A 56,072-nucleotide genomic window follows, 5' to 3' on the forward strand; every position below is an offset into this window, starting at 1 on the left:
TCCAGGATTATATGAATGACCTGGAAGGGGTGGAAAATGCCCACAAATTTCTGCTGATTGAGGCGGAAGGCATTGCGAAGGAAAAAGACCTTCACGGAGGCGAAGACATTACGCCCGTGTCTGTGGAAATTAAATCACTTGCGGAAATTCTGCAGGATGATGCGCTGTTTCTTGAATATGACGACAAAAGCAGAAATAAACTCCGCTCCGCTTTCCGTCTCCCGCCGCTTTATACGGGCGAGGCGCAGGAATACAACAAAGCCACCGCCGATACGGCACGGAAAATAACGGAGGAGCAGGTGTTTCAGCCGGAGCGGAAAACGCTGATTAATAAGCTCAACACGTTATTTTTGCCTGAACTGGGTCTCCACGATGTACAGCTTACATTAAAAGGGCCTGATTTTCGCGATCCGCTTGAAATTGCGAAGGTGCTTACACCATTTATTTCCGCCGGCGCGGTCTCTCCTAATGACCTCCGTGATCTGGCCGGAAGAGTGCTCGGCAAGACGCTTGAGGAGTGGCCTGAAGAGTACTACAGCCGGCCGGTGCTGAAAGGGAAAAAGGAGCAATCCTGAAAGGGGGTGAAAACATCTCGTGCCGAGAGAATTGAGAAATGCCGTCATCAGTTTTGTGAGCTATGTCGATAAGGCGGCGAACCAAACGGAATTCTTTTTTACAAAATCAGCCGGAGGCCTTCCGTCATTTGAAAAAAAGGTGCAGGTGTTTACAAAAAGCGAATCGGATGAGCAGAAGCTTGTTTACGGCATCGTTTACGAGCCGGATGTCCCGGATGCCCATGGCGATTATATGACGGCTGAAGAGATTGAAAAGGCCGCTCACGGTTTTTTGGCGGACGCCCGCAACATCGATACAAATCATAATTTTGAAGGCGGGACCGGCGAGGTGGTGGAGTCGTACGTCGCCCCGGATGACTTTGAAATCGGGAATGCTGTGATCCGGAAAGGATCTTGGGTGCTTGTCACCAAAGCTTCCGATGAAGTATGGGATCAGATTAAAGCCGGTATCATTACGGGCTACAGCATGGCGGGAACCGCTGACGTTTACGAAAAGCCGGCAGAAAAGCAAGCCGGCTTATTCGGCGCGGTCAAGCAATTTCTCGACCGTGACCGCAAATCAAGAAACCGCAAAGGAGAGGACTTGAACAAGATGAGAAAAGAAGACGTTAGAGAATCGATTGAGCACGCGCTGCACCCGCTTTTAAAGCGGCTTGACAGCTTGGACCAAAACACGGAAGACAAAGACGGGGCGGCTGCGCCGTCTGATGAAGAAAAGCTGAAAACGCTTGTTGAGGACATGCTCGCGCCGATTATTAAACGCATTGAAGCGCTTGAAAAAGTAAGAGGCGCATCAAAGCAGCCGGAAGAAGAGACGGGCGGCCAAGAGCCTGTTAAAAAATCCATTTGGAGCGGACTGCTTTAAGCCCAGTCAGAAGGAGGAACTGTAGAGTGAGAAATCAAGATATCATCAGAAAGGCGGAAATGTCACTTTCCGCTTTAAAAAGCGGCGGTTTAATGAACCCCGCACAAGCTTCAGCATTTATCCGCATGGTGCAGAACACGCCGACCATTTTCAGCGAATCGCGTGTGATTCAAATGGAAAATGACTCGCAGAAATTTGAAAAAATCGGTTTCGGACAGCGTATTCTGCGTGCCGCTGAGGAAGGAAAAGCCTTAACTGACGATCAGCTGACCGTCCCGGCAACAAGTACGGTGCAGCTGAATACGAAAGAAGTCATTGCGGAAATTAATATCACCTATGACACGCTTGAAAATAATATTGAAAAAGACGGCCTGCAGCAGACGATCATGCAGATTTTGGCGGAGCGGGCGGCAGTCGATATTGAGGAGCTTGTCGTAAACGGCGATACATCTTCTTCTGATCCGTACTTGGCACAGCTTGACGGAATCCGTAAGCAGACTGTATCTCACGTCATTGACGGAAACGGGGAAGAGCTGTCCAGAGCCACATTTAAAAAAGGCTTAAAAGCCATTCCGGCTAAATATTTGCGCTTGCCTCAGGAATTCAGATTTTACACATCTCAAGGCATGGAGATTGAATGGAAAGACCGTGTGGCTGACCGTCAGACCAATCTGGGGGATCTTGCGGTGCAGGGCGGTTTGTCTTCAGCATTCGGCGTTCCGGTCAAAGGAGTGTCCAATCTGCAGCCGTACTCGGTCGGAGAAGGTGACTCCCAATACGATGCGTCTGACATCATTTTGACTCACCCAAAAAATATCATTCTCGGTTTTTCACGGAATATCCGAATCGAAGTAGATAAAGATATTCGCAGCCGCAAATTTATTATCGTACTGACGGCTAAACTTGACAGCAAATTTGAAGAAGAAGATGCAAGCGCCAAAATCGTAAACGTTAAAGAATAAGACGGGGGTGGCAGTTATGTTAATTCAGCCGTCTGACGTTGTTTCATATTCAGTTTATGATCAAGTCAAAAACAGGCCGGAGCCGCTTCTAATACAGGACATTCTGGAGGCGGAGGCGGAAGCGGCCAGAATGGCGGGGCATTCGTTCACTGACCCTATTTACTCACCGCTTCCCGAAAAGATTAAGCTTGCGTTATTAAAGCTTTCTCAATATTTTGCGCTGATCAACCAGAATGAAGCAGCCGCTTCCGCCTATCAATCTGAAAAGATAGGCGACTACTCGTATACGGTGGCAGGTGAAGGCGGAATCAGAAAACCGGCGGTGCACCATCTGCTCTGTGAATATATCACGCCGGGTTATTCCCCGGTTTCTGCAATCGCAAAGGTGAGACCTTTATGAGCTACGAACGGCTGCTCACTGACAGATGCGATATTTATCATGAGACGGTGTCAGTTCCGAAGGCCGGACGCTTCGGGATTCCCGCCGAAAAGCTCCAGCCTGTCTTTTCTTATCCGGAAGTGCCCGACGCTGAAGACGTGCCGTGTCTGTTTGTTGAAAAACAGCAGCAGCTTATTCAGCTTGCGCCTGATCATAAGGTATATCAGCGGTTTCTCGTTCATTTTCCGAAAGAGGCCGCTGTGCGTGTCAATGACAAAATCATTTGGGAAGGACAGGCGTATATTCTGGAAATGCCGAAGAAAGCAAGACAGCACCATTGGGAGGTTATCGCTGTGAGAGATGACAGGCTATGAGCATAAAAAACCTTGAACAATGGAATCGGTCGCTGCAAAAGGCATCATCCGGAGAATTTGCCCGTCAGGCAGGCGAATGGCTGGAACAGTCAGGAGAGGATTTTCTCGACTTGGTACGGGAGGAGCTTATTCATTCGGGAGGGATTGATACAGAAAACCTGCTGTCTTCTTTCCGAAAAGGAGCGCAGGATCATGTATGGATCATTGAAAACGGGGGACTGACCCTTGAAATCGGCACCAATGTAGAGTATGCCTCATTCATAAATGACGGACATTGGACCGTCTCAGATGAAAATGTCAGATGGGTGCCCGGGTATTTTCAAGGCTCCCGGTTCATCTATGATCCGTCAGCTTCAACGGGAATGGCGCTCAAAAAACAGTGGATCAGCGGGAATGGGTTTTGGGACAAAGCCCTTCTTTTGTATGAAACACTCTTCGCCGAATCGCTGGACAAGCGTTTCAATCAGTGGCTTAACACGTTGGGGGGAGATATCGGATGAATCGCGAAACCGGTTCAATCGCCGCTTTTTTGTATCAGCAGTGCGGCGTGCCCGTATATGAAAATGAACTGCCTGAACAATTTCAGGTGCCGTCACTATACATTCCGCCCCCATTTGTTTTTGACGAAAATGATACAGTCTCCACTTATAAGAAAACGTACAGTCTGAATGTGAAGCTGTTCCATGCCGACTCGGTGCAGGTGCTCTATACAGCCGACCGGATCGCTGATGCGGTGAGAGAATCAAGACAGCTGATTCCGCTGCTTACGGAATCAGGGGAGGATACCGGTGATTTCGTCCGCATCAGCCGTATCGAAACAAGAGTCGGAGACAAAGGCGAGGCAGTGATCACAATCCGCTGGACGAGCCGCTACTACTATCAGAAACAAACATCTCCCGCACTGCGGGATGTGGACATTAACAGCGGGGTGAAAGAAAAGTGAAACAACATAAAAAGAAAAATGCCGCAGCGGCGGAACGAGCGGTTCTTTATGACACGGCGGATTTAACAAAGCACGCGAAGGAGCTTTTCGGCGTAAAACCTGAGATTCTCCAGGGGGCTTTATTCGGCGTGAAGCAAAAACAAATGACAAAAGCGCAAGCCAAGTCTTACATTGAAGCATTTTTAACCAAGGAGGTCATGCAATAATGAACGGCGGAACATTTACGCAAGGAAAAGAAAAAGAACGTGCCGGGATCTATTTTAACTTTAAAACAACCGCCCAGGAGCGGGTATCGATCGGTGAACGCGGGATTGTCGCCCTTCCCGTCGCATCCGGCTGGGGGGAAGCGAAAACATTCGTTTCCATTTCAAGTATTGAAGATTTGAATAAAAAAGTGGGGCTCAGTATTGAAGATCCGTCACTGATTCTGCTTCGTGAGGCGAAAAAGAAAGCAAAAACCGTTTTGATGTACCGTCTGACAGAGGGAATCAGAGCGAGCGCCGATCTTTCGCAAGGTGTTAAGGCAACCGCTTTGTACGGCGGTTCAAAAGGAAATGACATCATCATCCGCATCAGTGAAAACGTCCTTGATCAGACCGCTTTCGATGTGACCACTTACATGGATGAAGCGGAAGTTGACAAACAAACGGTGAAAAAAGCCGAAGAATTAAAAGCAAACGGCTATGTCACATTCACGGGAACGGGCGAACTGTCGGCTTCCATCCCGCTGACAGGCACTGAGGAAGAATCCGGGGAAACGTTAAACCCGCAGGCAGGCATCCGTCTTGCGGGCGGAACTGATAAAGCACCGGTCAACTCAGACTATACGGATTTTTTAGCTGCTGCTGAAACGGAGAATTTCGATGTCATCGCTCTTCCTGTCGCGGAAAACGATCAGCTGAAAGCGACATTTGCCGCATTCATTAAACGCCTTCGCGATGCGCAGGGACAGAAAGTGCAAGGGGTGACCGCCCATTACAGCGGGGATTATGAAGGCATTATCAATGTGACTGAAGGTGTCCTGCTGGAAGACGGAACCGAGATTAAAGCTGAAGATGCGACCGCCTGGGTGGCAGGCGCAAGTGCCAGCGCCGCATTTAATCAATCCTTAACATTCGTTGAATACGAAGGCGCCGTCGATGTGCTGCACCGCCTGACTCATGATGAAGTGATCGAACGTCTTTCCAAAGGTGAATTCCTTTTCTCTTATGATGCCCGTGATAAGTCAGTCAGCGTTGAAAAAGATATCAACTCATTGGTGACATTTACGGCAGAGAAAAACAAAAAGTTCGCGAAAAACAAAATCGTCCGTGTGCTTGATGCGGTGAATAACGATTTGACACGTGAACTGAAAGCCTTAATTAAATCGAAAAAAGGCACGGGCAGCGATCTTCCTGCGACAAATGACGGCCTTCAATTCGTCAAAACGATGATCATTCAATATTTGACTACGCTTCAGGATGCGGGCGGCATCGCCAACTTTGATTCAGACAAAGACATTACAATCGGGCTGAATGAAGACCGCGACGGCTTTTTAATCGATCTCGCCGTACAGCCTGTGGATGCGGCAGAAAAATTCTACTTTAACGTGGAGGTAAACTAAGATGGCATTAAAAGCGCAAAACACGATTTCAGGAAAAGAAGGCCGTTTATTTCTCGACGGAGAAGAGATGGCGCATATTAAAACGTTTGAAGCAAACGTGGAAAAAAACAAATCAGAAGTAAACATCATGGGCCGCCGCATGACGGGACATAAAACAACAGGCGCCAACGGAACGGGCACGGCAACATTCTATAAGGTCACATCCAAATTCGCCGTCCTTATGATGGATTACGTCAAAAAAGGCAGCGACCCGTATTTTACGCTGCAAGCCGTTCTTGATGACAAATCATCGGGCCGCGGAACAGAACGCGTCACTCTGTATGACGTCAACTTTGATTCTGCAAAAATCGCCGGACTGGACGTAGACTCAGAAGCACTCGAAGAAGAAGTGCCGTTTACCTTTGAAGATTTCGATGTGCCGGAAAAGCTTTCTGAAACGTTTTAATTAAGATCGGTATGAGTGAAACAGGCCTTTTTACAGGCCTGTTTTTTATAAAAAAAGAGTAAGGGAGTTTTCATCATGAGCGAAAAAAACGAACAAGTATATGATCTATCATTCTTTATGCCAGGTAAAACAGTCGAGGCTGAGGAGATTCGGGTTCCGCTTTCAAAGCGTTTTGTCGATAAAAAAGGAAACATCGTGCCTTTTATTTTTAAAGCCATTACGACTGAGCGCATTGATGAACTGGAGAAGGAAAGCACGACATATAAAAATGTGAAGGGCAGAGGCCGCGTAAAAGACTTAGACAGCCAGCGCTTCTATGCGCGGATCGCGGTTGAATCTACGATTTACCCTGATTTCCGGTCTAAGGAGCTCCGCGACGCTTACAAAACGGCAGATCCGGTCGAGGTGGCAAAACGCGTGCTTTCAGTCGGCGGTGAGTATGCAAATTGGCTGAATAAAGCGATTGAGATCAACGGTTTTGAAGATGAATTAGAAGATCTGGAGCAAGAAGCAAAAAACTGATAAAAGATGGGAATAAGGAAGCCGTGTATCTCTATTACGCGTTGCATGAGCTTCATTATTCTCCATCAGAACTGAAAGAGTTATATGAAGCACCGCGACATTTTAAGGCGCTGTTGTACGGTTTAATCGGTTACAAGCTGGACATTCTTGAAAAACAAGCGAAGAAAGGGGGAGCGACATCATGGCAAAGCTGACCGCCCGTTTTGAATTGGAAGATCGGGTTTCAAAGAAAATAAGGAAAATCCAAAATGGCTTCAGAGCGCTTGATAAATACAGGAAAATGACAAAACGCCAAAGTGAAATTGATATACGCAAAGAGAGTAAATCTGTTTTAAGAACAATTGACCGCATCCAGCGCTCTATGAAAAGAAAGCTGGGCGCACAAATGATCTCTATTTCAGCTGAAGACGGAGCCAGTGCCGTCATTCAAAAGGTGCAAGCCCAATTAGCGGGTCTGCCTGCGTCTTTAACCATTAAAATAGGAGCAAAAGACAGCGCGACAGCGGCATTTGAGAGATTGCGGGATCTGGCTGCCGGTTTTAAAGGATTTACCGTTTCACTTTATGCGTCAGACGAAGTGACCCCTGCCATGGAACGTATCAAACGCTATATGCAATCTGCGTTAAAGAACGGGTACTCTGTCACTATACGCGTCATAGATCACGTCATGAAAACAGTCGGCCGAATTTCAGCGGGCATTGATTCGCTGACGGGAAAAAACAATGTTATTCAATTATCGTTAAACGAAAAGGTGACAGCACAGCTGGCTGCAATGCAAAAGAATATACCGGACGTCGGAAAAGCTTCTGCGTCTGCTGCTCCTGCTTCGCTGAAAAACGATTTTTCAATGCTTGACTCCATTGCAGACACCTTCATGAAAAAAGTCAATGACATCGCATCCAAATTTTATCCGGAAACAATCATAGCGGAACTGGATAAATTCGCTGCAAGCTTTATGAAGAAAGCGGACGAAATCGCGAGCAAATTCAGCCCGGAGACGATTTTGGCAGAGCTGGATAAGTTCACGAGCTCATTCATGGGAAAAGTGGACGAAATCGCGAGCAAATTCAGCCCGGCAACGATTTTAACCGAACTGGATAAGTTCACAACGTCATTCATGGGAAAAGTGGACGAGATCGCGAGCAAATTCAGCCCGGAGACGATTTTAGCAGAGCTGGATAAGTTCACAACATCATTCATGGGAAAAGTAGACGAAATCGCGAGCAAATTCAGCCCTGCAACGATTTTGGCAGAGCTGGATAAGTTTACAACATCATTCATGGGAAAAGTAGACGAAATCGCGAGCAAATTCAGCCCTGCAACGATATTAGCCGAACTGGACAAGTTCACGAACTCATTCATGGGAAAAGTGGACGAGATCGCGAGCAAATTCAGCCCTGCAACGATATTAACCGAACTGGATAAGTTCACAACGTCATTCATGGGAAAAGTGGACGAGATCGCAAGCAAATTCAGCCCTGCAACGATATTAACCGAACTGGATAAGTTCACAACGTCATTCATGGGAAAAGTAGACGAGATCGCGAGCAAATTCAGCCCGGAGACGATTTTAGCAGAGTTGGACAAGTTCACGAGCTCATTCATGGGAAAAGTAGACGAAATCGCGAGCAAATTCAGCCCGGCAACGATATTAGCCGAACTGGACAAGTTCGCTGATTCGTTTATGAAAAAAGTAGACGGGGTCGTGAGCAAATTCAGTCCGGAAGCCATATTGAAAGAACTGGATAAATTCACTGATTCATTTATGAAAAAGATAGATGACGTTGTCAGCAAATTCAGCCCGGAGACCATATTGAAAGAGCTGGATCATTTTACTGATTCGTTTATGAAGAAAGTCGACGACGTTGTCGGCAAATTCAGTCCTGATAAGCTAATCGACCGCGCCGAACAATTTGTAAATGACACGATTGACAGAATTTCTGAGAAATTCGATTTTCTCAATCCGGATAAGATTTTGGAAAAAGTGGAGCAGTTTACATCCTCACTGTTCGGAGGCATTGATAAAAAGTTCGGCAAATTCAGTCCTGATGCGATCATCGAAAAAGCCGAGGCATTTGTTGATAAAATTGTCAGCAAAATTGCCAAGAAATTTGAGAAATTCAGCCCGGACAAAATCATCGAAAAAGCCGGGGAATTAATAGAAAAAATATTTTCAGGAATCGCTGAAAAATTAGGCAAACTCAATATCGGCGGATTATTAGGAGGCGGCACGAAAAAAGAAAAGAGTAAGGGCGGCCTTACTGCCGGCGGCTCCAACGGCCCGAAGCGTCCTGATCTGGCAAAGGGTTCACAGCGCACGGTAACAGCGCCAAAATCTTCAGGAAAGTCAGCCAAAAAAAACGGCGGGGCTTTTGGGGGATGCTGCTGCTGTACCGGAGTGACGAGGGGCAAAAGCAGTAAAGTCGAAGAGCGGAATAAATCTTCAAAACGAGGTTCATCCGCAAAGGGAAGCAAACAGGCATCCGTAAACACGCCAAAAACAAAAGGGGCAGGTAAAGGCATCGGCGCGCTTTTGAAAGGCTTGGGAGATTCAAAGGCGCTAAAAGGCGGTATGAAAGGGTTAAAAGGTGCCGCTAAAGGAATTCCCGGCATAGGTGAATTGTTATCACTCACTGATTTAGCCGGCATCAATAAAGATAATGCAGGAGAGAAGGTCGGCTCAGCAGGCGGCGGTCTTGCCGGAGCCGCGGCCGGAGCGGCAATAGGAAGCGTTGTTCCCGGAGTGGGCACGCTAATCGGCGGCGCGGTAGGCGGCATCGCCGGCAGTTTGGGCGGTTCCAGCTTGGGAGAGGCCTTTGATTCAGGGGCTTTGAAAGACACTTGGAATGATATTTCCAAAGCGGCGCAAAGTGCTTGGACAACAATACAAGATACTTGGGGAAGCGTTTCATCCTGGTTCATGGAAAATGTATGGACGCCGGTTTCATCAGCTGTCGTCGGAGTGGCGACAAGCATCTGGTCAAATATCGTGAATGCGTGGACGACGATTCAAGGGATTTTCAGCACGGTGTCATCCTGGTTCATGGAGAATGTATGGACGCCGGTTTCATCGGCTGTCGTCGGAGTGGCAACCAGCATCTGGTCAAATATCGTGAATGCGTGGACGACGATTCAAGGTGTCTTCAGCACAGTATCCGGCTGGTTTATGAGCACGGTGTGGGGGCCCGTAAAATCGGCTGTCGTCGGAGTGGCGACGTCCATTTGGAGTAAAATCACAGGAGCTTGGGATAAAATTAAATCCGTTTTCAGTACGGTTTCCGGCTGGTTCATGGATACTGTCTGGAATCCGGTGAAAGACATGGTGAAAAATGTCGGTAAAGGAATATCAGATGCTTTCCAGACTGCTTTAGATGCGGTAAAGGGTATATGGAAAGGGTTAAGCGGCTGGTTTGAGAAACATATAAAAGAACCTCTTGTAAAAGTGGGAACAGCCATATCAGATGCTTTTTCTGCAGCATTCGACTGGGTGAAAAAGATTTGGGATAAAACCGGCGGCAAAATGATTTCAGGCATAATGAACTTTGTCACAGGAGGCGGCGGAGATAAAAAGAAAAAAACGGACAAAAACGCCACGGGCGGCTACATTACAAAGCCGACCATTTCCTGGATCGGTGAAGCCGGTAAAGAATTTGTCATTCCCGTTGACAACAATCGCGGACGCGGAAAGATGCTGCTTTCACAAGCTGCGTCTAAGCTCGGCATGCGTGTTGTCGATGATATGGGCGCGGCTTCGGCTCAGTCTTCTGCTGTTCCGGCGGGAGCGGGCGGTGTTTCTTCTTCTGCATCTGTGTCGGCCGCAGCGTCTGTAGAGACATCCGGACTTGGCGGGACGGCTTCATCACTCGGCAAACAGTTTACTGAAGGCTTTGACAGCGGAATCAGCAAAAAAGCGGTGGATATGGACGGCTGGAAGGAAAAAAACATCGGAACGCCGTTCAATGCCCTTATTTCGTCTTCATCCGGTTACGGAAAGCAAGTCGTTGCGGGCTATGCCAAAGGTCAGAATACTTCGCCGACGGGCACCGATTCATTTTTAAAAACAAAGGTGAAAACACCTTATCAATCGGCGGTTAATCAATCGTCATCATGGGGCGCCGCAACGGTGAAAGGATATTCGGCCGGACAGAATGCGAAAGATACGGGAACGTCGCAATACGTAAGCACACATATCAATAAACCGTTTGTGCAATCAAGAGATTCCGCGAACGGCTGGGGGTCAGGCCTGATCGGACACTTCGTATCAGGGATGACTGCAAAAGGAAGCGAAGTCAAACAGGCGGCCAAAGATATGGCCAAAAAAGTCGAGGACGCATTCAGAGAAGAGCTTGATATTCACTCTCCTTCCCGTGTCATGATGAGCCTGGGGCGCTTTGCTTCAGTCGGCGTCGTCAAAGGGCTCAGCTCAGTTGACGTGAAAAAATACGCCGAAAAACAGGCAGGTTCGCTTGCAGCAGCCTTTTCCGGCATGGGTGCAGCGGGAGGAAGCGTCAAAGAGTGGCTTTTGGCCGCAATGAAAGCAACCAATACGCCGATCAGCTGGCTTCCAGGATTAATGACGATCGCACAGCATGAGTCAGGCGGCAACCCTAATTCCATTAATCTATGGGATAGCAACGCCAAAGCCGGACACCCGTCACAGGGGCTTATGCAGACGATTCCGAGCACCTTTGAAGATCACAAAGCGCCGGGCATGAATGATATCAGAAATCCAATTCACAACGCCGCTGCCGCTATCGGCTATATTAAAAGCCGATACGGCTCGATCAGCAATGTCCCCGGGATTAAAAGTATGGCTCATGGAGGCCCTTACGTCGGTTATGCCAATGGGGGTCTGATTACCAAGGAGCAGATCGCCCGTGTCGGCGAAGGGAACAAACGGGAGTGGATCATCCCTGAAGAGCGGGGCATCCGGGGCCGTTATCTGCTGCAAAAAGCCGCTCAAGCGCTCGGCATGGAAGTGTCCGATCCGTCCCAGACGGAACCGGCGGCGCTTTCAGCCGGCACGGTTTCCGCAGCCGTTAAAGGCGGCGGACAAACCGTTCAAAAAACGGGAACAAAAGAAATTAAAATCGAATTCAGCGGCGATCAGCATTTCCATAACGGACAGGACGCCGACAGCCTCGCCGCCAAAATCAAACAGGCGCTGATTGATGAACTGCAAAAAGACATTTATACCGGAGCAAAGGGGGCCGTTGCTTTTGACTAAATCTGTTTACGAATTTTGGCTGTCTCAGGGGAAGGACAAGCTCCGGCTTCCCGTTCTCCCTGAAGCGATTGATATCGCAAACAGCGTGCAGAATGATTCCGTGAAAGTCACCGGACTTGGAGAGGTGACGTTTATCGAAGAACCGGGAGCGAAAGAAATTTCGTTCTCTTCTTTTTTTCCGAAACGGTACAGCCCGATTGCCGAATATCAAAGCATCCCTTCGCCGGAAAAAGCCATTTCAGCCATTGAAGCATGGATGAAAGCGAAAAAACCCGTTCAGTTTTTGATTACAGGGACAAAAATCAATGTCACATGCAGCATTGAAAGCTTTAATTACAGCGAAGGTGACAATGAAATCGGCGACCGGAATTTTGATATCGTACTGAAAGAATATAAAACCGCTTCGCCAAGAAAAATCAAACAAAAGAAAAAAACGAAAGCGAAGCGCCCGTCCAAAGCCTCACCCAAAACATATACCGTTAAAAAAGGGGATACGCTTTGGGACATCGCCGGCAAATTTTACGGAAACCATACGGAGTGGCGGAAAATCTGGAACGCGAATAAAACCGCCATGATTAAGCGCAGCAAACGGAATATCCGGCAGCCGGGGCATTGGATCTTCCCGGGGCAGAAGCTGAAGATACCGCAATGAAACGGGTGAAAAGATGATTGAACTATTTGTCATAAAAGAAACGGAGTGGCTCGAGCTTGTCACAGAAAGCGTCACGCTGGAAGGACACAGATATCAGGCGCCCCGCTCCATCGAAGCGACGATTGTCGTAAAGCAGGGCAGCCAGACGTATTACGGTGTATCGGAGGGGGATACGGTTTTGTTCAAATGGAACGGAAAAGAACTGTTCCGCGGCGTTGTTTTTGCAAGAACGCCCGATGAGCATACCGTCGCCTTCACCGCATACGATATGCTCCAATATCTTGTGAAAAACCAGGACGTTTACGTGTTTTCCAACAAGCGCGCCGATCAAATATTGAAAAGGATCGCCAGCGATTTTCAAATTCCCGTCACATCCATTGCCAACACAGGCCATACCATTAAATCACTCGTTTTTAAAAATGATACAAGCCTTTACGATATGATGCTAAAAGCGTTAAAGCAGACAAAAAGCCAGACGGGGCGCAATTATCAGCTCTATTCAGAAAAAGGCAGGCTCGGCTTGCGTGAATGGCCGGAGCCGTCTGACATATGGGTGCTGGAAACAGGAGTTAATATCACAGGGTATCAATACAGCACCTCAATTGATGACACCGCAACCCGTGTCGTCATGCGGCTGCAAAAAGACAATAAAACGATAAAGGCTTCCGCGTCAGACAGCGCGGGCATGAAAACATTCGGCGTTTTGCAGTATACCGAAACGGTTTCTGACGACATTAACGAAGCCCAGCTGAAACAGCGCGCAAAAGTGAAGCAGGCTGAGAAAAAAGGCGTTAAGAAAGAGCTGAAAAATATACAGGCGATCGGTATTCCCGGGTTGGAAAGCGGATTGCCTGTCTATATCTCAATTCCGGAAATCGGGCTGAAGAAAACCTATTATGTAGATACGGACCGCCATGAATTCCAAGGAACAAAACATACCATGACGATTGACGTTACGGAGAAAAATTCACTTCCGGAGGGGACATCCTGATGAGATTAAGTGATGCCATTAAACATTTAGCCGTCGGAGCGGTTGACGCCGAAGCGCCGGTGGAGCTGATGCCGGCCGAAGTGACCTCCGTTTCGCCGCTCGAGCTGAAACTGAAAGATCACGACAAACTTTTGATTCCGTCTGATGCACTCATTGTGCCGAAGCGGCTGAGATCCGGAGAAGATGATCAGCTCCAGGCGGGAGATCGGGTGATGACCGCCGCCTTAACAGGAGGACAGTCTTTCTTTGTACTGGACAAAATTTAACCGGCATCCGGACGGAGATGTACGAGAATATCAGCCTATTAAAGCCGCTTCATCTGCCGAAGAGGGCTTTTTTACATGAACAAATCTAAAAGGAGCGGGTGCAATGGCCCTGACACCGGAAATCGAATTTGAAGATTTGGAGGATGCGAGTGAGGCCGTTGAGACTTCACAAACCTACCGAATTGATTTTGAAAACAACCGAATTACCAATGAACTGATAAACGGACTGGACGCAATCAGACAATTCGTCTATATCGCTCTTCACACAGAACGGTATTCATATTCGGTTTTCAGCCATGATATTGGAAACGAACTTCAGGAAGTGCTTTCAGATCAGAACACGACGGATGCTTATAAAAAAATGGAGATTCCAAGACTGATAGAAGAAGCCTTGCTGTATGATGACCGTATTTTGGCCGTTACCAATTTTGAGATTGAGAAAAAAGATGATGCCTTCATCGTCTTTTTTACCGTTGAAACTGATGAGGGCATGCTTGAGATAGAGGAGGTGCTGGGTGAGGATGTTTGAAGCTCAGACGTTTGACGACATTATGGACAGAATGCTGGCGCGCATTACGGCAGATATTGATACGAGAGAAGGCAGCGTCATTTACAATGCGCTCGCGCCTGCGGCCGCTGAGCTCGCAAAGTCTTATATTTGGCTTGATACCGTGCTGGAGCTCGTGTTTTCCGATACGGCTCAGGGAGAATTTCTGGACAGGCGGGCTGCTGAAGCGGGAATTGAACGAACACCTGCCACAAAAGCGGTCAGAGCCGGAGAATTCACAGCGGGCATCACCATTCCGCCAGGCTCCCGTTTCTTCGTTGATAACCTGTATTTTCAATATACGGGGGATGGAACGCTTGAATGTGAAACAGCCGGTGAAGCGGGCAATGCCGGCATTTCAGGGCAGAACCTGCTGCCGCTTGATACGATACCCGGGCTTGAGAAAGCAGTCGTGCGCGATATATTAATTCCCGGCCGTGAGGAAGAAGACGACAACAGCTTAAGGGCGCGCTATTTTACCCGTGTCCGCCGGGAAGCAGTCAGCGCAAATAAACAGCACTATAAACAATGGGCCGAAGAGGTTGACGGCGTCGGCAGGGCGAAAATCTTTCCGCTTTGGAACGGAGCCGGAACGGTGAAGGTTGTCATCACAAATGCGAATTTGGAACCGGCATCAGATATTCTGATCAAAAAAGTAAAGGATTATATTGATCCGGACGAAGGGCAGGGAGAAGGACAGGCGCCGATCGGAGCGGCAGTAACGGTGGAAAGCGCCGTATGGAAGGAAATCGAAATCTCCGCTTCCGTGCTGCCTGAGCTGAACAGCTCGATCGATGACGTGAAAGCGGAGATTGAAAAAGGCGTCCTGAATTTATTTAAGAAAATGGCTTTTGAAGAAAACACCGTCCGTTTATCACAAATTAACAACATCGTTTATAACTCGGCATCCGTCAGTGACTACGCCGATATCAAAATGAACGGTGCGGCGGAAAACCTCGTGCTCAGTGACGTGGAAATTCCTAAACTCAAAGAGGTGACAATCCTTGAGCAGACTCGATGAGATGACGGCGTACCTCCCGCCGTTTTTAACCCGATTAAAGGAGATGGCACAACTGCTTGAGGCGGAAGCTCCCGAGTTTGAGCGGCAGAATAACGATATTTTCGATTTGACAGATCAGCTCTTTATCACGACGGCGACGTGGGGGCTTGACCGCTGGGAAAAAATATTAAAAATACCGCGGGAATCAGGTGACACGGAGGATATGAGACGGCTCAGGCTGATTTCCAAGATGTCGAATATTCCGCCCATCACACATCAAGCGATCGAGCAGGCGCTAAACCGTTTTTTAAAACATCCGTCAGCTTACGTTCGGATGTTTCCGGGGCAGTATCGTTTTTATGCCGATATCGGGCTTGATGACCTGCAGCACATGAACGAGCTGATTGAAACGCTTGAAAAAATCAAACCTGCTCATTTGGCGTATACACTGAGAGCCGCATTAAACGAAACACTGGAAATCAAAGACCGGGTCATTCTCAACAATCGGAGATATCGAAAAGTCATTGAACTGAAGGTCGGTTATTCCGTCACACTCAACAATAACGAGGTGGTCTTACCATGATATCAGCCGCTTACAGACAGCGTGCCGCAGCCGATCTGAAAAACAGGATCACAAAAGTGCTGTTAAACGGAAAAGAAACTCCGATTGCGGACATTTCCGTAAAAGATGCCGCAGTCACCGTTCTCACACGCAGGGAAGAAGACGTCAAACACATTGAAACCGTGCAGATGCTTGACGAAACAGGAAGCGTCATCACAGAACGAAAAACAAATTTAGATCTCAGCAATAACAGAACGCTTGATTTAAGATTTACCTTTGAGGTGGTGTAACGATGGCTTACGAAGAAAAAACAGACTGGCTTCCGGACGATCCGATTAACGAAGATGACGTCAACCGCTGGGAAAAAGGCATAAATGACGCACACACGGATCTGGCGGCCCATAAAAACGACATGAACAACCCGCACAAAACGACAAAGGCGCAAATCGGCCTCGGAAACGTAGACAATGTCCAGCAGGCAGCAAAGAAAGATTTTGATCAGCACAATCAAGACCTGGACCGGCATGTGACGAAGGAAGAGCGCCAGAAGTGGAATAACGGGCAATTGTCTAAAATGACAAAAGATAATGGCTCCGCTTTTATTGATATCTCTGACGGACAGGATTTTCATCAGACCGCTGCCAGCCAGAATAAGACCTTTACTTTCTCAGCGGCTGCAACTGGAGTAAATACCCCGCCTAAACCGTCAGAGGGTATATACCTTTATTCTTCAAAGAATAACGGAGAGGCGGCCGCTTTCTCAGATGACGGGGGATTTTGGAGAAAAACGCTGAAAAACGGCATCTGGACGGAATGGATGCCATTTGAAACAGCTGCCGGAGCACAAGCAAAAGTAAATGAGCATGCCGACAAAACAGATCTTCATGTAACCAAGTCTGACAAAGACAAATGGAATGCAGGGCAGTTATTCAATCTGACTGACAATGACGGGAATGCTAAAACGGTAACGGAAACAAACTTAGACAATATAAAAACGTCCGGTATCTACTATATATCAGTTCAGCATACGGAAAATAAGCCTGCGGAATACGGACAATTAATTGTAATGCAAAGAACCCGCGGAGCATCACCGACGTTTGTCCAAATGTTTATAGACACAGTGACCGCCGGAAATCCCATATACGTCCGAAGTTTTAGCACTAAAGGCGTTTGGTCGGAATGGAGCCAAAGAGAAACAGATGCAGGCTCTCAAGCAAAAGTAGACGCTCACGCTAATAAAAAAGACATCCATGTCACACAGGCGGATAAAAATATGTGGAACGGGGCACAGCTTTCGAAAATAACAAACGATAACGGCGGCTATCTTCTTACAATTGGTGATGATGATAACTTTCTTGAAAAAATCGTTAAAAACGGCAGGGCGTTCGGCACCTTTTATTCAACCGGCAAAGCGGCAGACAGTCCGAGCAGCGCTTCGACCCGCGGCATGTTTCATTTTACCTCTCTTGACAGTGAGGGAAAGGGAACGTTTGGGTATGTCATTGCCGTTGATTATAAAAATAATATGTTCACGAACTATTTGGATTTGAACTTGGGCTGGCAGGGCTGGCGTCGCCTCATTACTGAACTTGATACTGAGAATGTACCTTGGATCAATGTTCCTTATAAAAATGGCGCTAAATCAGGAGACAGGCCGCTTCAATACCGCAAAGTGGGAAACACCCTTCACCTGAACGGACACGTTCTTACGGACAGAGAAGTGGTATTCGGGAGTGTGCCATCCTCTTGTGCGCCGGCCAAAGGCGTTGTGACGATGGTTGCAGCCAGCGGCACCACCGGTTACAGCAAATTTATTATTTATTCTAATGGAGATATGAAGCTGACGGGAATTATGGCCAATATAGAAAGTAATGTGAACGGCTATTATATTGACCTTGTTTTGGCACTCACGTAAAGGAGCGAGAATATGAAATTAATATTTCCGTATGACAATAACAACATTTATACAGGCACTCCGGTTGAGCTTTATCCGGATTCTGAGACAGGAAATTATATGCTGCCGCCTAACGCTGCGGACTTTCCGCCGGAAATAAACGGCGAAGGCATGTGGCGCCCATTTTTTGATGAAGAGAAACAAGAATGGGTGGAAACCGCTGACGAAGCATATAAAGACAGCTTAAAAAAAGATACGGCTCCCGATTCAAACCAGCTTGCAGGCCTCGGCGGACAGCTGGCGAATGAGAAATTGGCCAGAAAAGCAGCCGAACAAGCGCAGCAGTCACTCGGCAGGCAATTAGCGTCTTTAAAATTAGAATTATTAAACGTAAAAGGAGAATGAAAAAATGAAGAGACTTAACTTTTGGGTTTACGCTTTGTTTTATAAGTGGGCCACAATAGAAATGGTAAAACAAGCTATGGGCTATGATGACTGCTCTGCCGAAGATCTGGCTGAAGGTGTGGCCGCGAAGTATATCACGCCTGAGGAATTTCAAGAAATAACGGGTGAAACATACGAAAATTATAAAAATGCTGTGTCATAAGCCAAACGGCTTTTTTTATTTGTCATTTTTAATAAATGAGAAAAGGAGGACGGCCGATGAAAAAGCATTCATTTGAATTTCCCGCCGATCAACTTGGCAGACCCGGCGCCGTAAAAGCTTACCGCGGTAACAAAAACGATTATGTCACACCTGTTGCTGATTTGTCCGGAATGGCAGAGCTTCTTACCAATACGCCGCTAGAAGCGATTGAAGTTTACAGCCAATTCGGACAAGACCGTTTAGGAGCCGTCTTAATAGACAGAGCACAGGGGTGGGCTTATTCGGACCGCAGCGGAACTCTTTTTATTGAAGAGAGCGAGGATAACAATTCGTGGACAGCTTCACATTTTGTCGCAGTCAAAGGCGGAGTGCTGACCGCTTCGGGGTGGGTCTTCCTGACAAAACGATATTACCGGTTCCGTTTTGAAAACGGAAATCAAAAGCAGTCCGAATTTGTTTTATACCAATCTGTCGGTACGGGCGGTGATATGGCGTTTTCATATACAGACGTGATTTTTCATGAAAATGCAGCAGAGGCGGGCGAGGGAAGCATCTTCTCGGCGGGCGCTTGGAAAAAACTTCTCGTCGAAATCACCGGCACGGCTGAGTCGGGCCATGTCGCGTTTTGGGGGAGATCCATCTCGGGAAAAAACGTGCCGATCAGAGGAATCAGGTCTGAAGACGGAACATCAGCCGCCGGTACATCAGGCACAGACGAAGTGTGGTCATTTGATATTGCCGGTTTTAAGGAAATCATCATGGAAATCAAAAGCATTTCCGGCGGGAGCCTTTCTGTCAAAGGCACGGCATTTTCTTAAGAATGAAGCTTCCGAAGGGAGGTGAGAACAATGTAAGAGGGGGGAGCGGAAGTGCTTCTGGATGAACAAGCGGTGCAAAAAGAATTCGCAGGCATCAAAGGTGAACAAAAGGTGCTTGAACAGCGGGTAGCCGCATTAGAGCGGGTATCCGACCGGCAGGATCAGCAAATCATGACGCTGAATGAAAAACTGAACAAAATTGACGAAAACACAACATGGATTAAGCGGACCATTACAGGAGCGATCGTGACAGCAATCTGCACGGGCGTCATTGGCGGAGCCATCGCCATCATGTACAATCTGCTGCAAAAGTAAGGGGGAAACCAATATGAAATTCGCGGACAAAGGCACGGTCGTCAGGACGGTGCTTCTTTTGCTTGCTTTATTGAATCAAACTTTGCTGATGTTCGGCAAATCGCCGCTGAATATTCAGGAGGACCAGGTCAGCCAGCTTGCAGATACGCTGTATGCCGCCGGGTCGGCCGTTTTTACAATCATAACGACTGCCGCCGCCTGGTTTAAAAACAATTACGTTACAGCAAAAGGGAAAAAACAGCAGGCTTTATTAAAAATAAACAATTTATCGAAATAGGAGAGATGAGAATATGGTAAAAATCACACAGGATTTTATCCCGGCAGGAAACAATAACCGCCCAGGCTATGCAATGACACCGATTTACATTACGGTGCACAATACAGCCAATACTGCAGTCGGAGCTAACGCCAAAAGTCACGCAAGCTATGTGAAAAATCCCGATACACCGACAAGCTGGCATTTCACAGTCGATGATACGGAAATTTATCAGCATCTTCCGCTGAACGAAAGCGGCTGGCATGCCGGTGACGGAAACGGGGACGGCAACCGTAAATCCATCGGTATTGAAATTTGTGAAAACGCAGACGGCAACTTTTCACAGGCCGTGGCAAACGCCCAATGGCTCATCCGCACATTAATGACCTCGCACGGCATCCCGCTTGCAAATGTCGTTGCGCACAAGCATTGGTCAGGAAAGCTTTGTCCGAGAAGACTGTTGGATACATGGGATGAGTTTAAAGCGGGAATCGGTTCTGGGGAAAGACAGACGTATACCGTCCAAAAAGGAGATACGCTGTCAGCGATCGCGCGGAAATTCGGCGTCAGCGTGGCCGATCTGCAGAAATGGAATAACATCGCTGACCCGAACCTGATTAAAGTCGGACAAGTACTGATCGTCAGCCCGCCGGTTGAAGCACTGTATTCTCTTCCGGACGAGGTGATTCAGCTGACAGAGCCGTACACGTCCGGCGAAAAGGTATACCAGGTGCAAAACGCGCTCGCCGCGCTTTATTTCTATCCTGAAAAAGGAGCTGTCAATAACGGAATTGACGGTATCTACGGTCTGAAAACCGCAGATGCCGTGGCCCGCTTCCAATCTGTAAACGGACTGACGTCTGACGGCGTCTACAGCCCCGCTGTAAAAGCGAAAATTCTGATGCAGCTTTAACAAAAAAGGCTGAGTCCCGTTCACATTGCGGGATTCAGCCTTTTTTCTTTTTTAACCGGTTCAATAGCCTGAGATTCCTCGCCCGCATCCTCAGCGAATAAGCGGAAAGCCCGAAGCGTCCGTAATCCACAAACTTTACGCGCCTGACAATTTTCTTCACATCATCACCTGTCGCATCTCTTTGTTGGTTTTATTATATGAAAGATAAGGAAAAAAGGAATAAGGACAAGAGCCGTGTCTCCTGTCCTTAGTGTAATCAAGCTTTTTTTTGTTTATACTTGTCAATCAGCCGCTCGTTTTCTTTGAAAATTCTGGCGGTATGAGGGCTGACCTGGTAACTTGCGATACTTGTCATTGAACGTTTTTTAAACATTTTGAACGGTTTCGCTCTTTGTTCCGGCTGCCCGTTTTGAAATGCCTGCTCCATTTAACCGTCACCTTCCTCTTCTATTGGCAGCATTAAATCATAAATGCTCGTTAGCGATGTGAAAAGCAAATAATCGAATTCCGTCAACAGGTTTTCTGACGTGAGTTTGATCACGTAATGGCGGTTCTGGACTGTAAACGGAATAAGCACAAGCCTGCCTTTTTGATCATAGTAGACGTCTTTACGGTTAAGACGGGACTGAACGTCCGCCGCATCAGGCATATGCTCCGTCAAGCGGTCCTTATCCGATTGTGCGGAATAGTCGCACAAGGAAGCCGTGACATTCATTTTTTCGGCATAAGCGGCCAGCAGTCTGCTGATGCCTTCCGCATAAGCTTCTGTACTTCCATAATATACATGGATCGGTTCATTTTTCAACAGATATTGATAGGTTTTCAGTTTTTCAAGATAGGAGTGAAGCATTTCGTTATTTTCTTCTAAAATTTCCCTCGTATCCGTCTCTAATTCATTGCCGGCGAGCTTTTTGATATACGCGCTCAAAAAGATAAACGCATCAATAAGGGCAAAGCAGACGGCAACAATCAAATATTGTCTCCATTCGGCAAAGAGCGATTCGGGATCATATGTCCAATAGACCATGGAGCCCAGTACAAATAGTAAATACCACGTTTTACGGATGGCAAACATTTTTTCTTTTACCTTTGCCTCATACCGCCAGGATGCGTACACATATAAAATGAGTGCGGCCGCCATCGTCCACACCATGATCTGAAAAAACAAAAGCATGAGCATCCCTCACAATTTGAAAAATGGTCTGCTATGTTCATTCTATGTCATGACATCATTTTCCTGTCACAAAAAAACCGCTTCTGTAAAGAAGCGGATGTCATCAGAAAAAGAGATCTAGGATGAAAAAGGCGATGGCGCCGAGTGTACCTGCAATCGGCAGGGTGATGACCCATGTAATGAGCATCCGTTTAGCCGTTCCCCAGTTTACGCCTTTTACGCGGTGGGAAGCGCCCACACCGAGAATGGAAGACGAAATGACGTGCGTCGTGCTGACAGGGAGATGAATAAACGTGGCCCCGAAAATAATGGCTGCGCCGGTTAAGTCGGCAGATACGCCGTTTACCGGACGGATTTTCATAATTTTTCCGCCGACGGTTTTAATGATTTTCCAGCCGCCGATGGATGTGCCGAGACCCATTGCCAGGGCACAAGAGAGCTGCACCCAAAAAGGAATGGCATCACTTTTATGTAAATTGGCCGTCATAAGCGCCATCGTAATGATACCCATCGCTTTTTGCGCGTCGTTCGTTCCGTGTGTATAGGACTGAATGGCAGCCGTCAAAATCTGCACTCTGCGGAAGCGTTTATTTGTTTTCGCCAGATTGCTGTCTTTAAAAATCAGCTTCACGATCGAATATACGATAAAGCCGAGAACAAAGGCGATGATCGGTGATAAAATAAGTGCTTCGATAATTTTAATGAACCCTTTATAATTAAGCGTTGCAAAACCTGACGCTGCAATGGCCGCTCCGGCGATCGCTCCGATAATCGCATGTGAAGAGCTGCTCGGAATGCCGAAATACCATGTGATCAAGTTCCAGACGATTGCGGCGAGTAAAGCCGCCAGAATGACAACTGACCCGTTGTCTAATGTATAAGGATTCACAATGTCCTTTGTAATGGTTTTCGCCACACCGGTAAATGTCATCGCTCCGAGAAAGTTCATGATGGCGGCCATAACGATTGCGTGCCGCGGCTTCAGCGCTTTTGTCGAAACTGAGGTGGCGATGGCGTTTGCGGTATCGTGAAATCCGTTAATGAAGTCAAATACCAAAGCGCATATGACAATTAATATCGTTAAAAGTAATAGAGTATCCATTATAACCCCTCGTTACGCGTTTTTCATAATAATGGTTTCAAGGTTATTGGCAACGCTTTGGCAAGAGTCGGCAATTTCCTCAAGCGTTTCGTAAATCTCGCGGTACTGAATCACTTTAATCGGATCGGTTTCTGTGCCGAACAGATTTTTTAATGATTTACGGTGCAGGTTATCACAGCTGTGCTCGTATTCCTTAATTTTAATGGCGTGAGGGTGAATGTCCTTCAATCGGTTTTCTGCAAGCAGCTCAATCGTGATTAAAATTTCCTTCGCGCACTCTCTGATGTATCCGCTGAACTTATCGATATGCTCATCGGAAGAAGTGATCGAGAAAATCTCCATCATTGCTGAAAAATGTTCGATTCCGTCAAGCACGTCATCGAGGCTGTTTGTCAGCTCAAGGATGTCTTCACGTTCAATGGGAGTGATAAAAGCTTTGTTCAGCTCTTTAATCATGACATGAACATGATTATCTCCTTTTGTTTCAAACTCTTTTAACGTATCGGCAAATTCCTTTAAAGTCGTCTGGTTCGTCACTTTAAAGTTGACAAAATATTCTGCGGTTTCGTCTATGTTTTTTGCGATTTCTGTTAAAAGGAGTGAGAACTTATCTTTTTTTCTTTTTATCATTAAAAACCCTCCATTGTTTGAATGAGACAATGCACACATCAAATTATTATATAGCCTTTTGTCGAAAAAAAACAGATAAAGTCGAAAAAAACGCCTCTTGATTTTTTCGTAAAAACGTGTCTCATCCTGTTTTTCTTATGTTACCCACTTCGCCAAAAAAACGTAACATACTTCGAATTCAGACATCTTGCTTAAAAAGTATAACAAAAGATGTGAATTTGCTGTCAACTTTTGCACGTGATTTTGCCAGAAAAAAAAACGGCTCCCGTAAAAGGAACCGTTTTTGTCAGTTTTTTCTGCCGTTTTTCAGCCAAAAATAAAGCGGCAGCCCGGCGAGGCCGATCAAGAGGGACAGCGCGCAGCTCAGCGTATCTGTAATGATCGTGCTGATCAGCACAAACAGTGAACCCGCGATGGCCAAAACAGGAATGATCGGATACAAAGGCACGCTGTAGGCGCGCGGTTTTCCGCCGCTTTTTTTTCTGAGGATAAACACGGCGAAAAAGGCCATGACGTAAAAAATATAAATCATGAAAATAGAGATTTCAGACAGCTTATCGGGATTGCTGGCGATCATAAAAATAATGGCCAGCGCGATCTGAAATGACACGGCAATCCACGGGGTGCGGAACGTCGGGTGCACCCGCGAAATCTGTCCGGCAAACGGCAGCTGTTTCCGTTCCGCCATCGCAAATGAGACACGCGGAAAAGCGAGAATCTTTCCGTTTAAACAGCCGAAGATGCTGACGATGATTCCGACGCTGATCAATTTTCCTCCGATGTCGCCAAACAGCATTCCGGCAGCGGTGCCGGTCGCATTTTCACCGAGTTTGACGATGTCGGTCGCAGGAAGAATGTGCAGCAGCGCAAAGTTAATGAAAAGATAAATGGCGGTGACGACCAGCAGTCCGCCCGTCATCGCTCTCGGGAGCAGCTTTTCCGGATTTTTCATTTCGCCGCCGAGTGCCGCAAGCAGAATCCAGCCGTCATAAGCAAACAAGGTGGCCAGTATGGCAGCGCCGAAATTCATGTCCGACATGCTGCTTGTAACGGCTGTGAAAATATGCTGATCGCCTTTCCAAAGGCCGAACACGATCATGCAGATAATCGGAATCAATTTGCCGACAGTCGTAATTCCCTGGACGATGCCGCCATATTTCGTTCCGATAATGTTAATGATGCTTAAAAACAAAACGGCTGAAATCCCGATCAATTTAGACCAGCCGGAATCCCAATTGAACAAGTGCGCCATCAAAGAGCCGAAATACAAGCCGATTGCTCCGATAATGGCGGGGCCGTAAATGATAATTTGAACCCATCCGCACAAAAAGCCCCAAAATTCGCCGTACACTTCTTCGAGATATGTATAAAGTCCGCCCGTTTTCGGAATCTGAGTGCCGATTTCCGCAACGGTCAAGCCGCCGGCAAGCGTCAAAATGCCTCCTAACAGCCACGCGATAAGCGCAGTTTTCGCATCACCGGAGTAGGCAAGCACGGCGCCTGGTTTCATAAATACGCCGGAACCGATGATGGTGCCGATAACAAGTGAGAGGGCGATGGTAAGGCCGATCTCTTTTTTAAGTCCGTTCTCTTCAATCTGCATATCCTTTCCCTCCAGATGTAAAATCGTCATGCTGAAAAAACTATTTTCCATATTGTAAACCCTAATTGCTGAAACACGAATAAAATAAATTTTCTGATTTTGTTGTTTTCCCTAAAAGATAAAGGTTTCTGCTTTTGAGAAGGAAAAAATACCGTTTTAAAAACGAACATTAATGGTTTTTTAATATCGAAGGTTCGTTATTTGGGGAGCGACAGTCTGCAGACCGTCTGTGAAGCAGATGGGTTGACTTTGCGATCCGGATAACATAAATTGTATATATAAAATATCTCGAAATCGAGATAATTGACTGGAGGATAACATAATGAAAGTTAATGGAATACACCATGTATCAGCATTGACGGCTGATGCGCAGAAAAATTTAGATTTTTATCGGAACATCCTGGGATTGAAGCTTGTGAAAAAGTCCGTAAACCAGGATGAACCGACGATGTATCACTTATTTTACGGTGATGAAACAGCTAATCCGGGATCGGAATTGACGTTTTTCGAAATTCCGCGGATTGCGCCGTTTCATGCGGGAACAAACAGTATTTCTTCAATCGGCCTGCGTGTCCCGGATGTACAAGCGCTTCAATATTGGAAAAAACGATTTGAAGAGCATCAGGTCGCTCATGGCGACATCATGACAATAGCGGGCAGAGAGACACTCGCTTTTTGGGATCATGAAGGACAGCGGCTTGTGCTGACAGCTGACGAAAAAGGAAAAGACATCGGTGAAGCGGTGAAGCAAAGCGGCATACCGGAAGAATATTCTTTCCGCGGTCTTGGTCCCGTTGAATTGACCGTCCCGTATGCAGAACCGACGCTGCGTGTGTTAACCGATGTGCTCGGCTTCACTGAAATCGGGAAAGAAACGCATGAAGACCGGGGCACGGTTACGGTGCTCGAATCCGGAAACGGAGGCGCGCGCACGGAAGTCCATCTGATTGAAAGAAACGATCTTCCGCGCGAGCGTCCTGGAAAAGGCAGCGTCCACCATGTGGCCTTCCGCGTTCAGAATGAAGAGGAGCTTGCTTTATGGCACCGCATCATTACGAAAGAAGGTTTCAGCAACTCAGGCATTGTAGAGCGTTATTATTTCAAAGCGCTGTACTTCCGGGAGCCGAACGGAATTCTGTTTGAATTGTCAACGGACGGTCCGGGATTTATGGTTGATGAAAAACCTGAAGAGCTAGGCAAAACGGTTGCGCTCCCGCCTTATCTCGAACACCGCCGTTCTGAAATAGAAGCACGGCTGAAACCGATACAGTAAATCAGAAATCATGACAGATGCCTCCCGGCTTGACGGGGGCATCTTTTTTTTTGCTTTTTTACCCGTTTTGTCATTCTTTTTACCTATTTGTAAACGGCAAAATAATTGTCTTTGTTTATTAATAAATTTTTCACATTTGGTTGTTACACTTGTTCAAAGTTAAACAAAAGGAGTGAAAACACAGGTGAAAATGAAAAAACGCGAGATAGACGCAGTCTTAATTCTCATTTTACTCGCTTCCGCATTCTTGAATATGTACAACATCTGGAATGACGATACGGTGAATCCTTATTACACCGCAGCGGTAACGAGTATGCTTCAAAGCTTTCATAATTTCTTTTACGCTTCATTTGACGCAGCCGGGTTTATCACGGTAGATAAACCGCCTGTTACATACCAGGTTCAAACGATCAGCGCGCTGATATTCGGTATGCACGGGTGGAGCGTCATCCTGCCTCAGGCATTGGCGGGTGTAGGTTCAGTTCTATTCATGTACTTATTAATAAAGCCGACGTTCGGAAAAACGGCGGCGCGCATCGCCTCATTTGTCATGGCGTGTACACCGATCGCAGTAGCGGTCGCGCGGACGAATAATGTCGATGCTTTACTGGTCTTTTTCCTCTTGTTCGCCACATGGCTTCTCTTTAAAGCGATCAGAAAAGGCAGACTGATCTGGCTTTTGGCGGCATTTTTTGTCGTCGGAGCAGGCTTTAACACAAAAATGCTTCAGGCTTATATGATTTTGCCGGCCTTCTTGCTGTTCTATATGATTGCGGCAAACACCACGATTAAGAAAAAAATCATTTCATTGGTAAGCGCGTTAGCCGTTTTAGCAGCCGTTTCATTGTCATGGCCGCTCATTGTTGACAATATTCCTGCCAGCAAAAGGCCATATGTCGGAAGCAGCCAGACAAACTCCGTATTGGAATTGGCTTTCGGATATAACGGGATTCAGCGGCTGACAGGGCAAAGTTCCGGCGGCGGCCAGGGCGGGCCGGACGGAAACGCATTGAAAGAGATGTCTTCTTCCGGCGGTTCTTCACAAATGCAAAAACCGCCTGGCCAGTCTTCAAGCAGCAGTTCAGCAAGCGGAGACAAACCACAAAACGGCAGTATGACGGCACCTCCATCTAACGGGAAAATGCCAAGCGGCGGTCAAGGAGGTCCTACAAGCGGCGGAGATGGTCCCGGTGGCGGAGGAAAAAGCGGTACAGGCACCGGCTCGAAAATGCAATCAGGTTCAGGAATGTTCGGAACGGGAACTCCTGGTCCGCTGCGCCTTTTCCAAACGGAATTATCTGATCAGATCAGCTGGCTCCTGCCGTTTGCGATTTTTGGAATGGCCGGTTTATTGATCGCCGGGGCGAGAGAAAGAAGACGATTATCAGCAGAACAGAAGGAAACGATCTTTTGGGCAGCGTGGCTTGTGCCGATTGCCGGATTCTTCAGTGTGGCGGAATTTTTCCACCATTATTATCTCATTATGCTGGCGCCTCCGATCGCGGCACTTGTCGGTGCGGGATGGGTCGCCCTCGTTCATCTGTACCGCAAGCAGGCGGGATGGAAAACTTGGCTATTGCCGGCCGCTATTCTTGTGACAACCGGATTTGAGCTGTTTATCCTCAGAAACTACAATGATCAAATCGGCGCAGGCTGGAGCATCGGAGCAGGCGTTCTCGGCGCAGTGGCAGCAATCGCCCTGTTCGTATTCAAACAGCGCCAAAAACCGCTAAGTTATTATGTTTCACTTGCAGCCCTTTTCGTCTTGATGGTCATGCCGATTTATTGGGCGAGCACACCGCTTCTGTACGGAGGCAACAGCTCATTGCCTGAAACAGGCCCTCAGCTCGCTTCAACAAGCGGAAAAGGCATGGGAATGGATAACGCATCTGTCAATACAAAACTGATCAACTATTTAGAGAAACATAACGCCGGAGCGGACTATCTATTTGCAACAACCGATTCCAACACGGCGGCGCCTTACATTATCAAAACGAAAAAAGCGGTCATGGCGATCGGCGGATTCAGCGGGTCTGACCCGGCCATTACGCTGACTCAATTTAAAAAGCTCGTAAAAGAAGGGAAAGTAAAATACTTCTTAACATCCGGAATGGGCAAAGGCGGAAATAACGATATTGTGCAGTGGGTTGAGAAAAACGGAAAGAAAGTATCTTCAGATAAATGGAAATCAAGCACAGATCAGAAAACGAAAAATAGTGATCCAGCTGATACAAAAAGCAGCAAGGCCGCGGGTAAAAACAGCCGAATGAGCGGCGGGCCGGGCGGAATGAATCAGTCAGCTTCACTATACGAACTTCAATCTGATGAATAGGAGGAAAAAACATGAGCAGACATATTCAATTATCAATAGTCGTCCCTGTTTATAACGAGGAACTCGTCATTCAGACAACCTATCAGCGCCTGAAAGAAGTCATGGATCAAACAAAAGAGCATTATGAATTGATCTTTGTCAATGATGGAAGCAAAGACCGCAGTATTGAGATTTTAAGAGAGCAAAGTCTGATTGATCCGAGAGTGAAAATTATTGATTTTTCCAGAAACTTCGGACATCAGATCGCGATCACAGCGGGTATGGATTATGCAGAGGGGAATGCAATCGCCGTCATTGACGCCGATTTGCAGGACCCTCCTGAATTAATCCTTGATATGATTGAGCAGTGGAAAGAAGGCTACGATGTGGTGTACGCCGTCAGAACGAAACGAAAGGGAGAAACCTTTTTCAAGAAACAGACGGCCTCTATGTTTTACCGGCTGCTGCGGAGCGTGACTGATATTGATATTCCGCTCGACACCGGAGATTTCCGCCTGCTGGACAGAAAAGTCTGTGATGAGATGAAAAGATTAAAAGAAAAAAATCCTTTTGTCAGAGGACTCGTCAGCTGGGTCGGCTTTAAGCAGACTGCTGTAGAATATGAACGAGATGAGCGGCTTGCGGGGGAAACGAAATACCCGCTTAAAAAAATGCTGAAGCTTTCCATGGACGGAATCACAACGTTCTCTCATAAACCGCTCAAGGCGGCAAGCTATGCGGGAATGATCATGTCCGGAGCGGGTTTTCTCTATATGTTTATCGTTTTATACATGAAGCTGTTTACGAACAGCACCATTACGGGCTGGTCCTCTCTGATTGTGATACAGCTGTTATTCAGCGGCATCGTTCTATTAATGCTCGGAATGATCGGCGAATATATCGGAAGGATTTATGACGAAGCAAAAGACCGTCCGCTCTATATCGTGCAAAAAGCGTACGGCATGAAAAACGAAAAGATTTATCGGGACCAGCATATGTCTTAACCGAAACACCCTGTCCGGCCAGCGGACAGGGTGCTTTTATGTGAAATAAAAGCCGCGGGATGACAGAATGTCCCGCGGCTTTTTTCATTCATCTGCGGCCGGTCTGCGTGTGCAGAGAGCGCATGATCAGTCCGGTTCCCGAAAGGTTCAGTAAAATGCTTGCACCCAGCGTCATACCCCAAGCAGCGTTTTGCTGAGGAAACTGAATGCTCAGCTGCAGCAAGATCAGGCCTGTAACGACCAGCAAAAGTCCGGTTTGGTTCATGTGTATGTATCCTCCTGTACACTAAGTCATACGGCTGATCCAGGCCTAAAGTTTCATCTGTATATAAAAAATCCAAGGCGGCTGCCTTGGATTTTTGTTAAGAAGATGTTTCTTCTTTTTGAGTCAGTTTCATTTTTTTCGTCATTTCCTTGCCGTTTCTGATAATCTTCACGTCAACGGTGCTGCCGACTTTCGTATTCTTGTAGAGAATATTGCGGAGTTCGCTGCCCGTGTCAGTTTCTTTCCCTTTTAAGCTGATAATGATGTCTTCTGCTTTTAATCCGGCTTTGGCAGCAGGTGAGCCCTGCGCCACTTCGCGAATATAAACGCCTTTATTCAGCTGTTTGCCGAAAAGCCCGAGTGTGCCTTCCTGATAGTTTTGCGGCACTTGTTCCAAGTCGATCATGCTCACGCCGATATAAGGGCGCTCCACCTGTCCTTTCGTGAGAAGCTCTTCGGCGATCGGTTTTACATCGTTGCTCGGGATGGCAAAGCCGATGCCTTCTACATCACTTTCGCTGATTTTCATGCTGTTGATGCCGATGATTTTGCCGTCTGTATTTAAGAGCGGTCCGCCGCTGTTTCCGGGATTGATGGCGGCATCGGTTTGGATGACGTTGATGCTCGACTCGCCGGCTGACGTAGAGATCGAGACGGTTCTGTTTAAGCCGCTCACGATGCCTTGTGTGACGGTGCGGGAAAGGTCTTTTCCGAGCGGATCACCGATGGCGATGACGGATTCACCCGTTCTGAGAGCGGATGAGCTGCCGAAGCTTGCCGTTTTTGTCACGTGTTTATCACTGATTTCTAAAACGGCCAAGTCTGTCAGAGAGTCGCTGCCGACGAGTTTAGCTGTTACATCGGTGCCGTCAAATAATGACACTTTAAGGGAAGAGGCGCCTTCGACCACGTGGTTATTCGTAATGATATACGCTTTGCCGTTTGCTTTCTTAAAAATAACGCCTGAACCCGATCCCGTTTCCGCATCATCACCCGACGAATTAGAGTTTGAATCTGAGCTTGATCCGAATCCGAATAAATCGGAACTGCTTTGCTGCTTCTGCAGATTGGTGATCCCGACGATCGCCGGTGAAATGTCTTCCACCATATTCGAAATGCTGCTTGAATTTGCCGATGAGCTGTTTGCCGATTTGCCGCTGTCTGATTCAGAAGATGTCTGCTTGGCGGTTACCGATGACGTTTCCTGAGCGGGAGCCGGATTGGAAGTATCTTGAGTCTGATGGTCTCCAAGCGGCGTAAATGTATAGATGCCGAGGGCGAGCCCTCCGCCGATCACTCCGCCGAGAAGCGGTCTGAACCAGCCGAAGCTTCGTTTTTTCTTGTCCTCGTCCGGCGCGGAATATCCGGCCGTCTGCGGGTTTTCTTTTACTAAAAGGACTTCCTGTTCTTTTTGGTCTGTCCGATTTTCATCACGATAGTTATCCATCATGTTCACTCCGTTTCTCTATTTCATCATAGCATGATTTGCCTATTATTACTGACTCCATCTTAAACAAAAAGTGTGGGATAATAATGAAAAGATTGTGGGAAATTGTGAAAAAGACGAAATCGGACGGCGGCGCTTTATATTGACAATTTCCATCGGATTTGAAATAATAATGAGATATTATGTTCAATCCTTCACATGAAAAGATGTGAAAAATTCTGTCAAGCTAATGGGGGAAATCTGTTAGCTTTTTCACTTTGTCAAATAGTAAGAAAGGAGCTGTCACATGAAAGAAAAACATCACTGGATCATTTCTCTGCTTGCTGTGCTGGCTGTCGGGCCGGGGCTGATGTCGAATACCGCTCTTTCGGCTGTCCAAAGCCTTGTCCGGCAGACGGTCGGCGGGGAAAACTTTGACTCTTTTCATCCGATTATTATCGGTAATATGGCATTTGCCTTATTCGTGCCGGCGGGGCCGTATTTAAGAAAAAGATTCGGCTCCCGGCCTGTCTATATGATTTCGATGGCCGCGGGTGTCATCGGAGCGCTCCTTGCTGCTGTGACAAATGATATTTATCCGCTCGCCGCGGGCCGTTTTTTACAGGGAGCTGCGGCGGGCACTATGTTGATGATTATGATCCCGATGCTGGTGCTTTCGTTTCCGATTGAGCGCCGGAATTACGCATTATTTGTGTTGATCGGCGGATTTTACGGGTCCGTCATTATGGGAACCGTTTTAGGCACGGCGGCAAGCGCCGGCCATTGGCATTGGCTGTTCGGCATTTTTGGCCTGCTGTCTTTTTTCGGCCTCATTTTCAGTTATATGTGGCTGCGGGATGACGCTCATAAAAATGCTGAAAAATCTCCATTTGACGGCATCGGTTTTCTGTTAGCGGGTGTATCAGCCGTGCTGACCGCCTATACATTTATTCATCTGCCGAAATGGGGCTTTTCATCATGGCAGACATTGGCGGGATTTGGAGGAAGCATCGTCATTCTTCTGATCTTGCTGATCATGCAGTACAGAAACGAACATGCGCTGATTTCGATTAAACTTATGCTGATTCCAAAGCCGATTCTGGGTGTTTTCATGATCGCTGCGGGCAGTATTTCCATAGCGGTCAGTCTTTCTGCATTTCACGGGGAGCTTCAGACCGCATATCATATGTCACAAACTCAACTGATATTCCTTTATGCGAGCCTTTTGGGAGGCGTGGCCATCGCCGCTGTCATCAGTGCATTAGCATATGATAAAGTCGGTCCGGGCATGCTCGGCATAACAGGCTCTGTTATACTGGTGTTCGTGAATTTCCAATGGATGACGGCAGATCATCATATACCGCTTATTCTATTTGCGGGGCTTTTCGTGATGCTGGCGGCCGGGACAGGGCTTATTGTGGCAGCCGGACTGATGGGAGCCGCGTTGGGCGGACCGCTTCCGGAACTGGTGAAACGCATGACGGCAGTTCAGTTTTTGAGGCTTTTCATTTATATGGGCGCACCTGTTTTAATAGGGTATTTTACGAAAAGAGATGCTTCCGGCACGCTTCGGGGCGCGCGCGGCACACAATCGCCGCATGACCTGCTGATGGGGACATACAGCGATTTGTTTCTTATTGCTTTCATCTTAAGCTTGCTTTTAGTGTGTTTATCATTTGTCATGAATGCGACCGGCATGGGACATAAGCTGGCGCATAAACCGCATGCCGTCCGTAAGCAGGCGGTTGAACAGCCTTCGCCGCAGGCTCCTGAACCGATCAGGCATCAGGTCATTCCCGATCATGAATACAGAAGTGCGGTCAGACAGTTTCAGCGTCATCATATAAGCAAAAACAGTATGTAACTTTTTCTATCAGCAAACCCTTTTCCCGGTGAAAAGGGTTTGTTTTTTCCCATAATGGCAGAATGGTATATTGCATGTTTCATCCTTTTTTAATATAATTTGTTAGAATATTCATAATTCAATATCGGAATTTTAAGTAAAAAAGGAGGCATTACATGAAACTGTATCTATCTGTGGATATGGAAGGGATTTCCGGGCTGCCTGATGAAACATTTGTCAATTCCCGCATGCACAATTATGAGCGCGGCAGGGTTCTGATGACCGAAGAAGCAAACTGGTGCATCGCAGAAGCGTTTAATAACGGATGCACGGAAGTGACCGTGAATGACAGCCACTCAAAGATGAATAATCTGCTCGCGGAAAAACTTCACCCTGAGGCAGAGCTGATTACGGGGGATGTCAAGCCGTTTTCCATGATGCAGGGGCTTGATGAATCGTATTCGGGTGTGATGTTTATCGGCTATCATGCGAGAGCGTCGATGCCGGGCGTTATGTCGCACAGCATGATATTCGGCGTCCGCCACTTTTACATAAATGATAAGCCGGTCGGTGAACTGGGGTTAAATGCCTATCTCGCCGGATTTTACGATGTCCCGGTCATCATGGCTGCAGGAGATGATTGCGCCGCAAAAGAAGCGGAGGAGCTGATCCCGAATGTGACGACTGCCGCCGTCAAACAAACCATTTCAAGAACCGCGGTCAAATGCCTGTCCCCTCAAAAAGCCGGACGGCTCCTGACGGAAAAAACAGCCTATGCGCTCAAAAATAAAGATAAGGTCAAACCGCTGATTCCGCCTGAAAGACCTGTATTAGGCATTGAATTTGCCAACTACGGACAGGCTGAATGGGCCCATTTAATGCCGGGCACAGAAATCATCCCGGGAACGACAATCGTTCAATTTCAGGCAAAAGACATGCCGGAAGCCTATCAGGCCATGCTCGTCATGACAGAACTCGCCATGAGAACAACATTCTGTTAAAGGGGTGAACGGCATTGCTGCGGTATTTTATCAAACGTTTTATCGCCATGATTATGACCGTCCTCGTCATCACCACTCTGACATTTGTCATGATGAAAGTGATACCCGGCTCGCCTTTTAACGAAGAGCGGGGCACAAACGAAGCGGTCCAGCGAAATCTCGAATCCTACTACCATCTGAACGAACCTCTTATCACTCAATACGCCATCTATCTAAAATCCATTCTTACCTTTGATTTCGGTCCTTCAATTAAAAAACCGTCAGACAGTGTAAACGCCATGCTTGAACGCGGGTTTCCGGTCTCATTTGAGCTTGGGATAACGGCGATCATCATCGCGGTTATTTCCGGGCTCGCGCTCGGCATAATGGCCGCTCTCAGGCGCGGCGGATTTCTCGATTACGCGGCCATGAGCCTTGCGGTGCTCGGGATTTCCATTCCGAATTTTATTATGGCTACGCTGCTGATTCAGCAATTTGCGGTTCATCTGAAATGGTTTCCGGCAGCTACCTGGACGAGTCCCGTTCACATGGTCCTGCCGACTGTTGCGCTTGCCGTCGGTCCCATGGCCATTATCGCGAGGCTGACAAGATCAAGCATGGCCGAAGTGCTGACTCAGGATTACATCCGCACGGCAAAAGCAAAGGGGCTTTCTCCCGTCAAAATTGTGATCAAACACGCATTGAAAAATGCTCTTATGCCTGTTGTGACAGTCCTCGGGACGCTTGCCGCAAGTATTTTAACAGGCAGTTTCGTCATCGAGAAAATTTTTGCCATACCGGGAATGGGCAAATATTTCGTAGAAAGCATCAATCAGCGTGATTACCCGGTCATCATGGGAACGACCGTATTTTACAGTGTGATTCTGATCGTCCTGCTGTTTCTGGTTGATTTGGCATACGGCCTGTTAGACCCGCGCATAAAACTTCATAAGAAAGGGTGATCCTGATGAATCTCCCGCAAGAAACGGTAAAACACACAGAAGTGCCTGATGACTGGTTTCAGCCGGGCGCGGAAAGAAAGGGTGAAACCGAGTCGGTCAAGCGTCCGAGCCTGTCTTACAGTCAGGATGCGTGGCGGCGGCTTAAAAAGAACAAATTGGCGATGGCCGGGCTTGTGATATTATGCTGCCTGTTTCTATCGGCTGCGTTCTGTCCGCTGATATCACCGCACAGCGTGACAAGGCAGACGCTCGCCGAGCAGAATCTTCCGCCGTCTTTTTCACACTGGTTCGGAACCGATGAACTTGGCCGGGACGTGTTTACAAGAACGTGGTACGGAGCGAGGATCTCTTTATTTGTCGGTGTGATGGCGGCGCTGATCGACTTTTTGATCGGCGTCATCTACGGAGGCGTCGCCGGCTACAAAGGGGGCCGGACAGACAGCGCTATGATGAGAATTATCGAGGTTCTCTACGGATTGCCGTATCTGCTCGTTGTCATTTTGTTAATGGTGCTGATGGGGCCGGGGCTCAGTTCCATTATCGTCGCTCTGACCGTGACGGGATGGGTCGGCATGGCGCGGATTGTCAGAGGGCAGGTGCTGAGGATGAAGCATGATGAACACGTATTGGCTTCGAAAACGTTTGGAGCGAAAACATTTCGGATCATTAAGAAAAATCTGCTGCCGAATACGATGGGAGCCATTATTGTCCAAATGACGCTTACGGTGCCGGCGGCGATTTTTGCGGAATCATTTTTAAGTTTTCTCGGACTCGGCATTCAGGCGCCGTTTGCAAGCTGGGGAGTCATGGCAAACGACGGGCTGCCGGCGATTTTATCAGGCCATTGGTGGCGGCTGTTTTTCCCCGCTTTTTTCATTTCCTTGACGATGTACGCGTTTAACGTACTTGGAGACGGCTTGCAGGACGCGTTAGACCCGAAACTGAGGAGGTAGGAAAAATGGCGCAGCAAGTTCTTTCCGTTCAAAATCTGCATGTTACTTTTTCAACATACGGAGGCACTGTAAAAGCCGTCAGAGGCGTCAGCTTCGATTTATATAAAGGTGAAACGTTTGCGATCGTCGGTGAATCGGGCTGCGGAAAAAGCGTGACGTCACAAGCCGTGATGGGTCTTCTTCCGAAACATTCGGCAAAGATTGAATCCGGAAGCATACAATTTAAACAGAAAGACCTTTGCCAAATGTCGGATCGGGAAATGCGGGGAATCCGGGGGCTCGATATTTCTATGATCTTTCAGGACCCGATGACGGCGCTCAATCCGACTTTGACCATAGGGAATCAGCTCTCAGAAGCGCTGTTGGAACACCGCGCCATGACAAGAAAACAAGCTGAATCCGAAGTTCTCGCCATGCTGGATCTGGTCGGTATCCCGGACTCGAAATCCCGCCTGAAGCAGTACCCCCACCAATTAAGCGGGGGCATGCGGCAGCGGATCGTGATTGCGATGGCTCTGATCTGCGAGCCGGAAATTATGATCGCCGATGAACCGACAACGGCTCTTGATGTGACGATTCAAGCACAAATCCTTGAATTATTTAAGAAGATTCAAAGAAAAACAGGCGTGTCTATTATTCTGATCACACACGATCTCGGCGTCGTCGCTCAGACCGCCGACAGAGTCGCCGTCATGTATGCGGGGAAAATCGCCGAAATCGGCACGAGGCATGATATTTTTTACCGTCCGGCTCATCCGTACACAAAGGGGCTGCTTCGTTCAGTGCCGCGGCTGGATATGGAGGATAGTGAGCTGTCGCCGATTGACGGGACGCCGCCTGATTTATTCGATCCGCCGCCGGGCTGCCCGTTTGCCGCCCGCTGCCCGGACAGGATGATCGTCTGTGAAAAGGTATACCCGGCAACAACCGTGAAATCCAAAAGCCATATCGTCAACTGCTGGCTTCAGGATCACCGTGCAGAGCGGCTGAAGCAGCAGCTGACGGCAGCAGAGGAAAAAGGGGGATTGAAATGAAAAAGAGATGGGCGATCGGTGTGATTGCTGTTGTTTCGTTTGCTCTGATGGGCTGTACAGCCAATGAACAGGCGGGGACAGAACCCGGAAAAGCAAAAGAACAGGGGGGTGAAACGGTGCTGCGGCTCAATAACGAAAATGAGCCGACCTCACTTGATCCGCCGATCGGATTTAATAATGTTTCCTGGCAGCCGCTGAATAACATCATGGAAGGATTGACGAGGCTCGGAAAAGATAATAAGCCCGAACCGGCCATGGCGGAAAGCTGGAAGGTGTCCGCTGATAAGCTGACATATACCTTCAATATCCGGGATAACGCCGAATGGACAAATGGCGATCCCGTTACGGCGGAAGACTTCGTGTACGCCTGGAAACGGATGCTCGATCCGAAAACGGGCGCATCTTCCGCTTTTCTCGGCTATATGATCAAAGGCGGGGAAGAATTTAACAGCGGAAAAGGCAAACAAGAAGACGTGAAAGTCACGGCAAAAGATAAAAAAACGCTTGTCGTCACATTGGCGGCACCGCAGGATTATTTTCTGAGCGTCGTGTCCAATCCGGCGTATTTCCCGATTAATGAGAAGGTCGCCAAGGCTGATCCGAAATGGTTCACTGAAGCAAAAACCTTTGTCGGCAACGGGCCGTTCAAACTGACGGAATGGAAGCATGACGACAGCATGACGATGGTCAAAAACGAGACGTATTGGGATAAAAAGACGGTGAAACTGGATAAAGTCACATGGGCGATGGTCAGTGACCGGAATACCGACTATCAGATGTTCCAGTCGGGGGATTTGGATACCGCCTTTGTGCCGGCAGAGCTGAGCGAGCAGCTGATGGGAGGGAAAAATGTCCGCACGTGGGATCAGGCCGGACTCTATTTCTATCGTTTTAACGTAAAAATGGAGCCGTTTCAAAATGAAAAGATCAGAAAAGCGTTCGCGGCAGCGATTGATCAGAAAGAAATCACGGATTATGTGACCAAAAACAGTGAAAAGCCGGCACATGCCTTTGTGTCCCCGGGATTTACTCAGCCTGACGGGAAAGATTTCCGCGAAGCGGGCGGCAGTTTATTAAATCCGGATGAATCAGAAGCCAAAAAACTGCTGGAAAAAGGCATGGCAGAAGAGCATTATGACAAGCTGCCCGCCGTTACATTGACATACAGCACAAAACCGGAGCATAAGAAAATAGCGGAAGCGATTCAGCAGAAGCTCAAAAGTGTGCTCGGTATAGACGTTAAGCTCGCCAATATGGAATGGAACGTCTTTTTAGAAGAGCAGAAAGGACTGAAGTTCCAGTTCTCTCAAAGCTCATTTTTACCGGATTACGCAGATCCGATCAGTTTTCTAGAGGCTTTCCAGACGGATAATTCCATGAACCGCACCGGCTGGGGCAGCGCGGCATACGACGGCTACATCAAGCAGGCAAAACAGGAAGCCGATGCCAAAAAACGTTTTGCGCTCATGCATAAAGCGGAAAAACTGCTCATGAACGAGGCTCCGATCATTCCGATTTACTTTTACAATCAGGTGCATCTGCAGAACAGCGGCGTGAAGGGCATTGTCCGGCACCCCGTCGGTTACATTGATCTGAAGTGGGCGGAAAAGTCCTGATCTTACAGCGGAAACATACGCCGCTCTTTTGCCGATAAAGGAGCGGCGTGTTTCACTTTTCAATCCGGAAAGGAGATTGAAAAAGTCATGAACCATAAACCGAAAGCACTGCAAAAAGGCGACACGGTCGGTGTGATTGCGCCCGCAAGCCCGCCTGAGAGCGGGACGCTGCAAACCGCGCTGCTGTTTTTAGAGAATGAGCTTGGCCTTCAAGTGAAACTCGGCCGGGCGCTGAAGACCCGTCACGGCTATTTGGCGGGAGAAGACCGGGCGCGTCTCGATGATCTCCATGACATGTTTAGTGATCAAAATGTCAAAGCGGTGATATGCGCGTGCGGAGGATTCGGCACGGGCCGCATTGCCGCCGACATCGATTTCGGCTTAATCCGCCGCAATCCGAAAATTTTCTGGGGATACAGTGATATCACGTTTTTACATACCGCCATTCATCAAAATACGGGGCTCGTCACATTTCACGGCCCGATGCTGAGCACCGATGTCGGGCTTGAAGATGCTGATCCCCTGACAAAAGCGTCGTATCGTCAGCTTTTTACAGAAACGGAATTCACCTATACGGAGGACATTTCTCCCTTAGAGGTGCTGACAGGCGGAAGGGCCGAGGGAGAGCTTGCGGGCGGCAATCTGTCGCTCATTACGTCCACACTCGGCACGCCGTTTGAAATTGATACAAAAGACAAATTGCTGTTTATCGAGGATATTGATGAGGAGCCGTATCAAATCGACAGAATGCTGAATCAATTAAAGATGGCCGGAAAACTGTCAGACGCAGCCGGAATCCTGGTCTGTGATTTTCACCAATGCGAACCGAAGCATAAAGAAAAGTCGCTTACTTTAGAGCAAGTGCTGAACGATTACATTGTCAAATCAGGGAAGCCCGCGCTCAAAGGCTTTAAAATCGGCCATTGTTCACCGAGCTTCGCCGTTCCGATCGGAGCCCGCGCGGTTATGGATACGGCGGCCAAAGCGGTAACGATTGAATCGGGGGTTTCCGGAAGGGAGTGATCAGGCGTGAGGATTACAGATATTCAAACGGGACGGATGTCCGTGCCGCTGAAAAAGCCGTTTAAGACCGCTTTACGCACGGTTTACAATGCTGAATCGGTCATTGTGAAGCTCACTTTTGACAACGGTCTGACCGGCTGGGGGGAGGCGCCGCCGACGGTTGTCATTACAGGCGACAGTGCGGCCGGTATTGAAAGCGCCGTCCACGATGTGCTGAAGCCCGCTCTCTTGGGGCGGAGCCTTTCCGGCATGGAAGCCGTTTTGTTTGATATCAGCCGGCTGTTGGAAAGAAATCAAAGCGCAAAAGCCGCGGTGGATATGGCTGTATATGACGGATGGGCGCAAATGCACGGACAGCCGCTTTACCGGCTTCTCGGAGGCTATCGGAATACACTGGAAACAGATTTTACCGTCAGCGTCAATTCTCCTGAGGAGATGGCGGGGGATGCAGACCGTTATGTGAACAAAGGATTTCATATTTTAAAGGTAAAAGTCGGCATAGGTGACATATCGGACGATGTTGCGCGGATTCAGGCGATCAGATCACGTGTCGGCGGAAACGTCAAACTGAGATTGGACGCGAATCAAGGCTGGACGCCGAAAGAAGCCGTGACTGCGATCCGAAAGATGGAAGACGCAGGCCTCGGCATTGAGCTGGTCGAGCAGCCTGTTCACAAAGAGGATATCGCCGGGCTGAAGCAGGTCACAGATGCCGTAGACACGCCGATTATGGCGGATGAGAGCGTCTTTACCCCCCGTCAGGCCTTTCACGTGCTGCAGACGAGAAGCGCCGATTTAATTAATATTAAGCTGATGAAAGCGGGCGGCATAAAGCAGGCGGAAACAATCAATGCGATGGCGGAAACGTGCGGCGTGGAATGCATGGTCGGCAGCATGATTGAGACCAAGCTCGGCATCACCGCCGCGGCCCATTTTGCCGCGGGCAAACGGAATGTGACGAGGTTTGATTTTGATGCGCCGCTTATGCTGAAAGATGATTTGATTCAAGGCGGCATCACATACAGCGGCAGTCAGATTGCGATTCCCGACGAACCGGGTCTCGGCATTACCGGTGTGTCGATACAAGAGGGGGCGAAAAGATGAGAGCAGCCGTTACAGCGGCGGCAGCCAACGTATGGACGCTGCCGTCATCTCCCCGTTCGTATGATGCGCCGATGCTCGAAAACCCGCCGCAGATCAGAAAATGGTTAGCGTCTATGGGATATGAAGAGCGGCTGCAATTATGCACAGACAACCTTGTCCAAACGCAAGCGCTTTTCGGGGAAGAAGTGATCATTCTCAAAGAGGAAGGGGAATGGGCTTTTGTCGCCGTTCCCGGCCAGCCTTCAAACAAGGATGTGCGCGGATATCCGGGGTGGATGAAAAAAAGCCAGCTTTCAAAAGACGGCTTTCATGCATCTTCCCCCGCCGTATGGATTACCAAACCGACAGCTTTTTTATATCACACAAACGGCAAACCGGACTTGGAAGTAAGTTTCCTAACGCGTCTTCCGGCATCAGGACGTGAGAAAGGCTTTTTCCGGGTGGTGACGCCGCTCGGAGAAAGGTTCGTAAATGAAGCTGACGCAGACGAGTGCCGGCATACGGAAGGACGGGCGGCCGATGTCATCGAAACGGGCATGATGTTTCTCGGGCTTCCGTATTTATGGGGAGGACTGAGCGGTTTCGGGTTTGACTGTTCCGGGTTTATGTATTCGATATTTAAAGCAAACGGCTATACCCTTCCCCGTGATGCAACGGACCAAGCAAAAGCCGGATGCGGCGCGGCGGTAAACGATATCCTGCCGGCTGACCTTTTGTTTTTCGCCTATGAAGAAGGAAAAGGCGCGATCCACCATGTCGGTTTGGCGCTGGGAGACGGCCGAATGCTGCACTCCCCGAAAACGGGAAAAACAATCGAAGTGCTGTCTTTGGAAGGAACCGTCTATGAAAAAGAATTATGCACCGTACGCCGCTGTATAAGCGAAAAGGGGGAATAGAAAATGACGGCATCTCCGCTCCTTGAAGTCAGCGGGCTGAAAATGCATTTTGACGCAGGAAGAAAGAAAGCCGTAAAAGCAGTCGACGGTGTCAGCTTTCACATTAACAGAGGGGAAACATTCGGACTTGTCGGAGAATCGGGATGCGGTAAATCGACGCTCGGAAGGGTTATTCTCCGTCTGTATGACCCGACGTCCGGTTCGGTATCATATGAAGGGACGGATATACACCGTGCCGCGGCAGAACAGCGGTCGGTCTTCTTCCGCAAGCTGCAGATGATTTTCCAAGACCCTTACGCCTCGTTAAATCCGCGCCTGACCGTAAGGGAAATTATTATGGAGCCGATGGAAATACACAATCTTTACAATACAAGAAAAGCCCGTCTGATGATGGCGGATGAACTGCTTGAAGCTGTCGGGCTCCATCCGGATTTCGGCAGCCGGTATCCCCACGAATTCAGCGGCGGACAGAGGCAGAGAATCGGGATTGCCAGAGCGCTCTCTCTGCATCCCGAATTTATCGTGGCGGATGAGCCGATTTCCGCGCTGGATGTGTCGGTACAGGCTCAGGTCGTCAACCTTTTAAAAAGGCTACAGAAAGAGAAAGGGCTGACATTTTTATTTATCGCCCACGATTTATCAATGGTCAAGCATATCAGCGACCGGATCGGCGTGATGTATTTGGGCCGCATGATGGAAATTACAGAAAGCGCTGCGCTTTACCGGGAACCGCTTCACCCTTATACGAAGGCGCTTTTATCCTCAATCCCGATTCCTGATCCGCTTCTTGAGGACAAGCGTGAACGCATTATTCTGAAAGGGGAGCTGCCGAGCCCCCTTAACCCGCCGAGCGGCTGTGTATTCAGGACGCGGTGTCCTGAAGCGATGGAGCTCTGCGGTAAGATAACGCCTGAGCTTGAAGAAGTGAAGGCGGGGCGTTTTGTCGCCTGCCATTTATACAAAAAAGAAAGCTGACAATATAAAGTCAGCTTTCTTTTTTAATTAAACCTGATGCAGAAATGACACGCAGACCGGATACGGAACCGGAATGTCAGATTGAAGCAGAGTCAATTTGCCTGTTTCCGGATCACGTTCAAACAAAACCAGATTTCCCGTTTCTTCGTTTGACGCGACAAGGAATGTCTCGGAAGGGTCAAACGCGAAATCACGCGGCCAGTTTCCTTCTGTCGGCACCCATTCAAGAAGAGACAATTCGCCGGAATATTGGTTGATCTTATAGATGGCGATGCTGTCATGTCCGCGGTTGGCGGCATAAAGAAATCTGCCGTCTTTAGATATGCGGATCGCGCTGCCTTGCGATTTGTCCGTAAAGCCTTCAGGCAAAGCGGAAATGACCTGCAGCTCTCTGAATTCACCTAAGGTCGGGTTGTATTCAAGCGCGATGACTTCATTACTGATTTCCGTCATGACATAGGCGTATTTTTCCGCCGGATGGAAAACGATGTGGCGCGGCCCTGAACCCGGTGCGAAAGAGTGAGTTTTCACCTCTGTGAGCGAACCGTTTTTCATTTGGTAAGTATAAAGCGTATCCGTCCCTAAATCGACGGCTGCAATGTAGTTATGCTCAGGTGTATAGCCTGCGAAATGGGTATGCGGTTTCTCTTGTCTTTCATGAGGACCTGTTCCCGTATGAGCGGCTTCGGCAGCCGGCTCCCGCAGACTTCCGTCTTCATTGACGGGAAAGGCGTGCACTTTTCCGCTGTGGTAATTAGCGGTTAACACATATTCATGTTTATCATCAATGCTGACGTGGCATGGAGACGGGCCTTCAATCAGCTGGTGGTTCACAAAAGTTAATTCCCCGCTGTTCTGATGAATCTGATAGGCTGCGACGCCGCCTTTTCCGTCTGCCTTTTCAATGGAATACAGCATGCTGTTATCAGAATTCGGAGTGACGTATGTCGGGTTGCCGAGCTTTGCTGCCAGCTTCGGACGGCTGAGCCGTTTCGCTTCTGTATCAAGTTCAAAACAATAAATGCCTTCGCTTCCGCCTTTTGTATATGTTCCCGCGTATCCTATGTACTTAGCCATTCGGTTTCCCCCTTTAGAGTCTTGTCTTCTCTATATTAACGTATCTTGAAGGAAACTGCCTTGTAAATGTTTAAGATGTTCTGACAAGCGGCAAGGTGCAGCAGCGGAAGGAACCGCCTGATTTAATAATTTCGGAAAACTCGGTTTCAATGACTGTATAACCTCTTTTTCTGAGCTCGCGGTTCGTATGACGGTGCTGCGGCAGGCTGATAATTGTCTGATTGCCGATTGACAGGATATTAGGACCGAGCGTGAATTGCTCTTCTTCAGGCACTTCTATCATCTCAAAACGTTCGGCGAGAAGATCAATTTCTTCCTGCCGCAAGCCATTTTTGCAGTATAGCGCCTCCGTTTCCGAGATCATATTAAATACACAGTCCAAATGTAAGAAATCTTCCTTGAGAGGGATCGGCACAACCGTCATCTCCGGCAGCGCCTCCCGCAGCTCCCGGACAGCCGCTTTATCCGTGCGCTCGCTCAGCCCGGCGTAAACGGTGCCGTCTGCGATCAAGATGTCGCCGCCTTCAATGTTCGCTTTTTTCAGTCGCGTATAGGGGATTTTCTTATTGTCAAGCAGGTTTTGAAACACTTTTTCTTCTCCCTGCCGGACTGAAGCCGCCATGTTTGAAATAAACGCCGTCTCGCCTAAGACAAATCCGATATCCCGGGTGAATACCTGCTCAGGCAATGCGGGATCGGCAGGCAGCAGGACGACTTCAATCTGATGAGATCTTAAAATGTCAATAAACTCACTATGCTGTTTGAGGGCAACGGGTATGTTAATATTTTCTTGTTTGAAATGTTTCTGCGTTCCGTTAATAATATCCTTGATGGCCATGTGTTCCGGCCGGCATAAGATGACTGTCTGCAAAGCATCAAACTCACTGCGGCAAGCCGGTTTCCGCGTGGATTTGGGAATGGATACGTCCATGTGATATCCTCCTATCGGTATTCAATGTGCGTTTATTATTCCCGGATGTGATGAATAATGAAACATTTATGAGAGAATATCTAACCAACTTAATATTTAAAATTTTAGACAAAACGGTCAAAGTATTGTTTAATAGGGTACAGATGAATGAGTCAAAACGACCAGACACCAAAGGGGAGTTTAAATAATATGAAGTTGCCAGAATCAAGATTTTGCAAAGAAACAAGGGTTGTTAAAACAAGCAGGGTTTTTCCGCTTGATACGAATAATCACAATACGCTGTTTGGCGGAAAGCTGATGAGCTACATTGATGATATCGCTTCAATTTCCGCGGCCCGCCACTGCCGGTGTGAAACAGTCACGGCCTCAATGGATTCTGTAGATTTTTTGCGCCCCATCGGCCAACAGGATTCCGTATGCCTTGAATCTTACGTCACATGGGTCGGCACATCGTCTATGGAGGTGTTTGTCAAAGTCATTAAAGAACATCTGATGACGGGCGAACGCGAGCTTGCGGCAACGTCGTTTCTGACCTTTGTCGCGCTTGATTCAAACGGGAAATCGGTACCCGTTCCGCGGATCGTGCCGGAAACCGAGGAAGAAATCATGCTTCACAATACGGCCGTTCAGCGCGCCGGAGAACGAAAAAACCGCTTAAAACACAGCAAGGCCCTGGCCGAGGCGCTCGGAACAGATAAACCTTGGTAATCATCAAACCGCTTTTTTAAAAAGCGGTTTTTTTATGCTGAGAAAGGACTTTTCCTGCCGGATCCATAATCTATACAGGGAAAGGAGACGTGGCGTGCATGATGAAACATAAGTCTTCCGGCACCATCCTGACAACCGGGCGTATCCGTCTGCGGACTATGCGGGATGACGATGAAGAAAATTTGTACGGGCTGTTTACCGACAGAGAGGTCATGAAATATTATCCTTCTCTTAAAAGCAGACGGGAAACGAAGGAATGGATTGCCTGGAACAAACGATTGGCCAAAGGATACGGCGTCAGTCTTTGGATCGCAGAGGATAAAGAGACGGGCGCATTTCTCGGTCAATGCGGAATCGTTCCGCAGACGGTAAACGGAAACACTTTGATGGAAATCGGCTATATGTTTGCCCGCCGCCGCTGGGGCTGCGGCTATGCGACAGAGGCGGCGAACGCCTGTCTGGACTACGGTTTTCATACGCAGCAATACGGACGCATAGCGGCGCTGATTGATCCGGAAAACGCTGCCTCCGTCCGTGTCGCGGAAAAAATCGGTATGGTGCCCGGTGAGACCGTTACCAAATGGGAGAGGCAGCTGACGGTTTTTGACATCACATCTGACGTTGAACGTTTCGGCGAAATGTAGTATGATACGAACAGACATGTTTTCTAGGGTTCCGCATGTTTATACATGGCCTGGTCCGAGAGAAAACACATATGCGGACATATCCCGCATATGCACACGGAGGGAAAAAAGCCCGGGAGAGTCAATCTCATGTGAGACGACTATCCGGGCTTTTTTGTATTGTCCGGATACAGAAAGGGTGAAGAACATGAAATGGGGTTTAGTGGTCATAGCGGCCGTATTTGAAGTGGTATGGGTCACCGGCCTGAAACATGCTGATTCGGCACTGGCGTGGAGCGGCACGATTGTGGGAATCATCATCAGTTTTTATCTATTAATCAAGGCGACAGACAGCCTGCCCGTAGGAACGGTATATGCGGTCTTTACCGGACTCGGGACAGCGGGCACCGTGCTCAGTGAAATCCTGCTTTTCAAAGAGCAGGCCGATCCGGTGAAAATCGTGCTGATCGGCGTTTTGCTGATCGGTGTCATCGGATTAAAGCTGGTCACACAGGATAAGCCTGAGACGAAGGAGGAGAAGGCGTAATGCATTGGATCAGCCTGATAGCCGCGGGTCTTTGTGAAATGCTCGGGGTCATTTTAATGAATCAATTTCAAAAAGAAAAGAAAGTCAAATGGATTCTTTTCATTATCGCCGGATTTGCGGCTTCTTTTTCCCTGCTTTCTTATGCGATGGAGACGATCGCGATGGGCACGGCCTATGCGATCTGGACCGGTATCGGCACGGCGGGCGGCGCATTAGCCGGCATTCTTTTCTACGGCGAGCAGAAGGATGCGAAGCGCATCTTTTTCATTGCGCTTATTTTATGCGCTGCCGTAGGGCTGAAAATTCTTTCGTAAATTGATTTTTATCAAATCTTCAGTATAATCTATTAGTAAGTTACGAATTATGAAGATACGAGGGATTAAAACAGATGAATTCATATATGACACAGCGGCTGAAAGAATACCGCCGCGGGAATGAGGAAAAAGGGCGCCTGCTTGTCAGCTGCCCCGACCAGCCGGGAATTGTATCGGCAGTGTCGGCGTTTTTGTTTGAACATGGCGCAAACATTATTGAATCAAATCAATACACGACTGACCCTGAAGGCGGACGGTTTTTTCTTAGGATCGAATTCGACTGCAAGGGCATTCGTGAGAAAAAAGAGGACTTACAGCAGGCGTTCGCCTCAATCGCCCAGACATTCGGCATGACATGGAGCCTGTCTCTGGCAAGTGAGCTGAAGCGGGTGGCGATCTTTGTATCGAAGGAGCTGCACTGCCTTCATGAACTGATTTGGGAATGGCAAAGCGGCAATATGATGGCCGAAATTGCGGTCGTTATCAGCAACCACGAAGAGGCCAAAGAAGTGGTCGAACCGCTGAATATTCCGTTCCATTACATGAAAGCTAACAAAGACATCCGCGCCGAAGTGGAGCGGCGCCAGCTTGAGCTGCTGGAGCGGTATAAGATTGATGTGATCGTTCTTGCCCGCTACATGCAGATTTTGACGTCTGATTTTGTATCTGCCCATCCGAATCGGATTATTAACATCCACCATTCATTTCTGCCGGCCTTTATCGGCGCTAATCCGTATAAACGGGCTTATGAGCGCGGAGTGAAATTAATCGGCGCGACCTCTCACTATGTGACGGACGATCTTGATGAAGGGCCGATTATTGAACAGGATATTGAACGCGTCGATCACAGAGATCACGCAGAGGATCTGAAGAATATCGGCAGAACGATTGAGCGGAGCGTGTTGGCAAGAGCCGTAAAATGGCATCTGGAAGACCGTGTCATCGTTCACGGAAACAAAACGATCGTATTTAATTAATGGCGGTCCGCCGGGGAGGCGGACTGTTTTTTATGGATGAAAATGTCTTGACAAGAACCTGTTTTCTTTGCATAATATAAAAAAATCATTGAGCGTTGAAGAGGATCAGTACGCAGAACTTTCTGTGACAGAGAGCAAAATGGCCCGCTGAAACATTTTGCCGCATGAAACCTGCCGAACCTGCCTTGGAGTCCTGAGGGGAAAACTCAGGCGCGATAACCTGGCGTTACAGGAAAGCGGGACGCGTGAAAAACGCGTTCAAACAAGGTGGTACCACGGAAAGCCCATTTCGTCCTTATTTTTCAGGACGGAATGGGCTTTTTTTATTGACGAGAGCCGGTTTGGATTGATTGCCACGGAGGAGAAACGATGAAAAAACAAAGAATTGTTGTGAAAATCGGGAGCAGCTCGCTCACCAACAGTAACGGAAGTATTGATGAAGCAAAAATCAAGGAACATACGGAAGCCATTTCTTTATTAAAAGAAAACGGGCATGAAGTGATCCTCATTACCTCAGGCGCGGTGGCAGCGGGTTTTTCCGCTCTCGGCTATCCGTCACGACCCGTTACGATAAAAGGAAAGCAGGCAGCTGCCGCAGTCGGCCAGACACTTTTAATGCAGCAATATATGGAACATTTAAAAAGATACGGTCTGACGCCGGCACAAATTTTATTAACAAGAAATGATTTCTCAAAAAGAGAGCGGTACAGAAATGCCTATGCCACTGTAATGGAACTGTTGGAGCGGGGAGTCGTGCCGATTATTAATGAAAATGATTCCACATCAGTCGAAGAGCTGACGTTCGGTGATAACGACATGCTGTCGGCGCTTGTAAGCGGTTTGATTCATGCAGACCAATTAATGATTCTCACAGACATTAACGGGCTGTACGATGCCAATCCGAATGAAAACCCGGACGCAAAGCGGTTCGACTATCTGAATGACATCACACCAGAATTGCTCGGATATGCCGGATCAGCAGGCTCAAAGGTCGGCACCGGAGGCATGAAGTCAAAACTTCTCGCCGCCCAGACCGCATTGTCGCTCGGGGTGAAGGTATTTATCGGAACCGGCTCCGGACGGGAAAAACTGATGGGAATTTTAGACGGAAAAGGCGACGGCACTTATATCGGCGATAAAGACCTGTCCTCAGTAAATAATACACGGCAATGGATCATGTTTCATTCTCCGATATCAGGGGAAATCATCATTGATGGGGGAGCGGAGCAGGCGATGATTCATAACGGGTCAAGTCTCCTCCCGGCCGGCGTCGCCGATGTCTGCGGCAGTTTTCCGAAAGGGGCCGTAGTGGAAGTCAAAGGGCCCGGCGGCATTATCGGCAAAGGGCAGACGCAGTACTCATCCGATGAAATTTTAGAAGCCAAAGGGAAGCGGAGCGACCAGCTTTCAGGAACGAAGCAGGTGGAAGTGATTCACAGAGATGATTGGGTGAATTTATTTGACGAGGGGGAACACAAATGAGTGAAGTATTGCAAAAAGCAGCCTTGGCAAAAGAAGCGGCTGCCGAAATGGTCATGAAAACGACGGCTGAAAAAAACGAAGCGCTCCAATGTATTGCAGACGGACTCAGAAATGAACGCCGGCTGATTTTAACAGAGAATCAGAAAGATATTGAAGCGGGACGGAACAGAGGACTGACACCTGACATTATTGACAGGCTGACTCTTGATGAAAAACGCCTGCTCGATATCGCGGACGCCGTGGAACTGCTGATCGGTCTTGAAGATCCCGTCGGTGAATCGCTGGAGACCATTCAAAAAGAAAATGGATTATCCATTGAAAAAATCCGCGTGCCCCTCGGAGTAGTGGGCATGATCTATGAGGCCAGACCGAACGTTACCGTAGACGCGGCCACACTCTGCCTGAAAACCGGAAACGCGGTTGTGCTCAGAGGAAGTTCTTCCGCTATCCACAGCAACATAGCGCTTGTCAGTGTGATGAAACGCGCTCTGGGGCTGTCAAAGCTTCCGATTGATGCCGTTCAGCTCATAGAAGATACAAGCAAAGAAACCGCCAAACAGCTCTTTACATTAAATGACGGGCTGGATGTATTGATCCCGCGCGGCGGTAAAAATTTAATTGATCTTGTGGTCAGGGAATCAACCGTACCCGTTTTAGAAACCGGAGCGGGCAATTGCCACGTGTACATAGATGAGTCAGCAGATCCTCAAATGGCAAGCGAGGTCGTCATCAATGCCAAAACACAGCGTCCTTCGGTCTGCAACGCGATTGAATCTCTTTTGATTCATGAAAAATGGGCCGAAGAACACGGGCGAAAGCTGCTGAATCAGCTGACAGAAAAAGGGGTGGAGCTCCGAGGAGACCAGGTGATTTGCAGACTGGAGCCTCAAGCGAAACAAGCAGAAGAAGCCGATTGGGGAGCGGAGTATCTGGCGCCGATTCTCAGTGTGAAAACGGTGCAGGACGTACAGGAGGCGGTCCGCCACATTCAGCAGTACGGCACAAACCATTCAGAAGCCATTCTGACGGAGAACACCGAGCATGCGGCTTACTTCCAGACCGCCGTTGACGCCGCCGCCGTGTATCATAATGCTTCAACCCGGTTTACGGACGGTTTTGAATTCGGATACGGAGCCGAAATCGGCATCAGCACGCAAAAGCTTCACGCGAGAGGGCCGATGGGGCTTCCGGCGTTAACATCTACAAAAATCATCATCAAAGGAAACGGACAAATCCGGGTATAATCTTTTAAGCTTATCCTTCAAAAAGGGTAGGCTTTTTTTATGCGGAAAGATTGACGCCCTCTATTATATTGTGTAAAATTAAATTGTACGCAATATAATAGAGGTGAATTCACATGACAAAACCATTATTTACTGCAACCGTATCAGCCGCCGGCGGACGTGAAGGGAAAGTCACGTCTTCTGACGGAGTGCTGAATCTTGATGTTGCCATGCCGGGAACGCCAAGAGCAAAACGGCTCGAACATGCTACAAACCCTGAACAGCTGTTTGCCGCAGGATATTCAGCCTGCTTTGACAGCGCTCTTCAGCTCGTAGCGAGAAAAGAGCGTCTGAGTATTGAAACAGAGGTCACTGCGCATGTCAGTCTGCTGAAAGATGAAGCAGACCAAGGATATAAACTAGGCGTTACGCTTGAGGTCAAAGCATCCGGCATTGATAAACAGGAGCTTGAAGCCCTTATCCAAAAAGCGCACGGTGTCTGCCCGTATTCAAAAGCGACAGCGGGAAATATTGAAGTGAAGCTTCTGGCAGCAGAATAAAAATAAGGATGCCCATTCGGGGCATCCTTATTTTTTGCCGTGCAGCGTATTCAAAACCTCATAAAGCGACTGCTTTAACTGCTTTAATTCCTCTTTTGACCGTCCCGTCTGTTCCAGCATGGCAATGGGAATATCCGCCGCTGTTTTCTGCAAGGCCCGTCCTTCATCTGTGAGCCTGATCGTCACGGATCGCTCGTCTTCAGCCGACCGCTTTCTCATGATGATTCCGTGCTGCTCCATCCGTTTCAGCATCGGTGTCAGCGTTCCGGAATCCAGGTACAAAAGCTCACCCATCCGTTTCACATTCAGTTCTTCGTGCTCCCATAATAAAAGCAGTGCCAAATATTGGGGATAAGTTACGTTGAGCTTATCAAGCAGCGGTTTGTACCGTTTCGTCATTTCCCTTGAGCTTGCGTACAGCAAAAAACAAAGCTGATTCTCCAGTTTCATATGTTCAAAATCTTTTTCTGCCATTACTTCTTTCACCAACTCTTTGTTTGTTAACGTTACCCCTATTGTAGCTGAAAAACGAACCATTTCCTATTCCAATCATGTTTAAAAATATGAGCAGGGGCAATATATACAGTAAGTACAATGAGGAGGCTGATAATAATGGCATTATTTACTTCAAAAGCGACCGCAGTCGGCGGACGAGCAGGACATATTAAATCCGAAGACGGGGTGCTGGATTTTGACATCATCATGCCGAATGCAAAAAAAGACGGAGAAACCGGCACAAACCCTGAACAGCTCTTTGCGGCAGGATATGCTGCCTGCTTCGGGGGAGCGCTTGAGCTCGCCGCCCAAAAACAAAAAATCGACATGACCTCTGAAATTGAAGGACAGGTCAGCCTTTTAAAAGATGAGAGTGACGGAGGTTACAAAATCGGCGTAACGCTCGTCATTGATACAAAAGATCTTGACAAAGAAACGGCGGAGAAGCTAGTGCACGCCGCTCACGAGTTCTGTCCGTATTCAAAAGCAACAAGAGGAAATGTAGACGTCAAACTTGAATTAAAATAAATCAACGAACGAATATCCCGGATTTTATATCCGGGATATTTTATTAACGAAAACATCAGTAATGATCTCTTCTCTCCCGGAATAAGAATACGATATAGCACTTTTGCATAATGACACCAAGAGAAAAGAGGGAGAAATCGATGTCTCTTCCAAACATACCGAACATCACCCCCGACATTACACTCTCCAGATGTGAGACCCTGAACCTCCTTCTTTCATCCGTGGCTATGGAAGAAATCGGACTATCCCATATTCTGCAGGCGGAAGCGGAAAGGATTCAAATGTTTCTCGGCGCTTCCGGCGATCCCTCCTTGGAGGAATTGTCATCAATCAATAGAAGCACTGAACGGCTCCTGCGCACCGTCATGAAATCACAACTCCTTTTGCAGACGAAGCTTGAGGACATTATCTTCTTACAGGATTCTGAAGCCTGTATGGACCCGGACGACCCAAGCAATCCGAGTAATCCGGGCGATCCTGATGACCCGTGGAATCCGGACGACCCGAGTAATCCGAGTGATCCGGGCGATCCTGATGACCCGTGGAATCCGGATGATCCAAGTAATCCGAGTGATCCGGGCGATCCTGATGACCCGTGGAATCCGGACGATCCCAGTGATCCGGAAGATCCGTGTGACGGCCTGTTTTACGGCCGCATTGGCTGCTGTGAGTGCGGGGATTGTGAGGACTGCGATTGGAAGAAAAAAGGCGGGGAGCGTTCATAAAAAAAGAGACGGGTGAAGCATATGCCGTATCCAAGCATCTCAAAAGCGAAACAGGCATCTTTTGAAGCCTTGCATTGTCTCACGATGGCGCTGTTACATATATTATCTGTGACCGTGGATAAAAGAAGGGGTTCAAATTACAAAGAAGAAATCAGGCTGTTCTCCGCATTGTGCCGCTGGCAGATGGAAACAGGCGGCCGTCTGTTTTTAATGATCAGCTTGGAAGAAGAGCAGAAGCAGATGTATGAGCGGCACTTTTTTGAAATGAAGACAGTTACGGAACGAACGAAAAAATTCATTTCTGAAAGCCCGCGCGAATTCCGGGCGCATCCGATTACGAAGCGGGCTGTCAGGCAGCTTCAGGAATGGAATACGGAAACTGCCGAACCTGCCGTCAGATGGGTGCGGCCTGTCATCATCACGATGAACGGCACTCCTGAACGGCCTTGGTTCAATCAACAACTCCAAAATCGGGAAAGGTGAGAAAATGAGCGGAAATGCTGAATGTAAACTGACTCTTTGCATGATTGTGAAAAACGAGGAGAGATACATCTCCCGTTGTTTATCAAGTGTACAAGACATCGTTGATGAGATCGTCATCGCAGACACCGGATCACAAGATAATACAAAAGATATCTGCAAAAGCTTTCAGGCAAGAGTGTTTGATTTCGAATGGGAGAATGATTTCGCAAAGGCCAGAAATTACGCCCTGCAGCATGCCGAAGGAGATTGGATTTTAGTGCTTGACGCAGATGAAGAGCTCGATCAGGAGACGGGCCGTTTTTTAACTTCGCTGCTTCATGACGGATTACCGAGCCGGGGCCTTTTGAAAATCATCAATTATACGGGGAAGCAGCTCGATGAAAATGAAGCGTTTGAAAGCATGCAGCCGAGACTGTTCCGCAATCATAAAGGCCTTCTGTATCAAGGCAGAATTCACGAGAATATCTCGGCTTCCAATGAGGAAGAAAACAATGCTTTTTTCACGCTCCCATGTGTGATTCATCACTACGGCTACTTGGAGCAGGAAGAAAAGATCAAGCAAAAACATAAACGGAATATCAGCATTTTAAATGAAGAGCTTTCAGAGGAAAATCCTGATCCGTGGCTTGTCTATCATTTGGCAAGTGAATGCTACAGAATCAAAGACTATGAAAAAGCATTACATCTTGTCAACGGCTCAATTTTTCAATTTTTAAGCGAAAAACGAATGCCTCCGTCTCTCCTGTATTATTTGAAATATACAATATTGCTTGAGCTCAAACGGTATGAAGAAGCCGAACAAGGGATTGAAAAAGTGCTCAAGCTATATCCTGATTACAGCAATCTTCATTATTATAAAGGCCTTGTATTATATCATTTGGAAAAGTACAGAGCGGCAATCAAAGCATTTGAATACGGAACGCAGGTTGAAGGAGAAAACGCTGATCACTTCATTTTAAAAGGTGCCGCCGATTTCAGAGCCTTTTATTATATGGCGAAATGCCATGCTGCATTAAACCATGATATGACGGCCATCGCTTACGCCAAAAAATCCGTGAAGTTCAATCCTCAATTTAAACCCGCGAAAGAACTTCTGTCTCAATTAAAAAAGGATCAGCGGACAAACGCCTGATCCTTTTTTTGCATGTTCCATTAAGATAATCGAATAATGTTTAAAGCTGCACCGACGCTTCCTCCAAGCAATGTGGCCGCACCCAATAATCCGAACAGCTGAAGCTGGATGGTGCTGCCTGCTGGCAAAGTCACAATAAAGGAGTTATTAAAGTTTGCCAAAGACGCGACCGGGGCGATAATCGAACTTGCAGGAGGAGTGCCGTTGATTAAAATACGCGAACTTACAAGCAAGCCGGCCGTTAAATTAATATGGTAGGAAATATAGTACCGTCCCGCCGGAGCAACGGTAAATATGGTATTTGCGGCATTAGCCGTAATATCTGCCGAAAGGTTTTGTTCATTCGGTAAGGAAATGGTCGTGCCGCCCACAATAACTGCGACAACACCGCCGCCCGTATTGCTCGCATAGCCGGAAGTGGCTGTCAGACTTGTTCCGGTGCTTCCGGTCGGTCCGGTGCCGCCAGTAGCGCCAGTGATTCCCGCCGCAGCTAAAAGTGTATAGTCAGCTGAGGCTCCGGGGGTTCCCGCCGGGCTGTTTACGTTCACGACATAGGAGCTGCCGTTATACAATACAACCTGTCCGGGTGTATAAGTGGGAGCAATCAGCGGATTAAAAGCAACAATCCCTTGAAGACCCGCACCGGTGACCCCCGTAGGTCCGATCGCTCCGGTTGGCCCCGTCGCTCCGGCCGGTCCGACTGCTCCCGTAGGTCCCGTCGGCCCCGTAGCACCAGTCGGTCCCGCCAGTGTAGGGATATTTGAGATACTGTCCAATTTTGAACCGAGAAGAAGCTCCTGTTTCATTAAGCTGTCAAGCGTATCACGGACGCTCTCATTCAGGTTAAGAATATCCGCAAGACTTGACGGGGGCCCTGTTAATCCGGGAATCGTTCCGAGCGCGTATTGGATTTTTTCCCCTTCCGCATTCAGAATATGTGCCATTCCCAGCTCTTCCATAGCAATTGACGAAAGAAGAAGGTTAATGGTATCGTCTCTGGAAAGTGTAACGACAGGGGTGATATTGGGCAAATTAGGCTGTGACACAATGTCCCTCCTTATGAGTTGGCTGAAAATCATTTTATTACGAACAAAGTTCCCCCAAATGAGCGTAAGCAGTACTGTATCAGTATATTCACTGATTCTGTCCAAGTTTCTGAATGGATTCCCTTTATAAACCAATTGAGCGGGTTATACCGCTGTTTTTGATTTCATCATATATGAAGGAAATACTTTAAATATAGAGAAAATACATCGCACAGCATTCGCAAATCGGTCAAAATGACAGCGGGACATGTGATCGTCTATAAAGCGATGGCTATATATCTTGTGCGTTTCCTGCAAAAACTCTCTTTTTCATTTCAAGTTTTCTGTATAA

General features: G+C 48.0%; 65 protein-coding genes, 1 riboswitch and 1 other annotated feature (2 of these 67 only partly in view). Of the genes, 52 read left to right on the forward strand and 13 right to left on the reverse strand.

Going from position 1 to position 56,072, the window contains the following annotated elements:
• From NSQ37_RS12160 to NSQ37_RS12290, 27 genes are all read left to right on the forward strand, one after another.
• Positions 1-575 carry the end of a phage portal protein gene (locus NSQ37_RS12160; RefSeq protein WP_094031916.1) on the forward strand. 817 nt of this gene lie to the left of the window's left edge, so the window shows 575 of its 1,392 coding nt (coding positions 818-1,392); its start codon lies beyond the left edge, outside the window; the stop codon is at positions 573-575.
• A 19-nt stretch (positions 576-594) separates the two neighbouring features.
• Positions 595-1,440: an XkdF-like putative serine protease domain-containing protein gene (locus NSQ37_RS12165; protein ID WP_015239679.1), complete on the forward strand. Its 846-nt coding sequence runs from the start codon at positions 595-597 to the stop codon at positions 1,438-1,440.
• A 26-nt stretch (positions 1,441-1,466) separates the two neighbouring features.
• On the forward strand, positions 1,467-2,402 hold the full coding sequence (locus NSQ37_RS12170; protein WP_007407274.1) for a phage major capsid protein: 936 nt from the start codon (positions 1,467-1,469) through the stop codon (positions 2,400-2,402).
• A 16-nt stretch (positions 2,403-2,418) separates the two neighbouring features.
• Positions 2,419-2,802 (forward strand): protein YqbG, encoded by a 384-nt coding sequence (yqbG, locus tag NSQ37_RS12175; protein WP_015239680.1) that lies wholly within the window; start codon positions 2,419-2,421, stop codon positions 2,800-2,802.
• Complete coding sequence (locus NSQ37_RS12180) at positions 2,799-3,155, forward strand: DUF3599 family protein (RefSeq protein WP_007407272.1); 357 nt, start codon at positions 2,799-2,801, stop codon at positions 3,153-3,155. The genes yqbG and NSQ37_RS12180 overlap by 4 nt, the downstream gene beginning before the upstream one ends.
• Positions 3,152-3,655 carry an HK97 gp10 family phage protein gene (locus NSQ37_RS12185; RefSeq protein ID WP_015239681.1) on the forward strand — a complete coding sequence of 168 codons (504 nt, stop codon included), beginning with the start codon at positions 3,152-3,154 and terminating at the stop codon, positions 3,653-3,655. The genes NSQ37_RS12180 and NSQ37_RS12185 overlap by 4 nt, the downstream gene beginning before the upstream one ends.
• A complete protein-coding gene (locus NSQ37_RS12190; RefSeq protein WP_015239682.1) occupies positions 3,652-4,098 on the forward strand; it encodes a hypothetical protein in 447 nt (148 codons plus the stop codon). The genes NSQ37_RS12185 and NSQ37_RS12190 overlap by 4 nt, the downstream gene beginning before the upstream one ends.
• Positions 4,095-4,304, forward strand: coding sequence for a hypothetical protein (locus NSQ37_RS12195; RefSeq protein WP_007610809.1), 210 nt, complete (start codon positions 4,095-4,097; stop codon positions 4,302-4,304). Before NSQ37_RS12190 ends, NSQ37_RS12195 begins: the two co-directional genes overlap by 4 nt.
• Positions 4,304-5,701 carry a phage tail sheath family protein gene (locus tag NSQ37_RS12200; protein WP_007610810.1) on the forward strand — a complete coding sequence of 466 codons (1,398 nt, stop codon included), beginning with the start codon at positions 4,304-4,306 and terminating at the stop codon, positions 5,699-5,701. The genes NSQ37_RS12195 and NSQ37_RS12200 overlap by 1 nt, the downstream gene beginning before the upstream one ends.
• A gap of 1 nt (position 5,702) precedes the next feature.
• Complete coding sequence (locus tag NSQ37_RS12205) at positions 5,703-6,146, forward strand: phage tail tube protein (RefSeq protein ID WP_003154837.1); 444 nt, start codon at positions 5,703-5,705, stop codon at positions 6,144-6,146.
• Between the two features lie 75 nt (positions 6,147-6,221).
• Complete coding sequence (locus tag NSQ37_RS12210) at positions 6,222-6,668, forward strand: phage tail assembly chaperone (protein WP_003154836.1); 447 nt, start codon at positions 6,222-6,224, stop codon at positions 6,666-6,668.
• Between the two features lie 23 nt (positions 6,669-6,691).
• Positions 6,692-6,862, forward strand: a complete 171-nt coding sequence (locus NSQ37_RS12215; RefSeq protein ID WP_341123844.1) for a hypothetical protein — start codon at positions 6,692-6,694, stop codon at positions 6,860-6,862.
• Positions 6,850-11,895: a transglycosylase SLT domain-containing protein gene (locus tag NSQ37_RS12220; protein ID WP_341123846.1), complete on the forward strand. Its 5,046-nt coding sequence runs from the start codon at positions 6,850-6,852 to the stop codon at positions 11,893-11,895. The genes NSQ37_RS12215 and NSQ37_RS12220 overlap by 13 nt, the downstream gene beginning before the upstream one ends.
• The gene (locus NSQ37_RS12225; protein WP_025284610.1) at positions 11,888-12,547 is read left to right on the forward strand and encodes a LysM peptidoglycan-binding domain-containing protein; all 660 of its coding nucleotides are present in this window, start codon (positions 11,888-11,890) and stop codon (positions 12,545-12,547) included. Before NSQ37_RS12220 ends, NSQ37_RS12225 begins: the two co-directional genes overlap by 8 nt.
• Positions 12,548-12,560: 13 nt before the next feature.
• On the forward strand, positions 12,561-13,538 hold the full coding sequence (locus tag NSQ37_RS12230) for an XkdQ/YqbQ family protein (RefSeq protein WP_015239687.1): 978 nt from the start codon (positions 12,561-12,563) through the stop codon (positions 13,536-13,538).
• Complete coding sequence (locus tag NSQ37_RS12235) at positions 13,538-13,804, forward strand: DUF2577 family protein (RefSeq protein ID WP_007610818.1); 267 nt, start codon at positions 13,538-13,540, stop codon at positions 13,802-13,804. The genes NSQ37_RS12230 and NSQ37_RS12235 overlap by 1 nt, the downstream gene beginning before the upstream one ends.
• A 103-nt stretch (positions 13,805-13,907) precedes the next feature.
• Positions 13,908-14,333, forward strand: a complete 426-nt coding sequence (locus tag NSQ37_RS12240; protein ID WP_025284611.1) for a DUF2634 domain-containing protein — start codon at positions 13,908-13,910, stop codon at positions 14,331-14,333.
• Positions 14,326-15,372: a baseplate J/gp47 family protein gene (locus NSQ37_RS12245; protein WP_060561805.1), complete on the forward strand. Its 1,047-nt coding sequence runs from the start codon at positions 14,326-14,328 to the stop codon at positions 15,370-15,372. The genes NSQ37_RS12240 and NSQ37_RS12245 overlap by 8 nt, the downstream gene beginning before the upstream one ends.
• Positions 15,356-15,934, forward strand: a complete 579-nt coding sequence (locus NSQ37_RS12250) for a YmfQ family protein (RefSeq protein WP_253613050.1) — start codon at positions 15,356-15,358, stop codon at positions 15,932-15,934. The genes NSQ37_RS12245 and NSQ37_RS12250 overlap by 17 nt, the downstream gene beginning before the upstream one ends.
• Positions 15,931-16,203: a hypothetical protein gene (locus tag NSQ37_RS12255; protein ID WP_003154822.1), complete on the forward strand. Its 273-nt coding sequence runs from the start codon at positions 15,931-15,933 to the stop codon at positions 16,201-16,203. The genes NSQ37_RS12250 and NSQ37_RS12255 overlap by 4 nt, the downstream gene beginning before the upstream one ends.
• A gap of 2 nt (positions 16,204-16,205) precedes the next feature.
• On the forward strand, positions 16,206-17,828 hold the full coding sequence (locus NSQ37_RS12260) for a pyocin knob domain-containing protein (RefSeq protein WP_253613048.1): 1,623 nt from the start codon (positions 16,206-16,208) through the stop codon (positions 17,826-17,828).
• A gap of 12 nt (positions 17,829-17,840) precedes the next feature.
• Entirely contained in the window at positions 17,841-18,212 is a 372-nt protein-coding gene (locus NSQ37_RS12265; RefSeq protein ID WP_043021266.1) for an XkdW family protein, read from the forward strand.
• Positions 18,213-18,216: 4 nt separating this feature from the next.
• On the forward strand, positions 18,217-18,414 hold the full coding sequence (locus NSQ37_RS12270) for an XkdX family protein (RefSeq protein ID WP_012117366.1): 198 nt from the start codon (positions 18,217-18,219) through the stop codon (positions 18,412-18,414).
• 56 nt (positions 18,415-18,470) lie between these two features.
• Positions 18,471-19,232, forward strand: a complete 762-nt coding sequence (locus NSQ37_RS12275) for a phage portal protein (protein ID WP_253613046.1) — start codon at positions 18,471-18,473, stop codon at positions 19,230-19,232.
• A gap of 51 nt (positions 19,233-19,283) precedes the next feature.
• The gene (locus NSQ37_RS12280) at positions 19,284-19,547 is read left to right on the forward strand and encodes a hemolysin XhlA family protein (protein WP_003154815.1); all 264 of its coding nucleotides are present in this window, start codon (positions 19,284-19,286) and stop codon (positions 19,545-19,547) included.
• A gap of 13 nt (positions 19,548-19,560) precedes the next feature.
• Complete coding sequence (locus tag NSQ37_RS12285; protein WP_003154813.1) at positions 19,561-19,824, forward strand: phage holin; 264 nt, start codon at positions 19,561-19,563, stop codon at positions 19,822-19,824.
• A gap of 13 nt (positions 19,825-19,837) precedes the next feature.
• Complete coding sequence (locus NSQ37_RS12290; RefSeq protein WP_341123852.1) at positions 19,838-20,716, forward strand: N-acetylmuramoyl-L-alanine amidase; 879 nt, start codon at positions 19,838-19,840, stop codon at positions 20,714-20,716.
• Positions 20,717-20,750: 34 nt separating this feature from the next.
• Here NSQ37_RS12290 and NSQ37_RS12295 read toward each other — a convergent pair whose 3' ends face one another.
• The 6 genes from NSQ37_RS12295 to NSQ37_RS12320 form a co-directional block, all read right to left on the reverse strand.
• Positions 20,751-20,876, reverse strand: a complete 126-nt coding sequence (locus NSQ37_RS12295) for a hypothetical protein (protein WP_023356844.1) — start codon at positions 20,874-20,876, stop codon at positions 20,751-20,753.
• A 96-nt stretch (positions 20,877-20,972) separates the two neighbouring features.
• On the reverse strand, positions 20,973-21,143 hold the full coding sequence (locus NSQ37_RS12300) for a type II toxin-antitoxin system SpoIISB family antitoxin (RefSeq protein ID WP_003154807.1): 171 nt from the start codon (positions 21,141-21,143) through the stop codon (positions 20,973-20,975).
• Complete coding sequence (locus NSQ37_RS12305; RefSeq protein ID WP_015239694.1) at positions 21,144-21,890, reverse strand: type II toxin-antitoxin system SpoIISA family toxin; 747 nt, start codon at positions 21,888-21,890, stop codon at positions 21,144-21,146.
• Between the two features lie 103 nt (positions 21,891-21,993).
• Positions 21,994-22,992 (reverse strand): inorganic phosphate transporter, encoded by a 999-nt coding sequence (locus NSQ37_RS12310; protein WP_007407255.1) that lies wholly within the window; start codon positions 22,990-22,992, stop codon positions 21,994-21,996.
• Between the two features lie 12 nt (positions 22,993-23,004).
• Positions 23,005-23,622 (reverse strand): DUF47 domain-containing protein, encoded by a 618-nt coding sequence (locus NSQ37_RS12315; protein WP_003154804.1) that lies wholly within the window; start codon positions 23,620-23,622, stop codon positions 23,005-23,007.
• A 286-nt stretch (positions 23,623-23,908) separates the two neighbouring features.
• On the reverse strand, positions 23,909-25,225 hold the full coding sequence (locus tag NSQ37_RS12320) for an APC family permease (RefSeq protein WP_007610842.1): 1,317 nt from the start codon (positions 25,223-25,225) through the stop codon (positions 23,909-23,911).
• A 322-nt stretch (positions 25,226-25,547) separates the two neighbouring features.
• Between NSQ37_RS12320 and NSQ37_RS12325 the strand changes: the two genes are divergently transcribed.
• From NSQ37_RS12325 to NSQ37_RS12335, 3 genes are all read left to right on the forward strand, one after another.
• The gene (locus tag NSQ37_RS12325) at positions 25,548-26,498 is read left to right on the forward strand and encodes a ring-cleaving dioxygenase (protein WP_163113566.1); all 951 of its coding nucleotides are present in this window, start codon (positions 25,548-25,550) and stop codon (positions 26,496-26,498) included.
• Positions 26,499-26,682: 184 nt separating this feature from the next.
• On the forward strand, positions 26,683-28,830 hold the full coding sequence (locus NSQ37_RS12330; RefSeq protein ID WP_167340619.1) for an ArnT family glycosyltransferase: 2,148 nt from the start codon (positions 26,683-26,685) through the stop codon (positions 28,828-28,830).
• 11 nt (positions 28,831-28,841) lie between these two features.
• A complete protein-coding gene (locus NSQ37_RS12335) occupies positions 28,842-29,813 on the forward strand; it encodes a glycosyltransferase family 2 protein (protein ID WP_253613043.1) in 972 nt (323 codons plus the stop codon).
• An 88-nt stretch (positions 29,814-29,901) separates the two neighbouring features.
• On the opposite strand, the gene NSQ37_RS12340 is transcribed toward NSQ37_RS12335, so the two are convergent.
• Positions 29,902-30,078: a hypothetical protein gene (locus NSQ37_RS12340; RefSeq protein ID WP_015239698.1), complete on the reverse strand. Its 177-nt coding sequence runs from the start codon at positions 30,076-30,078 to the stop codon at positions 29,902-29,904.
• Positions 30,079-30,175: 97 nt separating this feature from the next.
• Entirely contained in the window at positions 30,176-31,525 is a 1,350-nt protein-coding gene (gene htrA, locus NSQ37_RS12345) for a serine protease HtrA (protein ID WP_153014822.1), read from the reverse strand.
• 286 nt (positions 31,526-31,811) lie between these two features.
• Here htrA and NSQ37_RS12350 point away from each other — a divergent pair, with 286 nt between their 5' ends.
• The 10 genes from NSQ37_RS12350 (at position 31,812) to NSQ37_RS12395 (ending at position 42,890) form a co-directional block, all read left to right on the forward strand.
• The gene (locus NSQ37_RS12350; protein ID WP_094031670.1) at positions 31,812-33,368 is read left to right on the forward strand and encodes an MFS transporter; all 1,557 of its coding nucleotides are present in this window, start codon (positions 31,812-31,814) and stop codon (positions 33,366-33,368) included.
• Positions 33,369-33,523: 155 nt separating this feature from the next.
• On the forward strand, positions 33,524-34,348 hold the full coding sequence (locus tag NSQ37_RS12355) for a M55 family metallopeptidase (RefSeq protein WP_341123868.1): 825 nt from the start codon (positions 33,524-33,526) through the stop codon (positions 34,346-34,348).
• Between the two features lie 14 nt (positions 34,349-34,362).
• Complete coding sequence (locus NSQ37_RS12360) at positions 34,363-35,289, forward strand: ABC transporter permease (protein ID WP_007610853.1); 927 nt, start codon at positions 34,363-34,365, stop codon at positions 35,287-35,289.
• Positions 35,290-35,294: 5 nt separating this feature from the next.
• Positions 35,295-36,242, forward strand: coding sequence for an ABC transporter permease (locus NSQ37_RS12365; protein ID WP_094031671.1), 948 nt, complete (start codon positions 35,295-35,297; stop codon positions 36,240-36,242).
• 5 nt (positions 36,243-36,247) lie between these two features.
• Complete coding sequence (locus NSQ37_RS12370) at positions 36,248-37,276, forward strand: ABC transporter ATP-binding protein (RefSeq protein WP_094031672.1); 1,029 nt, start codon at positions 36,248-36,250, stop codon at positions 37,274-37,276.
• The gene (locus NSQ37_RS12375) at positions 37,273-38,892 is read left to right on the forward strand and encodes a peptide ABC transporter substrate-binding protein (protein ID WP_012117375.1); all 1,620 of its coding nucleotides are present in this window, start codon (positions 37,273-37,275) and stop codon (positions 38,890-38,892) included. Before NSQ37_RS12370 ends, NSQ37_RS12375 begins: the two co-directional genes overlap by 4 nt.
• 87 nt (positions 38,893-38,979) lie before the next feature.
• Entirely contained in the window at positions 38,980-39,915 is a 936-nt protein-coding gene (locus NSQ37_RS12380; protein WP_012117376.1) for a S66 peptidase family protein, read from the forward strand.
• Positions 39,916-39,951: 36 nt separating this feature from the next.
• Complete coding sequence (locus tag NSQ37_RS12385) at positions 39,952-41,019, forward strand: dipeptide epimerase (RefSeq protein WP_301296531.1); 1,068 nt, start codon at positions 39,952-39,954, stop codon at positions 41,017-41,019.
• Positions 41,016-41,915, forward strand: coding sequence for a C40 family peptidase (locus NSQ37_RS12390; RefSeq protein ID WP_007407242.1), 900 nt, complete (start codon positions 41,016-41,018; stop codon positions 41,913-41,915). The genes NSQ37_RS12385 and NSQ37_RS12390 overlap by 4 nt, the downstream gene beginning before the upstream one ends.
• A 3-nt stretch (positions 41,916-41,918) precedes the next feature.
• Positions 41,919-42,890, forward strand: a complete 972-nt coding sequence (locus NSQ37_RS12395; RefSeq protein ID WP_020955703.1) for an ABC transporter ATP-binding protein — start codon at positions 41,919-41,921, stop codon at positions 42,888-42,890.
• 27 nt (positions 42,891-42,917) lie between these two features.
• Here NSQ37_RS12395 and NSQ37_RS12400 read toward each other — a convergent pair whose 3' ends face one another.
• Both NSQ37_RS12400 and NSQ37_RS12405 read right to left on the reverse strand, forming a co-directional pair.
• Positions 42,918-43,967, reverse strand: a complete 1,050-nt coding sequence (locus NSQ37_RS12400; protein ID WP_032866102.1) for a lactonase family protein — start codon at positions 43,965-43,967, stop codon at positions 42,918-42,920.
• A gap of 70 nt (positions 43,968-44,037) precedes the next feature.
• Positions 44,038-44,898 (reverse strand): dimethylarginine dimethylaminohydrolase family protein, encoded by an 861-nt coding sequence (locus tag NSQ37_RS12405; protein ID WP_015239707.1) that lies wholly within the window; start codon positions 44,896-44,898, stop codon positions 44,038-44,040.
• Positions 44,899-45,087: 189 nt separating this feature from the next.
• Between NSQ37_RS12405 and NSQ37_RS12410 the strand changes: the two genes are divergently transcribed.
• The 8 genes from NSQ37_RS12410 (at position 45,088) to NSQ37_RS12445 (ending at position 51,332) form a co-directional block, all read left to right on the forward strand.
• Positions 45,088-45,606, forward strand: a complete 519-nt coding sequence (locus NSQ37_RS12410; RefSeq protein ID WP_003154772.1) for an acyl-CoA thioesterase — start codon at positions 45,088-45,090, stop codon at positions 45,604-45,606.
• A gap of 98 nt (positions 45,607-45,704) precedes the next feature.
• Entirely contained in the window at positions 45,705-46,250 is a 546-nt protein-coding gene (locus NSQ37_RS12415) for a GNAT family N-acetyltransferase (RefSeq protein ID WP_021493807.1), read from the forward strand.
• Positions 46,251-46,262: 12 nt separating this feature from the next.
• Positions 46,263-46,371: riboswitch (guanidine-I (ykkC/yxkD leader) on the forward strand.
• A 66-nt stretch (positions 46,372-46,437) separates the two neighbouring features.
• On the forward strand, positions 46,438-46,776 hold the full coding sequence (locus NSQ37_RS12420; RefSeq protein ID WP_015239709.1) for a DMT family transporter: 339 nt from the start codon (positions 46,438-46,440) through the stop codon (positions 46,774-46,776).
• Positions 46,776-47,090 (forward strand): DMT family transporter, encoded by a 315-nt coding sequence (locus NSQ37_RS12425; protein ID WP_007407235.1) that lies wholly within the window; start codon positions 46,776-46,778, stop codon positions 47,088-47,090. Before NSQ37_RS12420 ends, NSQ37_RS12425 begins: the two co-directional genes overlap by 1 nt.
• Before the next feature lie 74 nt (positions 47,091-47,164).
• The gene (purU, locus tag NSQ37_RS12430) at positions 47,165-48,067 is read left to right on the forward strand and encodes a formyltetrahydrofolate deformylase (protein WP_007407234.1); all 903 of its coding nucleotides are present in this window, start codon (positions 47,165-47,167) and stop codon (positions 48,065-48,067) included.
• 86 nt (positions 48,068-48,153) lie between these two features.
• Positions 48,154-48,367, forward strand: a binding site (T-box leader).
• Positions 48,368-48,436: 69 nt separating this feature from the next.
• The gene (gene proB, locus NSQ37_RS12435) at positions 48,437-49,549 is read left to right on the forward strand and encodes a glutamate 5-kinase (RefSeq protein WP_039062960.1); all 1,113 of its coding nucleotides are present in this window, start codon (positions 48,437-48,439) and stop codon (positions 49,547-49,549) included.
• Positions 49,546-50,793 carry a glutamate-5-semialdehyde dehydrogenase gene (gene proA, locus NSQ37_RS12440; RefSeq protein ID WP_007407232.1) on the forward strand — a complete coding sequence of 416 codons (1,248 nt, stop codon included), beginning with the start codon at positions 49,546-49,548 and terminating at the stop codon, positions 50,791-50,793. Before proB ends, proA begins: the two co-directional genes overlap by 4 nt.
• A gap of 113 nt (positions 50,794-50,906) precedes the next feature.
• Positions 50,907-51,332: an organic hydroperoxide resistance protein gene (locus NSQ37_RS12445; RefSeq protein ID WP_007407231.1), complete on the forward strand. Its 426-nt coding sequence runs from the start codon at positions 50,907-50,909 to the stop codon at positions 51,330-51,332.
• A gap of 27 nt (positions 51,333-51,359) precedes the next feature.
• Here the strand turns inward: NSQ37_RS12445 and NSQ37_RS12450 are convergent, their stop codons facing one another.
• The gene (locus NSQ37_RS12450; protein WP_020953982.1) at positions 51,360-51,869 is read right to left on the reverse strand and encodes a MarR family winged helix-turn-helix transcriptional regulator; all 510 of its coding nucleotides are present in this window, start codon (positions 51,867-51,869) and stop codon (positions 51,360-51,362) included.
• A gap of 75 nt (positions 51,870-51,944) precedes the next feature.
• Between NSQ37_RS12450 and NSQ37_RS12455 the strand changes: the two genes are divergently transcribed.
• From NSQ37_RS12455 to NSQ37_RS12470, 4 genes are all read left to right on the forward strand, one after another.
• Positions 51,945-52,355: an organic hydroperoxide resistance protein gene (locus tag NSQ37_RS12455; RefSeq protein WP_003154758.1), complete on the forward strand. Its 411-nt coding sequence runs from the start codon at positions 51,945-51,947 to the stop codon at positions 52,353-52,355.
• Between the two features lie 140 nt (positions 52,356-52,495).
• Entirely contained in the window at positions 52,496-53,080 is a 585-nt protein-coding gene (locus NSQ37_RS12460) for a hypothetical protein (protein ID WP_007407229.1), read from the forward strand.
• 21 nt (positions 53,081-53,101) lie between these two features.
• Positions 53,102-53,563, forward strand: a complete 462-nt coding sequence (locus NSQ37_RS12465) for a hypothetical protein (protein WP_007407228.1) — start codon at positions 53,102-53,104, stop codon at positions 53,561-53,563.
• 4 nt (positions 53,564-53,567) lie between these two features.
• Complete coding sequence (locus tag NSQ37_RS12470) at positions 53,568-54,695, forward strand: glycosyltransferase (protein WP_007407227.1); 1,128 nt, start codon at positions 53,568-53,570, stop codon at positions 54,693-54,695.
• 20 nt (positions 54,696-54,715) lie between these two features.
• Here the strand turns inward: NSQ37_RS12470 and NSQ37_RS12475 are convergent, their stop codons facing one another.
• Both NSQ37_RS12475 and NSQ37_RS12480 read right to left on the reverse strand, forming a co-directional pair.
• Entirely contained in the window at positions 54,716-55,741 is a 1,026-nt protein-coding gene (locus NSQ37_RS12475; RefSeq protein ID WP_069007506.1) for a BclA C-terminal domain-containing protein, read from the reverse strand.
• Between the two features lie 271 nt (positions 55,742-56,012).
• Positions 56,013-56,072 carry the end of an MFS transporter gene (locus NSQ37_RS12480; protein WP_167340620.1) on the reverse strand. Its footprint extends 1,125 nt past the window's final position, so the window shows 60 of its 1,185 coding nt (coding positions 1,126-1,185); its start codon lies off the right edge, out of view; it ends in the stop codon at positions 56,013-56,015.

The organism is Bacillus sp. FSL P4-0334 (genome assembly GCF_038004825.1).
In the GTDB taxonomy this organism is placed as follows: Bacteria; Bacillota; Bacilli; order Bacillales; family Bacillaceae; genus Bacillus; species Bacillus velezensis.

Bases quoted from the DNA above. Each gene is read 5' to 3' on its own strand.
- NSQ37_RS12260 (WP_253613048.1), top strand. From the start codon at position 16,206: ATGGCTTACGAAGAAAAAACAGACTGGCTTCCGGACGATCCGATTAAC.
- NSQ37_RS12325 (WP_163113566.1), top strand. From the start codon at position 25,548: ATGAAAGTTAATGGAATACACCATGTATCAGCATTGACGGCTGATGCG.
- NSQ37_RS12285 (WP_003154813.1), top strand. From the start codon at position 19,561: ATGAAATTCGCGGACAAAGGCACGGTCGTCAGGACGGTGCTTCTTTTG.
- NSQ37_RS12235 (WP_007610818.1), top strand. From the start codon at position 13,538: ATGAGATTAAGTGATGCCATTAAACATTTAGCCGTCGGAGCGGTTGAC.
- NSQ37_RS12415 (WP_021493807.1), top strand. From the start codon at position 45,705: ATGATGAAACATAAGTCTTCCGGCACCATCCTGACAACCGGGCGTATC.
- purU (WP_007407234.1), top strand. From the start codon at position 47,165: ATGAATTCATATATGACACAGCGGCTGAAAGAATACCGCCGCGGGAAT.
- NSQ37_RS12465 (WP_007407228.1), top strand. From the start codon at position 53,102: ATGCCGTATCCAAGCATCTCAAAAGCGAAACAGGCATCTTTTGAAGCC.
- NSQ37_RS12255 (WP_003154822.1), top strand. From the start codon at position 15,931: ATGATATCAGCCGCTTACAGACAGCGTGCCGCAGCCGATCTGAAAAAC.
- NSQ37_RS12275 (WP_253613046.1), top strand. From the start codon at position 18,471: ATGAAAAAGCATTCATTTGAATTTCCCGCCGATCAACTTGGCAGACCC.
- NSQ37_RS12230 (WP_015239687.1), top strand. From the start codon at position 12,561: ATGATTGAACTATTTGTCATAAAAGAAACGGAGTGGCTCGAGCTTGTC.
- NSQ37_RS12245 (WP_060561805.1), top strand. From the start codon at position 14,326: ATGTTTGAAGCTCAGACGTTTGACGACATTATGGACAGAATGCTGGCG.
- NSQ37_RS12265 (WP_043021266.1), top strand. From the start codon at position 17,841: ATGAAATTAATATTTCCGTATGACAATAACAACATTTATACAGGCACT.
- NSQ37_RS12240 (WP_025284611.1), top strand. From the start codon at position 13,908: ATGGCCCTGACACCGGAAATCGAATTTGAAGATTTGGAGGATGCGAGT.
- NSQ37_RS12410 (WP_003154772.1), top strand. From the start codon at position 45,088: ATGAAGTTGCCAGAATCAAGATTTTGCAAAGAAACAAGGGTTGTTAAA.
- NSQ37_RS12290 (WP_341123852.1), top strand. From the start codon at position 19,838: ATGGTAAAAATCACACAGGATTTTATCCCGGCAGGAAACAATAACCGC.
- NSQ37_RS12350 (WP_094031670.1), top strand. From the start codon at position 31,812: ATGAAAGAAAAACATCACTGGATCATTTCTCTGCTTGCTGTGCTGGCT.
- NSQ37_RS12355 (WP_341123868.1), top strand. From the start codon at position 33,524: ATGAAACTGTATCTATCTGTGGATATGGAAGGGATTTCCGGGCTGCCT.
- NSQ37_RS12305 (WP_015239694.1), bottom strand. From the start codon at position 21,890: ATGCTTTTGTTTTTTCAGATCATGGTGTGGACGATGGCGGCCGCACTC.
- NSQ37_RS12385 (WP_301296531.1), top strand. From the start codon at position 39,952: ATGTCCGTGCCGCTGAAAAAGCCGTTTAAGACCGCTTTACGCACGGTT.
- proB (WP_039062960.1), top strand. From the start codon at position 48,437: ATGAAAAAACAAAGAATTGTTGTGAAAATCGGGAGCAGCTCGCTCACC.
- NSQ37_RS12220 (WP_341123846.1), top strand. From the start codon at position 6,850: ATGGCAAAGCTGACCGCCCGTTTTGAATTGGAAGATCGGGTTTCAAAG.
- NSQ37_RS12365 (WP_094031671.1), top strand. From the start codon at position 35,295: ATGAATCTCCCGCAAGAAACGGTAAAACACACAGAAGTGCCTGATGAC.
- NSQ37_RS12300 (WP_003154807.1), bottom strand. From the start codon at position 21,143: ATGGAGCAGGCATTTCAAAACGGGCAGCCGGAACAAAGAGCGAAACCG.
- NSQ37_RS12405 (WP_015239707.1), bottom strand. From the start codon at position 44,898: ATGGACGTATCCATTCCCAAATCCACGCGGAAACCGGCTTGCCGCAGT.
- NSQ37_RS12335 (WP_253613043.1), top strand. From the start codon at position 28,842: ATGAGCAGACATATTCAATTATCAATAGTCGTCCCTGTTTATAACGAG.
- NSQ37_RS12370 (WP_094031672.1), top strand. From the start codon at position 36,248: ATGGCGCAGCAAGTTCTTTCCGTTCAAAATCTGCATGTTACTTTTTCA.
- NSQ37_RS12445 (WP_007407231.1), top strand. From the start codon at position 50,907: ATGACAAAACCATTATTTACTGCAACCGTATCAGCCGCCGGCGGACGT.
- NSQ37_RS12315 (WP_003154804.1), bottom strand. From the start codon at position 23,622: ATGATAAAAAGAAAAAAAGATAAGTTCTCACTCCTTTTAACAGAAATC.
- yqbG (WP_015239680.1), top strand. From the start codon at position 2,419: ATGTTAATTCAGCCGTCTGACGTTGTTTCATATTCAGTTTATGATCAA.
- NSQ37_RS12425 (WP_007407235.1), top strand. From the start codon at position 46,776: ATGCATTGGATCAGCCTGATAGCCGCGGGTCTTTGTGAAATGCTCGGG.
- NSQ37_RS12375 (WP_012117375.1), top strand. From the start codon at position 37,273: ATGAAAAAGAGATGGGCGATCGGTGTGATTGCTGTTGTTTCGTTTGCT.
- NSQ37_RS12320 (WP_007610842.1), bottom strand. From the start codon at position 25,225: ATGCAGATTGAAGAGAACGGACTTAAAAAAGAGATCGGCCTTACCATC.
- NSQ37_RS12270 (WP_012117366.1), top strand. From the start codon at position 18,217: ATGAAGAGACTTAACTTTTGGGTTTACGCTTTGTTTTATAAGTGGGCC.
- NSQ37_RS12400 (WP_032866102.1), bottom strand. From the start codon at position 43,967: ATGGCTAAGTACATAGGATACGCGGGAACATATACAAAAGGCGGAAGC.
- NSQ37_RS12380 (WP_012117376.1), top strand. From the start codon at position 38,980: ATGAACCATAAACCGAAAGCACTGCAAAAAGGCGACACGGTCGGTGTG.
- NSQ37_RS12455 (WP_003154758.1), top strand. From the start codon at position 51,945: ATGGCATTATTTACTTCAAAAGCGACCGCAGTCGGCGGACGAGCAGGA.
- proA (WP_007407232.1), top strand. From the start codon at position 49,546: ATGAGTGAAGTATTGCAAAAAGCAGCCTTGGCAAAAGAAGCGGCTGCC.
- NSQ37_RS12200 (WP_007610810.1), top strand. From the start codon at position 4,304: ATGAACGGCGGAACATTTACGCAAGGAAAAGAAAAAGAACGTGCCGGG.
- NSQ37_RS12390 (WP_007407242.1), top strand. From the start codon at position 41,016: ATGAGAGCAGCCGTTACAGCGGCGGCAGCCAACGTATGGACGCTGCCG.
- NSQ37_RS12450 (WP_020953982.1), bottom strand. From the start codon at position 51,869: ATGGTTCGTTTTTCAGCTACAATAGGGGTAACGTTAACAAACAAAGAG.
- NSQ37_RS12420 (WP_015239709.1), top strand. From the start codon at position 46,438: ATGAAATGGGGTTTAGTGGTCATAGCGGCCGTATTTGAAGTGGTATGG.
- NSQ37_RS12340 (WP_015239698.1), bottom strand. From the start codon at position 30,078: ATGAACCAAACCGGACTTTTGCTGGTCGTTACAGGCCTGATCTTGCTG.
- NSQ37_RS12470 (WP_007407227.1), top strand. From the start codon at position 53,568: ATGAGCGGAAATGCTGAATGTAAACTGACTCTTTGCATGATTGTGAAA.
- htrA (WP_153014822.1), bottom strand. From the start codon at position 31,525: ATGGATAACTATCGTGATGAAAATCGGACAGACCAAAAAGAACAGGAA.
- NSQ37_RS12310 (WP_007407255.1), bottom strand. From the start codon at position 22,992: ATGGATACTCTATTACTTTTAACGATATTAATTGTCATATGCGCTTTG.
- NSQ37_RS12185 (WP_015239681.1), top strand. From the start codon at position 3,152: ATGAGCATAAAAAACCTTGAACAATGGAATCGGTCGCTGCAAAAGGCA.
- NSQ37_RS12395 (WP_020955703.1), top strand. From the start codon at position 41,919: ATGACGGCATCTCCGCTCCTTGAAGTCAGCGGGCTGAAAATGCATTTT.
- NSQ37_RS12460 (WP_007407229.1), top strand. From the start codon at position 52,496: ATGTCTCTTCCAAACATACCGAACATCACCCCCGACATTACACTCTCC.
- NSQ37_RS12210 (WP_003154836.1), top strand. From the start codon at position 6,222: ATGAGCGAAAAAAACGAACAAGTATATGATCTATCATTCTTTATGCCA.
- NSQ37_RS12190 (WP_015239682.1), top strand. From the start codon at position 3,652: ATGAATCGCGAAACCGGTTCAATCGCCGCTTTTTTGTATCAGCAGTGC.
- NSQ37_RS12205 (WP_003154837.1), top strand. From the start codon at position 5,703: ATGGCATTAAAAGCGCAAAACACGATTTCAGGAAAAGAAGGCCGTTTA.
- NSQ37_RS12180 (WP_007407272.1), top strand. From the start codon at position 2,799: ATGAGCTACGAACGGCTGCTCACTGACAGATGCGATATTTATCATGAG.